The organism is Sphingomonas sp. STIS6.2 (assembly GCF_000732685.2).
Taxonomy (GTDB): Bacteria; Pseudomonadota; Alphaproteobacteria; order Sphingomonadales; family Sphingomonadaceae; genus Sphingomonas; species Sphingomonas aerolata.
In genome coordinates, this window is record NZ_JPDP02000014.1 from 1 (window position 1) to 56,379 (window position 56,379).

Annotated in this window: 54 protein-coding genes, 1 pseudogene and 1 riboswitch (1 of these 56 only partly in view); of the genes and pseudogenes, 42 read left to right on the plus strand and 13 right to left on the minus strand. The window is 67.7% G+C overall.

From position 1 onward, the window contains the following. A partial coding sequence (locus sphst_RS01825) for a bile acid:sodium symporter family protein (protein WP_107045065.1) occupies positions 1–821 on the plus strand: 821 nt, incomplete at its 5' end. A 71-nt stretch (positions 822–892) separates the two neighbouring features. Beyond that, a complete protein-coding gene (locus sphst_RS01830; RefSeq protein WP_107045066.1) occupies positions 893–3,019 on the plus strand; it encodes a histidine kinase dimerization/phosphoacceptor domain -containing protein in 2,127 nt (708 codons plus the stop codon). Positions 3,020–3,022: 3 nt separating this feature from the next. On the opposite strand, the gene sphst_RS01835 is transcribed toward sphst_RS01830, so the two are convergent. The 4 genes from sphst_RS01835 to pyk form a co-directional block, all read right to left on the minus strand. Then, positions 3,023–3,565 (minus strand): biliverdin-producing heme oxygenase, encoded by a 543-nt coding sequence (locus tag sphst_RS01835; RefSeq protein WP_056408889.1) that lies wholly within the window; start codon positions 3,563–3,565, stop codon positions 3,023–3,025. Next, the gene (locus sphst_RS01840; protein WP_031395223.1) at positions 3,556–3,753 is read right to left on the minus strand and encodes a YbdD/YjiX family protein; all 198 of its coding nucleotides are present in this window, start codon (positions 3,751–3,753) and stop codon (positions 3,556–3,558) included. The genes sphst_RS01835 and sphst_RS01840 overlap by 10 nt, the downstream gene beginning before the upstream one ends. After that, positions 3,750–5,804 (minus strand): carbon starvation CstA family protein, encoded by a 2,055-nt coding sequence (locus sphst_RS01845; RefSeq protein WP_043157585.1) that lies wholly within the window; start codon positions 5,802–5,804, stop codon positions 3,750–3,752. The genes sphst_RS01840 and sphst_RS01845 overlap by 4 nt, the downstream gene beginning before the upstream one ends. A gap of 74 nt (positions 5,805–5,878) precedes the next feature. Further along, positions 5,879–7,342, minus strand: a complete 1,464-nt coding sequence (gene pyk / locus sphst_RS01850; protein ID WP_107045067.1) for a pyruvate kinase — start codon at positions 7,340–7,342, stop codon at positions 5,879–5,881. 80 nt (positions 7,343–7,422) lie between these two features. Between pyk and sphst_RS01855 the strand changes: the two genes are divergently transcribed. The 3 genes from sphst_RS01855 (at position 7,423) to sphst_RS01865 (ending at position 8,506) form a co-directional block, all read left to right on the plus strand. Continuing rightward, positions 7,423–7,731: a DUF1244 domain-containing protein gene (locus tag sphst_RS01855; RefSeq protein WP_031395221.1), complete on the plus strand. Its 309-nt coding sequence runs from the start codon at positions 7,423–7,425 to the stop codon at positions 7,729–7,731. Positions 7,732–7,889: 158 nt separating this feature from the next. Beyond that, positions 7,890–8,132, plus strand: a complete 243-nt coding sequence (locus sphst_RS01860; RefSeq protein WP_197975315.1) for a DUF2312 domain-containing protein — start codon at positions 7,890–7,892, stop codon at positions 8,130–8,132. An 89-nt stretch (positions 8,133–8,221) separates the two neighbouring features. Continuing rightward, entirely contained in the window at positions 8,222–8,506 is a 285-nt protein-coding gene (locus sphst_RS01865; protein ID WP_031395219.1) for a DUF1294 domain-containing protein, read from the plus strand. On the opposite strand, the gene sphst_RS01870 is transcribed toward sphst_RS01865, so the two are convergent. Beyond that, positions 8,507–9,970, minus strand: coding sequence for an ATP-binding protein (locus sphst_RS01870; protein WP_107045068.1), 1,464 nt, complete (start codon positions 9,968–9,970; stop codon positions 8,507–8,509). 113 nt (positions 9,971–10,083) lie between these two features. Between sphst_RS01870 and sphst_RS01875 the strand changes: the two genes are divergently transcribed. The 4 genes from sphst_RS01875 (at position 10,084) to ruvA (ending at position 12,702) form a co-directional block, all read left to right on the plus strand. Beyond that, a complete protein-coding gene (locus tag sphst_RS01875) occupies positions 10,084–10,626 on the plus strand; it encodes a DUF1003 domain-containing protein (RefSeq protein WP_056408897.1) in 543 nt (180 codons plus the stop codon). A 28-nt stretch (positions 10,627–10,654) separates the two neighbouring features. Next, positions 10,655–11,398 carry a YebC/PmpR family DNA-binding transcriptional regulator gene (locus sphst_RS01880; RefSeq protein ID WP_031395214.1) on the plus strand — a complete coding sequence of 248 codons (744 nt, stop codon included), beginning with the start codon at positions 10,655–10,657 and terminating at the stop codon, positions 11,396–11,398. A 201-nt stretch (positions 11,399–11,599) separates the two neighbouring features. Next, positions 11,600–12,106 (plus strand): crossover junction endodeoxyribonuclease RuvC, encoded by a 507-nt coding sequence (ruvC, locus tag sphst_RS01885; RefSeq protein ID WP_031395213.1) that lies wholly within the window; start codon positions 11,600–11,602, stop codon positions 12,104–12,106. Further along, positions 12,103–12,702, plus strand: coding sequence for a Holliday junction branch migration protein RuvA (gene ruvA, locus sphst_RS01890; protein ID WP_031440320.1), 600 nt, complete (start codon positions 12,103–12,105; stop codon positions 12,700–12,702). Before ruvC ends, ruvA begins: the two co-directional genes overlap by 4 nt. 2 nt (positions 12,703–12,704) lie before the next feature. Here the strand turns inward: ruvA and sphst_RS01895 are convergent, their stop codons facing one another. Further along, entirely contained in the window at positions 12,705–13,127 is a 423-nt protein-coding gene (locus sphst_RS01895) for a winged helix-turn-helix transcriptional regulator (protein ID WP_107045069.1), read from the minus strand. Between the two features lie 117 nt (positions 13,128–13,244). Between sphst_RS01895 and sphst_RS01900 the strand changes: the two genes are divergently transcribed. From sphst_RS01900 to sphst_RS01935, 8 genes are all read left to right on the plus strand, one after another. After that, on the plus strand, positions 13,245–14,306 hold the full coding sequence (locus tag sphst_RS01900; RefSeq protein ID WP_031394415.1) for an SDR family oxidoreductase: 1,062 nt from the start codon (positions 13,245–13,247) through the stop codon (positions 14,304–14,306). 76 nt (positions 14,307–14,382) lie between these two features. Further along, entirely contained in the window at positions 14,383–15,408 is a 1,026-nt protein-coding gene (gene ruvB, locus sphst_RS01905) for a Holliday junction branch migration DNA helicase RuvB (protein ID WP_031440317.1), read from the plus strand. 94 nt (positions 15,409–15,502) lie between these two features. Further along, on the plus strand, positions 15,503–17,776 hold the full coding sequence (ptsP, locus tag sphst_RS01910) for a phosphoenolpyruvate--protein phosphotransferase (protein ID WP_031396191.1): 2,274 nt from the start codon (positions 15,503–15,505) through the stop codon (positions 17,774–17,776). Between the two features lie 102 nt (positions 17,777–17,878). Further along, positions 17,879–18,748, plus strand: a complete 870-nt coding sequence (locus sphst_RS01915) for a helix-turn-helix domain-containing protein (RefSeq protein ID WP_043158400.1) — start codon at positions 17,879–17,881, stop codon at positions 18,746–18,748. Positions 18,749–18,816: 68 nt separating this feature from the next. Continuing rightward, positions 18,817–19,734, plus strand: coding sequence for a YbgF trimerization domain-containing protein (locus sphst_RS01920; RefSeq protein WP_031396189.1), 918 nt, complete (start codon positions 18,817–18,819; stop codon positions 19,732–19,734). A 31-nt stretch (positions 19,735–19,765) separates the two neighbouring features. Next, complete coding sequence (tilS, locus tag sphst_RS01925) at positions 19,766–20,785, plus strand: tRNA lysidine(34) synthetase TilS (protein WP_107045070.1); 1,020 nt, start codon at positions 19,766–19,768, stop codon at positions 20,783–20,785. 104 nt (positions 20,786–20,889) lie between these two features. Next, positions 20,890–22,869, plus strand: a complete 1,980-nt coding sequence (ftsH, locus tag sphst_RS01930) for an ATP-dependent zinc metalloprotease FtsH (protein WP_031396187.1) — start codon at positions 20,890–20,892, stop codon at positions 22,867–22,869. Positions 22,870–22,933: 64 nt separating this feature from the next. Next, complete coding sequence (locus tag sphst_RS01935) at positions 22,934–23,311, plus strand: hypothetical protein (RefSeq protein ID WP_234387258.1); 378 nt, start codon at positions 22,934–22,936, stop codon at positions 23,309–23,311. A gap of 65 nt (positions 23,312–23,376) precedes the next feature. On the opposite strand, the gene sphst_RS01940 is transcribed toward sphst_RS01935, so the two are convergent. Then, the gene (locus sphst_RS01940) at positions 23,377–24,450 is read right to left on the minus strand and encodes a DUF3667 domain-containing protein (protein ID WP_234387259.1); all 1,074 of its coding nucleotides are present in this window, start codon (positions 24,448–24,450) and stop codon (positions 23,377–23,379) included. 74 nt (positions 24,451–24,524) lie between these two features. Here sphst_RS01940 and sphst_RS01945 point away from each other — a divergent pair, with 74 nt between their 5' ends. From sphst_RS01945 to sphst_RS01990, 10 genes are all read left to right on the plus strand, one after another. Beyond that, entirely contained in the window at positions 24,525–25,799 is a 1,275-nt protein-coding gene (locus sphst_RS01945; protein WP_107045071.1) for a glutamate-5-semialdehyde dehydrogenase, read from the plus strand. A 33-nt stretch (positions 25,800–25,832) separates the two neighbouring features. Next, entirely contained in the window at positions 25,833–26,435 is a 603-nt protein-coding gene (locus sphst_RS01950) for a nicotinate-nucleotide adenylyltransferase (RefSeq protein ID WP_031395981.1), read from the plus strand. Between the two features lie 13 nt (positions 26,436–26,448). Beyond that, positions 26,449–26,862 (plus strand): ribosome silencing factor, encoded by a 414-nt coding sequence (gene rsfS, locus sphst_RS01955; protein ID WP_031395980.1) that lies wholly within the window; start codon positions 26,449–26,451, stop codon positions 26,860–26,862. Positions 26,863–26,878: 16 nt separating this feature from the next. Beyond that, on the plus strand, positions 26,879–27,301 hold the full coding sequence (locus sphst_RS01960) for a 23S rRNA (pseudouridine(1915)-N(3))-methyltransferase RlmH (protein WP_031395979.1): 423 nt from the start codon (positions 26,879–26,881) through the stop codon (positions 27,299–27,301). 2 nt (positions 27,302–27,303) lie between these two features. Further along, positions 27,304–28,491, plus strand: a complete 1,188-nt coding sequence (locus tag sphst_RS01965) for a murein hydrolase activator EnvC family protein (protein WP_234387260.1) — start codon at positions 27,304–27,306, stop codon at positions 28,489–28,491. Between the two features lie 112 nt (positions 28,492–28,603). Next, entirely contained in the window at positions 28,604–29,938 is a 1,335-nt protein-coding gene (locus tag sphst_RS01970) for a S41 family peptidase (protein WP_107045072.1), read from the plus strand. A 20-nt stretch (positions 29,939–29,958) separates the two neighbouring features. Beyond that, a complete protein-coding gene (locus sphst_RS01975) occupies positions 29,959–30,441 on the plus strand; it encodes a disulfide bond formation protein B (protein WP_031395676.1) in 483 nt (160 codons plus the stop codon). Continuing rightward, positions 30,438–31,010 (plus strand): demethoxyubiquinone hydroxylase family protein, encoded by a 573-nt coding sequence (locus sphst_RS01980; protein ID WP_051916568.1) that lies wholly within the window; start codon positions 30,438–30,440, stop codon positions 31,008–31,010. Before sphst_RS01975 ends, sphst_RS01980 begins: the two co-directional genes overlap by 4 nt. Before the next feature lie 113 nt (positions 31,011–31,123). Then, entirely contained in the window at positions 31,124–31,591 is a 468-nt protein-coding gene (locus sphst_RS01985) for a hypothetical protein (protein WP_031395678.1), read from the plus strand. A 77-nt stretch (positions 31,592–31,668) separates the two neighbouring features. Continuing rightward, positions 31,669–31,746: riboswitch (ZMP/ZTP riboswitch) on the plus strand. A gap of 18 nt (positions 31,747–31,764) precedes the next feature. Further along, a complete protein-coding gene (locus tag sphst_RS01990) occupies positions 31,765–32,457 on the plus strand; it encodes a DJ-1/PfpI family protein (protein WP_031395679.1) in 693 nt (230 codons plus the stop codon). Here sphst_RS01990 and sphst_RS01995 read toward each other — a convergent pair. Both sphst_RS01995 and sphst_RS02000 read right to left on the minus strand, forming a co-directional pair. Beyond that, the gene (locus tag sphst_RS01995) at positions 32,448–33,080 is read right to left on the minus strand and encodes a DedA family protein (RefSeq protein ID WP_031395680.1); all 633 of its coding nucleotides are present in this window, start codon (positions 33,078–33,080) and stop codon (positions 32,448–32,450) included. The two genes, sphst_RS01990 and sphst_RS01995, sit on opposite strands and share 10 nt — an antisense overlap. Before the next feature lie 53 nt (positions 33,081–33,133). After that, complete coding sequence (locus sphst_RS02000) at positions 33,134–34,534, minus strand: UdgX family uracil-DNA binding protein (RefSeq protein ID WP_107045073.1); 1,401 nt, start codon at positions 34,532–34,534, stop codon at positions 33,134–33,136. An 83-nt stretch (positions 34,535–34,617) separates the two neighbouring features. Here sphst_RS02000 and sphst_RS02005 point away from each other — a divergent pair, with 83 nt between their 5' ends. From sphst_RS02005 to sphst_RS21030, 6 genes and pseudogenes are all read left to right on the plus strand, one after another. Next, the gene (locus tag sphst_RS02005) at positions 34,618–35,466 is read left to right on the plus strand and encodes a shikimate 5-dehydrogenase (protein ID WP_031395683.1); all 849 of its coding nucleotides are present in this window, start codon (positions 34,618–34,620) and stop codon (positions 35,464–35,466) included. 113 nt (positions 35,467–35,579) lie between these two features. Continuing rightward, positions 35,580–36,695, plus strand: coding sequence for an extracellular catalytic domain type 1 short-chain-length polyhydroxyalkanoate depolymerase (locus sphst_RS02010; protein WP_056408916.1), 1,116 nt, complete (start codon positions 35,580–35,582; stop codon positions 36,693–36,695). 158 nt (positions 36,696–36,853) lie between these two features. After that, a complete protein-coding gene (locus sphst_RS02015) occupies positions 36,854–39,703 on the plus strand; it encodes a M16 family metallopeptidase (protein WP_107045074.1) in 2,850 nt (949 codons plus the stop codon). A 17-nt stretch (positions 39,704–39,720) separates the two neighbouring features. After that, positions 39,721–40,020: a hypothetical protein gene (locus sphst_RS02020; RefSeq protein WP_031395067.1), complete on the plus strand. Its 300-nt coding sequence runs from the start codon at positions 39,721–39,723 to the stop codon at positions 40,018–40,020. Positions 40,021–40,100: 80 nt separating this feature from the next. Next, positions 40,101–41,921 carry a DUF885 domain-containing protein gene (locus tag sphst_RS02025; RefSeq protein ID WP_031395068.1) on the plus strand — a complete coding sequence of 607 codons (1,821 nt, stop codon included), beginning with the start codon at positions 40,101–40,103 and terminating at the stop codon, positions 41,919–41,921. Positions 41,922–42,066: 145 nt separating this feature from the next. Continuing rightward, a pseudogene (locus sphst_RS21030) lies at positions 42,067–42,612 on the plus strand (glycosyltransferase family 2 protein); the annotation flags it as partial. Between the two features lie 483 nt (positions 42,613–43,095). Here sphst_RS21030 and sphst_RS02035 read toward each other — a convergent pair. The 3 genes from sphst_RS02035 to ykgO all read right to left on the minus strand — a co-directional run bounded on the left by sphst_RS02035 (position 43,096) and on the right by ykgO (position 44,844). After that, a complete protein-coding gene (locus sphst_RS02035) occupies positions 43,096–43,791 on the minus strand; it encodes a murein L,D-transpeptidase catalytic domain family protein (RefSeq protein WP_031439528.1) in 696 nt (231 codons plus the stop codon). 287 nt (positions 43,792–44,078) lie between these two features. Then, entirely contained in the window at positions 44,079–44,714 is a 636-nt protein-coding gene (locus sphst_RS02040) for an HAD family hydrolase (RefSeq protein ID WP_031395070.1), read from the minus strand. Positions 44,715–44,718: 4 nt separating this feature from the next. Further along, a complete protein-coding gene (ykgO, locus tag sphst_RS02045; RefSeq protein WP_003046794.1) occupies positions 44,719–44,844 on the minus strand; it encodes a type B 50S ribosomal protein L36 in 126 nt (41 codons plus the stop codon). 157 nt (positions 44,845–45,001) lie between these two features. On the opposite strand from ykgO, the gene sphst_RS20205 reads away from it, so the two are divergent. From sphst_RS20205 to sphst_RS02070, 5 genes are all read left to right on the plus strand, one after another. Next, positions 45,002–45,616: a hypothetical protein gene (locus sphst_RS20205; RefSeq protein WP_031395071.1), complete on the plus strand. Its 615-nt coding sequence runs from the start codon at positions 45,002–45,004 to the stop codon at positions 45,614–45,616. Positions 45,617–45,627: 11 nt separating this feature from the next. Then, positions 45,628–46,767 carry a M14 family metallopeptidase gene (locus sphst_RS02055; RefSeq protein WP_031395072.1) on the plus strand — a complete coding sequence of 380 codons (1,140 nt, stop codon included), beginning with the start codon at positions 45,628–45,630 and terminating at the stop codon, positions 46,765–46,767. Positions 46,768–46,858: 91 nt separating this feature from the next. Further along, entirely contained in the window at positions 46,859–47,545 is a 687-nt protein-coding gene (gene gpmA / locus sphst_RS02060) for a 2,3-diphosphoglycerate-dependent phosphoglycerate mutase (protein ID WP_031395073.1), read from the plus strand. Between the two features lie 178 nt (positions 47,546–47,723). Continuing rightward, positions 47,724–48,179 carry a 5-(carboxyamino)imidazole ribonucleotide mutase gene (purE, locus tag sphst_RS02065; protein ID WP_031395074.1) on the plus strand — a complete coding sequence of 152 codons (456 nt, stop codon included), beginning with the start codon at positions 47,724–47,726 and terminating at the stop codon, positions 48,177–48,179. A gap of 11 nt (positions 48,180–48,190) precedes the next feature. Beyond that, positions 48,191–49,258 (plus strand): 5-(carboxyamino)imidazole ribonucleotide synthase, encoded by a 1,068-nt coding sequence (locus sphst_RS02070; RefSeq protein ID WP_031395075.1) that lies wholly within the window; start codon positions 48,191–48,193, stop codon positions 49,256–49,258. Between the two features lie 19 nt (positions 49,259–49,277). Here the strand turns inward: sphst_RS02070 and sphst_RS02075 are convergent, their stop codons facing one another. Then, positions 49,278–51,884 (minus strand): glycoside hydrolase family 9 protein, encoded by a 2,607-nt coding sequence (locus tag sphst_RS02075; protein ID WP_081877655.1) that lies wholly within the window; start codon positions 51,882–51,884, stop codon positions 49,278–49,280. Positions 51,885–52,110: 226 nt separating this feature from the next. On the opposite strand from sphst_RS02075, the gene sphst_RS02080 reads away from it, so the two are divergent. From sphst_RS02080 to sphst_RS02095, 4 genes are all read left to right on the plus strand, one after another. Continuing rightward, positions 52,111–52,890: an acetylxylan esterase gene (locus sphst_RS02080; protein WP_234387262.1), complete on the plus strand. Its 780-nt coding sequence runs from the start codon at positions 52,111–52,113 to the stop codon at positions 52,888–52,890. A 43-nt stretch (positions 52,891–52,933) separates the two neighbouring features. Beyond that, positions 52,934–54,373 (plus strand): family 43 glycosylhydrolase, encoded by a 1,440-nt coding sequence (locus tag sphst_RS02085; protein WP_043157464.1) that lies wholly within the window; start codon positions 52,934–52,936, stop codon positions 54,371–54,373. A 167-nt stretch (positions 54,374–54,540) separates the two neighbouring features. Next, positions 54,541–56,109, plus strand: a complete 1,569-nt coding sequence (locus sphst_RS02090) for an alpha-N-arabinofuranosidase (RefSeq protein ID WP_031395079.1) — start codon at positions 54,541–54,543, stop codon at positions 56,107–56,109. Positions 56,110–56,160: 51 nt separating this feature from the next. Next, positions 56,161–56,379 carry the 5' end (the start) of an alpha/beta hydrolase gene (locus sphst_RS02095; RefSeq protein ID WP_031395080.1) on the plus strand. Its footprint extends 849 nt past the window's final position, so only the first 219 of its 1,068 coding nucleotides appear in the window; its start codon is at positions 56,161–56,163; its stop codon lies off the right edge, out of view.

Consider the following 56,379-nt stretch of genomic DNA (forward strand, 5'->3'; position numbering starts at 1 on the left):
GGGACGGGCTGCGCAACTGGCCGCTCCACCTCGCTGTGCTGGGGGTGACGTTTGTCGCCTTTCCCGCGCTCGGGCTCGGGCTCGGGCTGACCGCGTTGCCCTTCGTCGACGCGCGGATGGCGACGGGCGTGCTGTTCCTGACCCTGCTGCCCTCGACGGTCCAGTCGTCGATCGCCTTCACCGCGATTGCGCGCGGCAATGTCGCGGCCGCGGTCTGCAGCGCATCCTTTTCCAACCTGCTCGGCATACTGATCACCCCCGCGCTGGTAGCTTTGCTGATGCGGAACGCAGGCAATGCCGGCGGGATGTCGATCGAGAGCGTCGAGACGATCATCGTCCAGCTGCTCGTGCCGTTCGTGGCGGGGCATGTGCTGCGGCCCTGGATCGGCGCATGGGTGACGCGGCGCAAGGCGATGCTGACGATCGTCGATCGCGGATCAATCTTGCTCGTCGTCTATGGCGCGTTCGGCGCGGCGGTGGTCGAGGGCTTATGGAGCCGTGTGTCGCTCGGCGACCTACTCCTGATCGGGCTGCTTTCCTGTGCCCTGCTGGCCATCGTGCTGGCGCTGACGCTGACGATCGCGCGGCTGATGCGGTTGCCGCGCGAGGATGCGATCGTGTTGCTGTTCTGTGGGTCGAAGAAGAGCCTCGCGTCGGGGGTGCCGATGGCCGGCGTGCTGTTCCCCGCGGCGCAGGTCGGCGTGATCCTGTTGCCGCTGATGCTGTTCCACCAGATCCAGCTGATCGCCTGTGCGGTGATCGCGCGCCGCTATGCAGACCGGGCGGATGCGCGCGTGGAGGCGATGGCACCGGTGGCGTAACTGCCTTGGCTTATTTGCTTTTCCACGCGCGAAACGACATGGTCGCGGCTTGACGGAAAGGCCCAGCATCTGTGACTGATACCGCGTTGGACCTTACGGCCTGCGATCGGGAGCCCATACACATTCCCGGCGCGATCCAGCCGCACGGGCTGTTGCTCGTCGCCGATGCGGCGAGCCTGCGCGTCGTTGCGGGCGCGGGCGATATCGAGACGCGGCTGACCCCCGACTGGCTGGGCGCAGACCTCGCGACGCTGATCGGCCAGGACGTTGCCGCGCTGCTGGCGGAGCGATCGGGGCGCGGCAGCATGATCGGCGCTGCCGTCGGCACGCTGGTCGCGGGTACCAGCGAGCAGTTCCACATGGTCCTGCATGCGAGCGAGGAACACGTCCTCGTCGAGCTCGAGCCCGCCACGACGGCGCCGTCGAGCGCCGCGACTGTGCTCGGCTGGCTGGATTCGATGGCGACCGCGTTCGAGCGATCGGGCAATCTTCAGGCGTTGTGCGAGCAGGCGGCGGTCGCGTTCCGGACTCTGACCGGGTTCGACCGCGTCATGGTCTATCGCTTTCTCGACGACGAATCCGGGCGCGTGATGGCGGAGGATCGCGATCCCGCGCTGCACAGCTTCCTCAACCATCATTTTCCTGCGACCGATATCCCGAAACAGGCGCGCGCGCTGTATGTCCGTAATCGGACGCGCGCGATCCCGCATGCGGTCTATACACCCGCGATCCTGCGCCCTGCTGGGTTCGAGAGGCTCGACCTGAGCGACGTCGCGCTGCGCAGCGTGTCGCCGATCCATCTGCGCTACATGACCAACATGGGCGTCGCGGCGTCCGCGTCGATCTCGATCGTCAAGGACGGGCTGTTGTGGGGGATGATCGCCTGCCACAGCATGACGCCGCGGACGCTGGCGCCCGATGTTCGCGCGACCGCGAGCACGCTGGCGAGTAGCCTCGCCCGACAGATCCGCGCGAAGGAGGAGGCCGAGGGATACCGCGAACGCCTGCGGCTGCGGTCGGTGGAAGACGTCGTCGTGCTCAAGATGGCCACCGAGGGCAGCGCGCAGCGGACCGCGGCGGCGGTCGGCGACGACCTGCGCCGGATGCTGGCGAGCGACGGCTTCGCGCTCGTCCAGCACGGCGCGGTGCAGCGCGACGGCCAGTGTCCGGACGACAGAGACGTACTGGACCTGGTCGAGTGGATCCGCAGCCGCGGGACAGGCGACATCGTTGCAACGCATGCGCTGTCGACGCTCTACCCGCCTGCGGAACGCTATCGGTCAAAGGCGAGCGGGCTGCTTGCCATGCCGCTGATCGACGAGGGCGCGGTGCTGTTGTGGTTCCGCGCCGAGCGGATCACCGAGATCGAATGGGCAGGCAATCCGCATAAGGCGACGTCGGGCGATCCCGCCGAACAGCTGACGCCGCGCACGTCGTTCGCGTCATGGACCGAAGAGGTGCGTGGCGAATCGCGGCGCTGGTCGCTCGAGGAGATCGAGGCCGGCTATCGCCTGCGTCGGATGTTCCACGACAGCTATGCGAGCAACCGGATGCGCGCGCTCAACCGCGAATTGCAGCGGACGCTGGCCGAAAAGGACGTGCTGATCGAGCAGAAGGACGTCCTGATGAAGGAGGTCAATCACCGTGTGCAGAACAGCCTGCAGATGGTCTCCGCGTTTCTCGCACTGCAGGCCAAGGCGGCAGGCGACGCCAATGTCACCGCGCATCTTGCCGAGGCGCAGGCACGGCTGTCTGCGGTCGCGCTGGTGCACCGGCGGCTGTACCGCGACGATCAGGTCCAGTCGGTCGACCTAGCACGCTATCTCGAGGAACTGGCGGGCGACATGAAGGGGACGCTGGGGCAGGACTGGGGCGCGCAGATGCGGCTCGACCTGGCACCGGTGCTGATGCCGACCGACCGCGCGGTCAATGTCGGGCTGATCCTGACCGAGCTCGTCATCAACGCGAGCAAATATGCCTATGGCGGGCAGCCGGGGCCGATCCTGATCGCGCTAGAGCAATATCGCAACCAGATCCGGCTGATCGTCGCGGACAAGGGCGTTGGTCAGACCGGCACGCGCGTCGGGTTCGGCAGCCGGATGATGAACGCGGTGGTCGGGCGGCTGTCGGGATCGATCGCGCAGCATGACAACATGCCTGGGCTGCGCGTGATCATGACCGCCCCGATCGAGGATTGAGGCTCAGCGTGCGGCGGCGGCGCGGCGGTACAGGTCGAAGGTCGCACGCGCGCCGGTGATGGCCTGGTCGATCCACCTGTCTGTTCCAACAAGCGTCGCGGCGCGGTCGAGTGCACCGAGCAGCTCGCGCCATTCGCCCGACAGATGGCGCGCACCGAGATAGGCGGTCGGCAGCCCGTCGGGCACGGTACGCGCGAGCATGATGCCGCCGAGCCGTGATCCCTCCACGACATAGAGCGCGCCCCAGGCCGCCGCGTCGCCCGCGGGCAGCGCGAAGGGCAGCGGTGGCGGCATCGCCTCGTCCAGCGCCCCGAGGTCGGCGGCGAGGAGGGGCGTGCGGGGGCGGAAGTGCGGCAGGCCCGGGACGGCTGCCAGCGCGTCCTCCGCTGCGGGAAGTGCGCGCGCGTGCGCATGGAGGAAGGCGCGGTAGCTGTCGGGCGCGGCGAGGTCGAAGTCGCCATAGGCGGCGTCGACGCGGTCGTGATCGCCGCCGGTCGCGCTGCGCAGCGCGGCGACGATCGAGCGTGGCGGGTCGTTCAGCAGCATCGGCCACCGCCCTTGCCGCCGTAGCGCGCCTGTTCGCGGTCACGGAAGAACGCCGCGGGATCCATCGCCGCATGGCCGGGGTGATGCTCGGCCATATGGCGCAGATAGGCGGCGTAGGAGGGCTGGCCGACCATCATCAGCGCGGTCTCCCGCGCGCGTGCCAGCAGGTGGCGGATGCGCGGCGTCATTCCGCCGGGACCAGCATGGGCGGAACCTCGGTCACGGTCGGGCGATCGACCTTCAGCGCCGCGCGGCAGCTGCGGATGCCGAAGGCGAGGATCGACACGACGACGCCGAGGAACAGCGCGATCAGCGCCGCGTCGATCCGGTCGTTGAAGATGATCCGCTGCATCTCTGCCATCGTCTTGGCAGGCGCGAGGATCTCGCCGCGCGCCGCAGCGTCCGCGAACTTGGACGCATGCGCGAGGAAGCCGACCTTCGGATCGCTCGAGAACAGCTTCAGCAGCCCCGCGGTGATCGTGCATAGGCACAACCACGCGGCGGGCAGGATCGTCACCCAGGCATAACGCTGGCGCTTCATCCGGAACAGCACAACCGTGGCGAGGATCAGCGCGACCGCGGCGAGCATCTGGTTCGAGATGCCGAACAGCGGCCATAAGGTGTTCACCCCGCCGAGTGGATCGGTGACGCCTTGGTAGAGGAAGAAGCCCCAGGCGGTCACGCACAGCGCGGTCGCGACGATGCCCGGGCCGATCGCCGAGGCATTGCGGAACGACGGCACCGCGAGCCCGATCAGGTCCTGCAGCATGAAGCGGCCGGCGCGGGTGCCGGCATCAACCGCGGTCAGGATGAACAGCGCCTCGAACAGGATCGCGAAGTGGTACCAGAACGCCTTCATCGCCTGACCACCGATCAGGTTACTGAAAATCTCCGCCATCGCGACCGCCAGCGTCGGCGCACCGCCGGTGCGGCTGATGATGGTCGTCTCGCCGACGTCGCGCGCGGCCTGCGCCAGCGCTTCTGGCGTGATTGCAAAGCCCATATTGGTGACCGCGGCCGCCGCCGACGCTGCGTCCGTACCGAGCACCGCAGCGGGGCTGTTCATCGCGAAATAGATGCCGGGATCGAGGATCGTCGCGCCGACCAGCGCCATGATCGCGACAAAGCTTTCCATCAGCATCGCACCATAGCCGATAAAGGGCGCGTCACCCTCGCTGGCGATCAGCTTGGGGGTGGTGCCGCTGGCGATCAGCGCGTGGAAGCCAGAGACTGCACCACAGGCGATCGTGATGAAGAGGAACGGGAACAGCCCGCCCGACCAGACCGGACCGCTGCCGTCGATGAACTTGGTGAGCGCGGGCATGCGCAGCGGCGGTGCGACGACCGCGATACCGATCGCCAGCGCGACGATCGCGCCGATCTTCAGGAAGGTCGACAGGTAATCCCGCGGCGCGAGCAGCAGCCAGACCGGCAGCACCGACGCGACCGCGCCGTAGCCGACCATCAGGATGCACAGCTGGACCGGGGTCAGCGTGAAGACCGGGCCCCAGAAGGCGGACTCGGCGACCTGGCCGCCATAGACGATCGCGAGCAGCAGCCCGATGACGCCGAGGATCGAGACCTCGCCGATGCGGCCCGGACGGATCCAGCGCGTGTAGATCCCCATCGCGAAGGCGAGCGGGATCGTCGCGGCGACGGTGAACAGCCCCCAGGGACTGCCCGCGAGCGCGCGGACGACGATCAGCGCGAGCACCGCGAGGATGATGACCATGATCGCAAAGGCACCGATCAGCGCGATCGTGCCCGCGACCGCACCCATTTCCATGCGGATCAGTTCGCCGAGCGACCGCCCGTCGCGGCGCATCGAGATGAACAGGATCATGAAGTCCTGCACCGCGCCCGCCAGCACGACGCCGGCGAGGATCCAGAGCGTGCCGGGGAGATAGCCCATCTGCGCGGCGAGCACCGGCCCGACCAGCGGTCCGGCTCCGGCGATCGCGGCGAAATGGTGGCCGAACAGGACGTTGCGGTCGGTCGCGACATAATCGAGCCCGTCCGCGCGGCGGATTGCGGGGGTCGGCCGCGTCGCATCGAGCTGCATGACGTTGCGCGCGATATAGCGGGCGTAGAAGCGATAGGCGATCAGGTTGACCGAGACCGATGCGGCGACGATCCACAGCGCGTTGACATGCTCGCCGCGCTGGAACGCGACCACCGCGAGCGCGCACGCCCCGAGCAGGCTCATCGCGCCCCAGCCGATCTTTTCGCGTAACGTCATGCGGTTGCTCCCCCGTCCGGTCCTTCTACCAGCCATCGCGGATTTGGCAGGGGAGCGCTAGGGGGAGGCGCACCTCAGACCTGCGAGTGGTGGCCCTTCAACTCGTCGCCGACGATCCGCACGACATGCAGCACGTTGGTCGAACCCGGCGTACGGAACGGCACGCCCGCGAGCACGATCACGCGGTCGCCCGCCTTCGCCATGCCGTGGCGCAGCGCCATGCGCTTCGACTTGGCGACCATGTCCTCGAACGATTCGACGTCGCGGGTGTGGACTGCATGCGTGCCCCACAACAGGCCGAGGCGGCGCGCGGTGTCCTGGCTCGGCGTCAGCACCAGCAGCGGCACCGAAGGCCGCTCGCGCGCGATCCGGCGTGCGGTCGAGCCCGAGGTGGTGAAGCAGATGATCGCGACCGCGGATACCGTCGCGGCGATGTTCTTCGCCGCCTCGGCCAGCGCGTCGGCCGTCGTCGGATCGGGCTTCATCACCGTGAAGTGCATGCGGTCGCCGTGCTCGGGGTCCGCCTCGACCGACACGCCGATCGCGTCCATCATCGCGACCGATTCGACCGGCCACGCGCCCGCGGCACTTTCCGCCGACAGCATGATCGCATCGGCGCCGTCATAGACCGCGGTCGCGACGTCCGAGACCTCGGCGCGCGTCGGCGAGGGCGAGGTGATCATCGATTCGAGCATCTGAGTCGCGACCACGACCGGGCGGCCCATGCGACGCGACACCTCGACGATGCGCTTCTGCAGCGGCGGCACCGCCTGCGGGGGCATCTCGACACCGAGATCGCCGCGCGCGACCATCACGCCGTCGCACGCCTCGACGATCTCCTCGAGCCGCTCGATCGCGGCGGGCTTCTCGATCTTGGCGAGCAGCGCGGCCTTGCCGCCGATCAGCTTGCGCGCCTCCCACAGATCCTCGGGACGCTGGACGAACGACAGCGCGATCCAGTCGACGCCCTGGTCGACCGCGAAGTCGAGATCGCTGCGATCCTTCTCGGTCAGCGCGGCCATCGGCAGGACGACGTCGGGAACGTTCAGCCCCTTGTTGTTCGACAGTGCGCCGCCGACCTCGACCCTGGTCGTGATTTCGCGCGGGCTGTGCAAGACGACGCGCAGCACCAGCTTGCCGTCGTCGAGCAGCAGACGCGCGCCCGGCTCGATCGCGGCGAAGATCTCGTCATGCGGCAGCTCGACGCGGGTCGCATCGCCCGGCGTCGTGTCGCGGTCGAGCACGAAGGTCGAGCCGGTTTCGAGCACGGTGCGGCCGCCGTCGAACTTGCCGACGCGCAGCTTGGGCCCCTGGAGATCGGCGAGGATCGTCGAGGGACGACGATATTGCTTCTCCAGCGCGCGAATCGCCTGGATCACCGCGATCTTCGACTGCTGGTCGCCGTGACTCATGTTGATGCGGAACGCGTCGGCGCCGGTGCGGAACAGCGTCGCGATCATCTCGGGCGTGCTGCTGGCAGGGCCTAGCGTCGCGAGGATGCGGACTTTGCGCGAGCGGGGTGCGATGGCCATGGTCATGCGTTGCGTTTCCTGGGGGAGGTCTTTGCCGCCACGGGCCTTAAACCCTATCTCGGTGGGATCAACTACGGAGCATACGAATGAACCACGATAGCGACACGCTGGACACACTCGACGATGCCGTAGCGGCGCAGGCCTTTCGCCGGCTGATCCGCCACCTGCGCCACCGCGACGATGCGCAGAATATCGACCTGATGGGTTTGGCGGGATTCTGCCGCAACTGCCTGTCCGACTGGGTCGAGGAGGCCGGTGGTCTCGACAAGGATGCGGCGCGCGAGGCGGTGTACGGCATGCCCTATTCGCAGTGGAAGGCGCAGCATCAGGGCGACGCCACGCCGGAGCAGCTCGAACGGATGAAGCAGAGCGTCGCCAAGAATGCGGTCGTCTGACCCGGGGTCGCTTGAGCCGCGAACGGTTACCGCCTAGACGCGGCGCCGCACTTGCAGCGGCGCGATTCATCGGTTCCTTGGGGCCCCGGTCGCCGCATGCGGGTCTGTGTTTCGAGCGAATGGGGACGAGTATCATGACGGACGAACGCCAACACGGCATGGGCGGCGGCGCGGTCGCAGCGGACGAACTGCGCCTGCTGATCGAGCGCGCCGAGCGTCTCGAAGAAGAGAAGAAGGGTATCGCGGACGACATCAAGGACGTGATGGCCGAGGCCAAGGGCCGTGGCTACGACCCCAAGGCGATCCGCAAGATCCTGTCGATCCGCAAGAAGAAGAAGGAAGAATATCAGGAGGAGGAGGCGATCCTCGAGGTGTATCTCCAGGCTCTGGGGATGATCTGACGATCGGTCTCTGCGCGGTGTCTCCCTCGCGATGCGTCATCGACGCCGGGGTGGACGCCGCGTCAACGTCGACGCGGTACCAGTGAGCCATGCTCGTATCGATCGCTGCGGCGTCATTTCTGTTTCTGTTGATCAACGCGGTCACGGTCGCCGCGTTCGCGCTGGACAAGCGCCGGTCGCTCGGTGGCGCATGGCGCATCCCCGAATCCCGTTTGCTCTGGTTCGCAGCGCTCGGTGGCAGCCCCGGCGCCTTCTGGGCGCGCCGTCGTTTTCGCCACAAGACCCGCAAGCAGCCGTTCGTCGGCCGGTTGCAGATGATCGCGATCGTGCAGATCGGCGTCGTCGCCGGACTGGTCTTCGTTTTCGCGGTCTAGTTAAGCCGCTTCTGCCGGCAGTGTCGTCCAGCCGAGTCCCGGGATCGTGATCGAGCGTTTGCCCGCCAGGTCTGTGCGGCAGACGATCAGGTTGCGGCTTTCGATATAGCCGATCAGGCGCTTCACACGGCCAAGCGAGCTGGTGCCGTAGGTCGCGGCGATGCGCGCGTCTGAGGGGCAGGGTTCGCCCTCGCGTGCGGCGCGTGCGACCAGCAGGAAGGCGCCGAGCATGTCGTCGGGCAGCCCGCTCGCGACGTCGAGCGCGGCGGTCCACGCCTCGTCGGTCATGTCGAAGATGCCGGCGCGTGCGCAACTCAGCCGGCGGACGAAGCCCGGCAAATCGAGCGGGGGCTTGGCGAGGCCGCCCATCCGGCATCGCACCTGGAAATCCTGGAACAGCACCGAGGGCGGGCGCAGCGTCGATTCGGGATCCTCGACGATCGCGCGGAACACGTCGGCATAGACCGCCTCGACCTCGTCATCGGTCTTCTCGGGCGGCGGGGGCGCGGCGGTGCGCGGCTCGGGCGGGCGGGCGATACCGTCGAGCAGTTCCTCGGCCGGAACGCGCCGCGGCCGCGAATCGAAGAGCAGGCCGAGTTCGGGGGCGTCGACCACGGGCTCGGACAGCAGGTCCTGCAGGTCCATCGGCGCGGCGCTGGGGAGCGGGGTCAGCTTGGGGCTGCCGCTGCGCGCCGAGGTCGCGACGTCGCCGATCTTCACGGTGATGGGGCGGCGCGAGACCGCGGGGCCGAGCGCCATGAAGGTGCCGCGCTGGAGGTCGCGGATCGCCTCCGCCTGACGCCGCTCCATGCCAAGCAGATCGGCGGCGCGTGCCATGTCGATGTCGAGGAAGGTTCGGCCCATCAGGAAGTTCGACGCCTCCGCCGCGACGTTCTTCGCGAGCTTCGCCAGACGCTGAGTCGCGATCACGCCGGCGAGACCACGCTTGCGGCCACGGCACATCAGGTTGGTCATCGCCGCGAGCGAGGCGCGGCGGACCTCTTCGGACACTTCGCCGCCGGTGACGGGCGCGAACATCTGCGCCTCGTCGACGACCACCAGCACCGGATACCAATGCTCGCGCGGCGCATCGAACAGCGCGGAGAGGAACGATGCGGCACAGCGCATCTGCCCTTCGACCTCGAGTCCCTCGAGGCTGAGCACCGCGGACGTCCGGTGTTCGCGCAGGCGGGTGGCGATGCGCGCGATCTCGCGTTCGCTATAGTCGCCCGCCTCGATCACGACATGGCCATGCGGGCCCGCGAGCGTCACGAAATCGCCTTCGGGATCGATCACGATCTGCTGGACATGCCCCGCCGACCGTTCGAGCAGGCGGCGCAGCAGATGCGACTTTCCCGATCCCGAATTGCCCTGCACCAGCAGGCGCGTGGCGAGAAGTTCCTCCAGGTCGACGCCGACGGCCGTACCATTGCCGTCGGTGCCCATATTCACGCTAACCGTCATGCCGCGCGTTTGGCAGGTGCGGGCGCATCGGGGCAAGGAGTCTTTCGCGGGTCTCGTCGCAAGCGCGGTTTTGCGCGCTGGCTTAATCCGCAATCGCGGTTACGCCTTTCGCCATGGCTACATCCTCTCCGCTCGACGATCTCTCGCACCGCCTGCTCGGCAAGTCCCCCGGCGAGCTCAACGACGAGCAGCGCCGCGTGCTCGCGGGGATCGAGGCGGGGACCACGGTCAGTCGCGACGCCGCCGACCTGGCCGACGAACGCGCGACGTTCGGCGAGCGGCTCTCGGACCGGGTTGCGGCGGTCGGCGGGTCGTGGGGGTTCATCATCGCGTTCACTGCGGTGCTGCTCGGCTGGATGATCCTCAATTCGGACATCCTCACGCATTTCAACGCGGCGTTCGATCCCTATCCCTACATCTTCCTCAACCTGCTGCTGTCGACGGTCGCGGCGATCCAGGCGCCGATCATCATGATGAGCCAGAACCGGCAATCGGCGAAGGACCGGCTCGCCGCGAGCCTCGATTACGAGACCAATCTGCGCGCCGAGCTGGACATTTTGCGCGTGCATCACAAGATCGACCATCTGGTGCTCGCGCGGCTCGACGCGATTGAGGCGAAAATCGATGCTCTGGCGAAATCGGGTGCCGGAGCCTAAGAGCGGCGCATCAGCTATAGAGGCACAGATGGCAGGCCATTCCAAATATAAGAACATCATGCATCGCAAGGGTGCGCAGGACAAGAAGCGCTCGTCGGCGTTCAGCAAGCTCAGCCGGGAAATCACGGTTGCGGCCAAGATGGGCCTGCCCGATGTCGACATGAACCCGCGCCTGCGCGCCGCGGTGAATGCGGCCAAGGCGGCGTCGCTGCCCAAGGAGAACATCCAGCGCTCGATCGACAAGGCGAGCCGCGGCGATGCCGAGAATTACGAAGAGATCCGCTATGAGGGCTTCGGGCCGGGCGGCGTGTCGCTGATCATCGAGGCGCTGACCGACAACCGCAACCGTACCGCAACCAACGTGCGCGTTGCGGTCGGCAAGAACGGCGGCAATCTGGGCGCGGGCGGGTCAGTGAGCCATGCGTTCGACCGCGTTGGGCTGATCTCCTACCCGGCGAGCGCGGGCGATGCCGACACGGTGTTCGAGGCCGCGCTCGAGGCGGGCGCCGAGGACGTCACGTCGAGCGAGGACGGGCATGAGGTCTGGACCGCGCAGGGCGATCTGCACGAAGTCGCCAAGGCGCTCGAGGCGAAGCTCGGCGAGGCCGAGGGCGCGAAGCTCGCCTGGCGGCCGCAGACGATGGTCGCGGTCGATGCGGACGATGCGGCGACGTTGTTCAAGCTGATCGACGCGCTCGACGATGACGACGACGTGCAGACGGTTTGGGGCAATTACGAGATCTCGGACGAGATCATGGAGACGCTGGGTTGAGCCAGTGAGAAGAAGGATTGGTTCGCGCGGAGACGCGGAGGCGCGGAGAGAGACGCTTCGCGCACGCGTCTTCCGCGCCAGCGGCGTTTCGGCGGTAGTCCAGCCCAGTGGAATGAAGGTCGCGCTAACGCGCGACGATGGTCAAGAGCGCACCCCCTCCGCGCCTCCGCGCCTCCGCGCGAACCAGTCTTCTTTCTTCTCATGATCATTCTAGGACTAGACCCCGGCCTCGGCACCACGGGCTGGGGCGTTATCCGTGCGGACGGTAACCGGCTGAGCCATATCGCCAATGGCCAGATCAGGACCGATCCGTCGATGGCGCTGCCGCGGCGGTTGACGGCGTTGTATTCGGCGTTGCTCGACGTCATCCGTGCGGAGCGGCCGGATGGCGCTGCGGTCGAGGAGGTGCTCGGCAACACCAATGCGCAGTCGACGCTGAAGCTGGGGCAGGCGCGCGGGGTGGTGCTGCTCGCGGCGGCGGGGGCGGGGCTGCATATCGGCGAATATCACCCCTCGACTGTCAAGAAGGGCGTCGTCGGCACCGGCGGCGCGGACAAGAAACAGATTCAGGCGATGATGGCGGTGTTGCTGCCCGGTGCGAAGCTTGCCGGCCCCGATGCCGCCGACGCGCTGGCGGTGGCGATCACGCATGCGCATCATGTCGCGAGCGCGGCGGCGCTGTCGCGACGCACGGGAGTAGGCGCATGATCGTCCATCTGAAGGGCCGGCTCGATTCGACCGGGATCGACCATGCGGTGATCGATGTCGGCGGAGTCGGCTATCTGGTCGGCGCGTCGGCACGCACGCTGTCGGCCCTCGGGCCGATCGGCGAGGCCTGCACCGTCTTCACCGAACTTTTGGTCGGCGAGGATTTCCAGCGGCTCGTCGGATTTTCGAGCGCGGACGAGCGCGACTGGTTCCGGTTGCTGACCGCGGTGCAGGGCGTCGGCGCGCGGGTTGCGCTCGCGATCCTGTCCGCGCTTGAACCCGTCGACCTGTCGCGGGCGATTGCCAGCGGCGACAAGGCGATGGTCGCGCGCGCGAACGGCGTCGGGCCGAAGCTCGCCCAGCGTATCGTCATGGAATTGAAGGACAAGGTCGGCGGGATCGCACTCGGGCTCGGGCCCGCAGTGGTCAATGCGGCGCCGGGCGCGTCGGCGGATGCGGTGTCGGCGATGCTTAACCTGGGGTTCCGGCCCGCCGAGGCGAGCGTCGCGGTGGCGGCGGCGGACGAGGAACTGGGGCCGGGCGCGACGCTCGACGCGCTCGTCCGGCTGGCGCTGCGCAAGGCGTCGAAGCCCTAGCCTCAGTCGGTCTTCGGCCGTTTGGCGGACCGGCGGGGCGCGGGGCCGGGGCCGAACGCGTCGAGCGCATCGGCATTGGTGCGGCCCCAGTCGTAGAGCAGATTGACGGGCTCGACGAACCGCCTGCCGAGCGGCGTCAGACTATATTCGACCGCGGGGGGCATCGTCGCGAGCACGTCGCGCAGGATCAGCCCGCTGGTTTCCATGTCGCGCAGCGTCTGCGTCAGCATCTTCTTCGAAATGCCGGGCAGGCTGCGGTGGAGGACGCCGGTGCGCGCGCCGCCCTCGTGCCGCGCGTCGAGCGTGTGGAGGACCATGCTCGTCCATTTGGTCGCAAACAGGTCGAGCACCCGGCGCGGAGCGCAGTCCTCACGCCAGTCGTCGGTCACGGGGGCAGGATCGTGATCGGGGGGCGTGGTTGTCATACTGGGTCCCTGAACGTCACTGGGTCCCGAAAGGTGCCCGGGGCCCCGAATGGTGCCGTCTAGAACGCGTCGCGGGCGATGCCTAGCTACTGCGTTCAAGTGAAACGGAGAATGACGATGGCCCGGACGGCATTGGTGGTTGGCACGAGCGGTATTGTCGGCAGCGCGACGGCGGCGCTGCTGATCGAACAGGGATGGACGGTCCATGGCCTTGCGCGGCGTCCGTCCGCCCAGCCCGGCGTGCACCCGGTTGCTGCCGACCTGACCGACGCTGCGGGTACCGCCGCCGCGCTGAAGGATCTGGCGCCCGACGCGGTGTTCGTCTCGACCTGGTCGCGCCAGGCGACCGAGGCGGAGAATATCCGCGTCAACGGCGCGATGGTCCGCAACCTGCTCGACGGCCTGCGTCCCGCCAAGTCGGTGCGGCATGTCGCGCTGGTGACGGGCCTGAAGCATTATCTCGGGCCGTTCGAGGCGTATGGTAAGGGTGTGCTGCCGCAGACGCCGTTCCGCGAGGAGCAGGGCCGGCTCGAGGTCGAGAATTTCTATTATGCGCAGGAGGACGAAGTGTTCGCGGCGGCCGAGCGGGACGGCTTCAGCTGGAGCGTGCACCGTCCGCATACGGTGATCGGCAAGGCGGTCGGCAATGCGATGAACATGGGGACGACGCTGGCGGCCTATGCGACCCTGTGCCGCGAGACCGGGCGGCCGTTCCGCTTTCCGGGATCGGCGGCGCAGTGGAACGGGCTGACCGACATGACCGACGCGCGTCAGCTCGCGGCGCAGCTCGTCTGGGCGACGACGACGCCCGAGGCGGCGAACCAGGACTTCAACATCGTCAATGGCGACGTGTTCCGCTGGAGCTGGATGTGGTCGCGGATCGCCGAATGGTTCGGGATCGAGGCGGCGCCGTTCGACGGGACGGTCGTGCCGCTCGAGGAGCAGATGGCCGATGACGCGGTCGTGTGGCAGCGGATCGCCGAGCGCGAGGGGCTGGTCGAGGTCGATCTCACGCGCCTCGCCTCGCCGTGGCACACCGATGCCGATCTCGGCCGGCCGATCGAGGTCGTCACCGACATGGGCAAGAGCCGGCGGATGGGCTTTACGCGCTATCAGCCGACCGACGACGCGTTCTTCGACCTGTTCGCGCAGCTCCGCGCGGACCGGCTGATCCCGTGAATTCGGTAGGCCGGTCGGGCGGGACGCGCGCGACGGGGTGACAGGGGCGGGCGTGAACGGGTAGGGAACGGGCTTGATGACCGATGCCGAACGCCTGCTCACGCCAGCCCGCCGCCCCGAGGACGTGGATGCGGCGCTGCGCCCCAAGAATCTCGACGAATTCGTCGGGCAGAAGGCCGCGCGCGAGAATCTGCGGATCTTCATCCAGGCGGCCAAGGCGCGCGGCGATGCGCTCGACCATGTGCTGTTCTTCGGGCCGCCGGGGCTCGGCAAGACCACGCTCGCGCAGATCGTCGCGCGCGAAATGGGGGTGGGGTTCCGCGCCACCTCTGGGCCGGTGATCGCCAAGTCGGGGGACCTTGCCGCGCTGCTGACCAATCTCGAGGATGGCGACGTGCTGTTCATCGACGAGATCCACCGGTTGCAGCCCGCGGTCGAGGAGGTGCTGTATCCGGCGATGGAGGACCGCGCGCTCGACCTGATGATCGGCGAGGGGCCCTCGGCACGCAGCGTGCGGATCGACCTGCCGCGCTTTACTTTGGTCGGCGCGACGACGCGGCAGGGGCTGCTGACGACGCCGCTGCGCGATCGCTTCGGCATCCCGGTGCGGTTGCAATTCTATACCGTCGACGAGCTCGAGCGGGTGGTGACGCGTGCGGCCGGACTGCTCGGTCTCGCGATTTCGAAGGACGGGGCGATGGAGGTGGCGCGGCGCGCACGCGGCACGCCGCGGATCGCCGGGCGGCTGCTCCGCCGGGTTCGCGACTTTGCCGACGTCGCGGGCGCCGAGATCGTCGATGCGCGCACCGCGGACGCCGCGCTCAACCGGCTCGAGGTCGATGCGCTGGGGCTCGACGCGATGGACCGGCGCTATCTGATGATGATCGCCGACATCTATCGCGGCGGTCCGGTCGGGGTCGAAACGCTGGCGGCAGGCCTCAGCGAACCGCGCGACACCATCGAAGAGGTGATCGAGCCCTATCTGATTCAGCTCGGCCTCGTCGCGCGGACCGCGCGCGGGCGGTGCATGAACGCGGGCGGCTGGAAGCATCTCGGACTCAACCCGCCGGTCGGAAGCCAGGACGGGCTGTTCGACGTTTGAGGCGGGGCATGCAGCAATGACGATCGACCGGGCTTGCGCAGAAGAATACTTTTGTTGCGTGGCACCCAAGCGCTTGATCTGGTAGCTCCTCCCCATGCCCGTTTCGGCCGCCGCCTCCGCCCGCGAGATCCTCACCAGCCTTCACGACGTGATGGCCGCGCGCACGACCGCGCAAGCCAAGCTCAATTCGGTCGTCGGTATCATCGCCGCGGCGATCGATAGCGAGGTCTGTTCGATCTACCTCCTGCGCGAGGGCGTGCTCGAGCTGTTCGCGACGCGCGGCCTTGCGCAGGAGGCGGTGCACGTCACCAAGCTGGCGCTGGGCGAGGGGCTGGTCGGCACGATCGCGCAACAGGTCGAGGTGCTCAATCTCGACGAGGCGGCGAGCCATCCCGATTTCGCCTACAAGCCCGAGACCGGCGAGGAGCGCTATCACAGCTTTGCCGGGGTTCCGATCATCCGGCGCGAACGCGCGGTCGGCGTTCTTGCGGTGCAGCATGCCGAAACACGTAAATATCAGGACGTCGAGATCGAGGCGCTGCAGACCGTCGCGATGGTGCTGAGCGAGCTGATCGCCAATGCCGGGCTGATCGACACTGCGGGCGGCGGGTCGGATCGCCCGCAATCGACCGCAGCGATGCGGATCCCGGGGCAGAAGCTGGTCGACGGGATGGGCGCGGGCTTTGCCGTGTTCCACCAGCCGCGGATTCATATCGAGCATACCGTCGCCGAGGACACCGATGCCGAGCGGCACCGGGTCTATGCCGCGTTCGACAAGATGCGCGAAGGCATCGAGCGGATGACGCGCGAGGCCGAGTTCGGCGTCGGCGGCGAGCATGAGGAGGTTCTCGAGACCTACAAGATGTTCGCCTATGACGAGGGCTGGGCGCGGCGGATCAACGAGGCGATCGATTCCGGCCTGACTGCGGAGGCGGCGATCGAGCGCGTCCAGCAGCGCACCCGCCAGCGGATGCGGCAGATCGACGATCCGCTGCTCGCCGACCGGATGCACGATCTAGAGGATCTGGCGAACCGTCTGCTGCGGATCGTGTCGGGCCAGATGGGTACCGCCGCGCAGATGGGGCTGCGACAGGACACGATCCTGATCGCGCGTAATCTGGGGCCGGCCGAACTGCTCGAATATGACAAGCGCCGGTTGAAGGGCGTGATCCTCGAGGAAGGATCGCTCACCGCGCACGTGACGATCGTCGCGCGGGCGATGGGCGTGCCGGTGCTCGGCCGTGTCCGCGACGTCCGGCGGCTGATCGCCGAGGGCGACCTGCTGCTGCTCGACAGTGCCGACGCCAATGTCTTCGCGCGGCCCTCCGCGGCGATGGAGGAGGCGTTCGAGGCGCGGCTTGCGCTGCGGCAGAAGCGCAGGGCGGCGTTCGCGGCGTTGCGCGACGTGCCGCCGATCACGAAAGATGGCCACCGGCTGACGCTGATGGTCAATGCCGGGCTGCGCGACGATGCGGCCGCGCTCGACATCACCGGCGCGGACGGGATCGGCCTGTTCAGGACCGAATTCCAGTTTCTCGTATCCGCGACGCTGCCGCAGCGCGAGCGCCAGCAGCGGCTGTACCGCGAGGTGCTGGAGGTGGCGGGTGATCGGCCGGTGATTTTCCGCACCGTCGATATCGGCGGCGACAAGGCGCTGCCCTATCTCAACAAGGCCGCCGCGGATGAGGAAAATCCGGCAATGGGCTGGCGCGCGCTACGGCTGGGGCTCGAGCGCGACGGGCTGATGAAGGTGCAGGCGCGCGCGCTATTGGAAGCTGCGGCGGGGCGCACACTCAACGTGATGTTCCCGATGGTCAGCGAGCCTTGGGAGTTCGACGAGGCCAAGGCGCTGTTCGAGGCGCAGCGGAGCTGGCTGGCGGGGCGCGGCCGCAAGCTGCCGACGACGATCCGCTATGGCGCGATGCTCGAGGTGCCAGCGCTTGCCGAGATGCTCGACATCCTGCTGCCCAAGATCCAGTTCCTGTCGGTCGGCACCAACGACCTGACACAGTTCCTGTTTGCCGCCGACCGCGCCAATCCCAAGCTCGCCGAGCGCTATGACTGGCTGAGCCCGTCGATCCTGCGGTTCCTCGCCCGGCTCGTCGAGCCCGCGCGTGCCGCCGGTGTCGATCTCGGCGTATGTGGCGAGATGGGCGGGCGGCCGCTCGAGGCGATGGCGCTGGCGGGGATCGGGATCGACCGGCTGTCGATCACCCCGGCGGCGGTCGGGCCGATCAAGGCGATGGCGCGCTCGCTCGATCTGGCGGCGATCACCGCGAAGATGACGGCCCTGCTCGCCGATCCACCGCGCGACATGCGCGCCGTGCTGACCGACTGGGCGACGGAAAACGGCGTCGAGCTCGCCTGACGCGCGGGTTTCGCTAGGGCCTTCGCGTTGACATGGGTTATTGGCTCTGGAAGATGACCCGCCTTGATGGGCGCGCGCTACAGCCCATAATCGGAGACAAGAATGGACGACGTCGCAACCGGGCAGATCCCTCCGCCCGCCTCGCCCGAACGGGCCGGCGATATCCTGCGTGCAACGCGCGAGGCACAGGGGCTGACGATCGCCGATGTCGGGGGCCGGACGCGCGTGCCGCTGCGGCATCTCGAGGCGATCGAGGCGTCTGATTACGCGACTTTGCCGTCGTCGACCTATGCGGTCGGGTTCGCCAAGGCCTATGCGCGCGCGGTCGGCGCGGACGAGGTCCGGGTGGCCAATCTCGTGCGCGCCGAGCTTGGCAAGATCGTGCGCCGCACGCCCGAATACGAACCCTATGAAATGTCCGATCCGTCGCGCGTACCCTCGCGCGGCGTGGCGGTGATCGCGCTCGGCATTGCGCTGGCCGTGCTGATCCTGGTCGGCATCTGGTACGGCACCGACCTGTTCCGTGGCGGCGCGACCACGTCCGGGTCTGCGGCGGGATCGGTGGCGACGGTTGCCGAAGTGCCCAGCCCGACGCCGGCCTCCCCCGCAGCGGCGCCCGCGGCGCCGGCGCTGGAGACCGGGCAGGTCACGCTGGCTGCGACCGACGAGGTGTGGATGCGCGTCTATGATGCCGACAACAAGACGCTGTATCTGGGGACGATGAAGGCCGGCGACCGGTTCGACGTGCCGCGCGACGCGAAGGATCCGATGATCAACGTCGGGCGCCCGGACAAGCTGACGGTCACGCTCAACGGCTCGAACGTGCCGCCGCTGGGAACTGGCGAACGCGCGATCAAGGACGTCCGTGTCGGCGCCCCGGCGATTGCCGCACGGCTGAACGGCGCGCCTGCCGCGAGCGGTGGTGATGCCGCTGCCGAGGGGGCGCCGGGCAATGCATCGGGAACGCCTTAAGGCTGGCGACAGGAATGATGTTGCAGCTATATCGCTCGTCTTATCCAGTGCCCCGGGGGGTATAGCCCATGCATAAATCCATCATCGTCGGCATCCTGCTTGCCGGTGCATCGCTGCCCGTCGCGGCATCCGCACAGTCGAACGTCGAAGGTCGTGTCGGCAAGCTCGAAAGCGAGATGCGCGCGGTCCAGCGCAAGGTGTTCCCGGGCGGGGCCGGGCAGCTGCTGCAGCCCGAGGTGACGGGGCCGCAGACGACCGCAGGCCCCGGTCCCGGCACGCCCGCCACCAGCGCGGTCGCCGATCTCGCGCAGCGCGTGACCTCGCTCGAACAGCAGATCGCGTCGATGACTGGGCAGGTCGAGCAGACCGAGTACAAGATCCGCCAGCTGCAGGAGCAGTTCGACGCGTATCGGCGTGCGACCGACGACCGGATGAAGCTGATCGAGGCCGCCCGGACGAACGTTGCGCCCGGTGCAGCCGGATCGGCCATCGAGGGCACAGGTGGTCCGGACGAGGACGCCGGGCCGCCGGCGCGGCCATCGGGGGCCACCGCCGCTGCGCGGCCAGCAAACGCAGTCGAGAAGCCGTCGACCGGCAATCCGGCCGAGGATGAGTATCTCTACGGCTATCGGCTGTGGGCGGCCAAGAGCTATGCCGAGGCGCAGACGCAGCTGAAGAAGGTGGTCGCGACCTATCCGAAGGACCGGCGCGCGAGCTATGCACAGAATCTGCTCGGCCGCGCCTATCTCGACGAGGGCAAGCCGAGCCTCGCGTCGATGGCATTCTACGACAATTACAAGAAGATGCCCGATGGTGAGCGGGCGTCCGAAAGCCTCTATTATCTCGGCCAGTCGCTGACCAAGCTGAACAAGTCCGCCGATGCGTGCAAGGTGTATGACGAGCTCAACGACGTCTATGGCGCCAAGCTCTCACGCGACATGACCGCCAAGGTCGCTGCCGGACGCGCCGCCGCCAAATGCAAGTAAGCGTGCATCGCGGCGTGTGGTGGCCAGCAGGATGAGCGATCCTGTCCTCACCGAGGAGGCCCAGCGTTTTGCAGCGGAGGTCGCAAAGCTTGGCGCGGGGCTGACATCGCCCGTGCTCGCGGTGTCGGGCGGACCCGACAGCATGGCGATGCTGACGCTCGCGCAGGAATCGCTCGGGACCGATTTTACCGTGGCCAGCGTCGATCATCGTCTGCGCCCCGAAGCCGCGGGCGAATCGGCGATGGTGGCGGCACATTGCGCGACGTTCGGCATCCGCCACGCGACGCTGGCGCCGACCGAGCCGATCACCGGGGCGAGCATCCAGGCGCAGGCGCGCGGCGTCCGATATGCGCTGCTCGCCGATCATGCGCGCGCGATCGGTGCGGGATGCGTGCTCACCGCGCACCACGCCGACGACCAGGCCGAGACGTTCCTGATGCGAGCCGCGCGCGGATCGGGACTGGCGGGGCTGGCGGGCGTGCGCGCCCGGACCGAGGTCGCGGGCATCCCCGTCATCCGGCCGCTGCTCGACTGGCGCCGGGCGGAGCTTCGCGCGATCGTCCGCCGCGCCGAGGTGCCGTTTTTCGACGATCCGTCGAACCACGACGATCGGCATGACCGCACGCGGTTTCGTCGGCTGCTCGGCGCGAACGAATGGCTAGGCACGCCCAATCTGGCGCGCGCGGCTGCGGCACTGGCGGAGGCGGATGCCGATGTCCGCGCGGCGGTCGAATGGCTCTGGGCCGACCGCGCGAAGGTCGCGGCGGGCGAGGTCCGGCTGACCGTCGGCGACGTGCCGCGCGAGTTGTTGCGCCGGATGGTCCGGCGCGCGATTGGCGTGGTGCGCGATGCGGTCACGGACGCCGCCCGCGACGGTGCCGGGCAGGACGCGGCCGCCACGATCGAGGGCGACTGGAGCGCGGCGGTCAATATCGAACGGCTGCTCGATGCGCTGATCGCGGGCAAGCGCGCGACTCAGGCGGGGGTGATCGCATCGCCCCGCGCGGGCGTCTGGCGCTTCCGCCCCGCGCCGCCGCGTCGCTCGGGGTAGATTCGTCCCGCGCGGACACATTGATTGCTGCCAAGTCGCGGCTTGTTCCATTGCCATTAACCTGCGCGCGCTTATCTTGTAGGTTCGAAAGGTATCCGGCACCCATGAACGACAATGACAATCGAGGGGACAACCGCGGCAACAAGCCACAGGGCCCCGAAAATGGCAGCCCGTGGATGAAGAGCCTGCTCATATGGGTCGGCATTCTCGTCGCGCTGGCGCTGTTCGTGACCATGTTCGATGGCCGCACCGCGACCTCGAGCGGCAACACGATCGCCTATTCGGCGTTCCTCGACAAGGTCGACGAGGGCACCGTCAAGGACGTGAACATCTCGCGCGACATCATCTCGGGTACGTTGTCGAGCGGCGAGAAGTTCAAGGCCTATCCGATCCAGGACGCGACGCTGGTTCCCAAGCTGCGCGAAAAGGGCGTGGCGATCAGCGCGAAGCCTGAGGAAGGGCCGTCGATGCTGGCGCTGCTCCTCTATCAGTCGCTGCCGTTCCTGCTGTTCCTCGGCATCGCGTTTTTCGTCCTGAAGCAGATGCAGAAGAATTCCGGCTCTGGCGCGATGGGCTTCGGCAAGAGCCGCGCGAAGATGCTGACGCAGAAGGAAGGCAAGGTCACCTTTGCCGACGTCGCGGGCATCGACGAGGCGCGTGAGGAACTGGAAGAGATCGTCGAGTTCCTGAAGGATCCGACCAAGTTCGCCCGCCTCGGCGGCAAGATCCCCAAGGGCGCATTGCTGGTCGGCTCGCCGGGTACCGGCAAGACGCTGCTCGCCCGCGCGATCGCTGGCGAGGCGGGTGTGCCGTTCTTCACGATCTCGGGTTCCGATTTCGTCGAGATGTTCGTCGGCGTCGGCGCGAGCCGCGTGCGCGACATGTTCGAGCAGGCCAAGAAGTCCGCGCCGTGCATCGTCTTCATCGACGAGATCGATGCGGTCGGTCGTCATCGTGGCGCCGGTCTCGGTAACGGCAATGACGAGCGCGAGCAGACGCTGAACCAGTTGTTGGTCGAGATGGACGGCTTCGAGGCGAACGAAGGCATCATCATCATCGCCGCGACCAACCGTCCCGATGTGCTCGATCCCGCACTGCTGCGTCCGGGCCGCTTCGATCGTCAGGTCGTCGTGCCCCGCCCGGATATCGAGGGCCGGATCAAGATCCTCGAAGTGCACATGAAGAAGGTGCCGCTGGCACCGGACGTCGATGCCCGCGTCATTGCGCGCGGTACGCCGGGCTTCTCGGGCGCGGATCTCGCCAACCTCGTCAACGAGGCGGCGCTGCATGCGGCGCGCAAGGGCAAGCGCCTGGTGGCGATGGCCGAGTTCGAGGAGGCCAAGGACAAGGTCATGATGGGCGCTGAGCGTCGCTCCATGGTCATGACCGACGACGAGAAGCGGATGACCGCCTATCACGAGGCCGGCCATGCCGTCGTCGCGATGCACGAGGCCGCGTCGGATCCGATCCACAAGGCGACGATCATTCCGCGCGGTCGTGCGCTGGGCATGGTCATGCGTCTGCCCGAGCGTGACAGCTACAGCTATCACCGCGACAAGATGTATGCGAACCTTGCGGTATCGATGGGCGGCCGCGTCGCCGAGGAAGTCATCTTCGGCTACGACAAGGTCTCGTCGGGCGCGAGCGGCGACATCCAGTACGCCACGGGTTTGGCGCGCGACATGGTCACGCGCTGGGGCATGTCGGACAAGGTCGGGCCGCTCGAATATGGCGAGCCCGAGGGTGAATCGTTCCTCGGTTACTCGTCGAGCCGTCCGTCGCGCATGTCGAACCAGACCGCGCAGCTGATCGACGACGAGATCAAGCGGATCGTCGAAGGCGGTCTCGACCGCGCCAAGCAGGTGCTGAGCGATCATGTCGACCAGCTCCACACGGTTGCGGGCGCGCTGCTCGAATATGAGACGCTGACGGGTGACGAGATCAAGCAGCTGATCGCGGGCGAAGATCTCGACCGGCCGGATCCGGGTGCGAAGGCTAGCCTCGTACCAAAGGCGGGGACGTCGATCCCCAAGACCCGGCGACCCAATGGGCCGTTCGGAACGCCGACCCCGCTAGGCGCCTGATCCGGTTCAGCGGCTAGTCAGCTAAATGCCTCCATGGGCGGTCTTTTCTTCGGAAAGGCCGCCCATGTCGTATGTGCTTCCCAAGGCCGTGATCGCGGCGATACTCGTGGGTGGGATGGCGGTGCCCGCGTCCGCGGCGATGACCGTGGGGACGTTTCTCGCCCGCGCCAATGCGCTCCGCGACCAGGGGCCAATGGCATTGATGTCGCCCGACTTCCCGGCACTGAAGGCGGAGGCGAAGGCCGCGACGACGCAGTTGAAGGCCGAGGGGGCGGCACGTGCGGCGGCAGGCAAGCCGCCGATCGCCTGCGTCCCCGAGGGCGAGTCGGTGGGAATCATGGACATGCTCGACGGCCTGTCGGATTTGCCGGCGAGTTATCAGAAGCGGCCGTTGAAGGACGGCTATGCGCGCGTGCTGGCAAACTTATACCCGTGTCGGTGAGCGAGTGAGCCGGACGCGGGGAGGGGCTCATCGAGGCGAAGCCGAGCAACCGCTGGCGGCCAGGTCTACTCCGTCAGACCGCGCAGCAGGATCAGCACGACGAACGCGATCAGCACGGTGAACGCGAAGGTGAGCAGCGCGATGGTACGCCAGCCCGCAGAAACCTTGCCGAGCGTATAGGCGCCGCGAAGCTGCGCGAACATGTGGGCCGGCGGGACGAGCAACGCCGCCATGACGATCCACCCGCTTGCCAGCCCCGCCATGCCGCCGAGCATCAGCGCGATCACCAGCAGCATCATGAACGCCAGCGAATAGGTCACGAAGATCGCGTGGTCGTAGAGATGGTGCTTGCGGCGCCACAGGAACAGCAGCGCCATGAACGGCACCGACAGCGGGATCAGCCCCCAGCTATATTTATACGCGCTCGACTGGAGCTTGTAGATCATCAGCCCGGGATTCGCGTTCGCCTTGGCGATGCCGCGGTCGAGCAGTGGCCAGCCGGTCTTCTTCACGTCGGTGAAGGTGAAGTCGTCCGTGTCGCGTCTGGCCGTGCCGCTTGCGCTCGTCAGCGCGCGGATGCTGCCGCGCAGGACGAGTGCCTGCGTATCGAGATCGGCGGTCGACTGACCTGTGCGCACCGCGATCGCGCGGTCCCGCTCGATGCGGGCAAGGTCGCCACGGGCCTCGTCCAGCCCGCGTGCGAGTTCGGCGCGGTCGCGCGTCGTGGGGGCGGCGATCTGCTCGGTTATCTCGCCACCGACCACACCGATCGTCGCGAACATCAGGAAGACGGTGAACAGGAACAGCGCGAGCGGCGAGACGAACCGCGCGCGCTCGCCGTTGACGTAGCGCCGGGTGAGTGTGCCGGGATGCAGGACGAGCAGCGGCAGCGTGCGCCAGATCTTGCCCTCGAAATGGAACACGCCATGCGCAATCTCATGCCCGATCGCGCCGAGCGACCGGTGGACATGCGCGGCCTGACCACAGGCATGGCAGTGCGCGCCGATCAGCGCGGTGCCGCAATTGAGACAGAGCGCGCCCGTTGCATGCGTCCTGCCGATTGCGGTCGATTCGCCAGCACATGGTTCGAACGCGCGTCCGACCAATGCCCCCGTGGCGATGTCCGCCGTTGCCCCCATGTCCCCGTTCATAACGCAAGCGTAACGCAGCCCGGGCGTTGGCGCGAGTCGGTTTGGCGTGATAGTCGGATGGCATGACCGACCTTCCCGACGCCGAGACGCACCCTGAAACCCTGATCGCCGACATGGGCGCGCGCGCGCGTGTCGCATCAGGCGTTCTCGCGGCGCTGCCGACTCCGCGCAAGGCCGCAGGCCTGGTGTCTGCGGCGGCGGCACTACGCGACGCGGCGGCGACGATCGAGGCGGCGAACCGCGAGGATATGGCGCGCGCGGCCGCCGCGGGGTTGTCGGGGGCGCTGCTCGATCGGTTGCGGCTCGATCCCGGGCGGATCGCGGCGATGGCGGACGGCGTCGCCGCGGTCGCCGCGCTGGCCGATCCGGTCGGCCAGATCATGGATTCGCGCGCGCGTCCCAATGGCCTCGTCCTCAGCCGGGTCCGCGTACCGATCGGCGTGATCGGCATCATCTATGAAAGCCGGCCCAACGTGACCGCTGACGCTGCCGCGTTGTGCGTGATGGCAGGCAATGCCGCGATCCTGCGCGGCGGATCGGAAGCCGTCGCAAGCAATCGCGCGATTCACGCCGCGTTGATCGAGGGCCTCGCCGTGGGCGGGGTCCCCGCAGACGCGGTGCAGCTGGTCCCGACCACCGACCGCGCGGCGGTGGGGGCGATGCTCACGGCGGACGGCGCGATCGACCTGATCATCCCGCGCGGCGGCAAGAGCCTGGTCGCGCGCGTCCAGGCCGAGGCGCGCGTGCCGGTGCTCGCGCATCTCGACGGGATCAATCATGTCTATGTCGATGCATCCGCCGATCCCGCGATGGCGGCGGCGGTGGTGGTCGATGCGAAGATGCGCCGGACCGGCATTTGCGGCGCGATGGAGACGCTGCTGATCGACCGCGGCTATGATGGCGCGGCGTCGTTGATCCGCCATCTGGCCGATACAGGCTGTGTCGTGCGGGGCGATGCGGCTGCGATCGCGCTGGTGCCCGAAATCGCGGCGGCGGACGCGGCGGACTGGGATACCGAATATCTCGACGCGATCGCCGCGGTCGCGATCGTCGACGGACTGGACGGCGCGGTCGCGCATATCGCGCGGCACGGGTCGCACCATACCGATGCGATCGTCGCGGCCGATGCGGACGTCGCCGAGCGGTTTCTCGCGCAGGTCGACAGCGCGATCGTGCTGTGGAACGCCTCGACCCAGTTTGCCGATGGCGGCGAATTCGGGCTGGGTGCGGAGATCGGCATCGCCACCGGTCGGCTCCACGCGCGCGGCCCGGTCGCGCTGGAGGGGCTGACGACCTACAAGTGGATCGGACGCGGCACGGGGCAGGTGCGCGGGTGAGGTGTCGGGCCGATCGGCGTCGCGCGTGACGCCATGACCCGCATCGGTATTCTCGGCGGTTCGTTCAACCCGGCACACCGGGGGCACCGCGCGATCACGCTTTCGGCGATCGAGGCGCTCGCGCTCGACGAGGCGTGGTGGCTCGTCTCGCCGGGCAATCCGCTGAAAGAGGCGGCGCGCGACATGGCGCCGCTGGCGGCGCGGCTCGCCTCTGCCCGGCGGATGGCGCGGCGCGCCCCGATCCGCGCCACCGATATCGAGACCCGGCTGCACACCCGCTATACGCTCGACACGATCCGCAAGCTCAGGCGGCGCCATCCGAAGATCCGCTTCATCTGGCTGATGGGCGCGGACAATCTCGCCGACTTCCACCGGTGGAAGAACTGGCGCGCGATCGCCCGCGAGGTTCCGATTGCGGTAATCGCTCGGCCGGGATATGACGGGCGCGCCCTCGCGGCCCCCGCGATGGGTTGGCTGCGGCGCTTCCGACGGCGCACAGACCATGCGAAGAGCTGGACGACGTGGAGATTGCCGGCCCTTGTGCTGTTGCGCTTCCGACCCGACCCGACCTCCGCAACCGGCCTGCGCGCCGAAAATCCCGACTGGTTCCAGCATGTTGCCGGGCCGGTAACCTGACCCAGGAGCTGACTTGGCCACTTCCCCTACTGCCCCTCGCGCGACCGACCCCGAAGAGGTTGAGGCGCTGCATCGCCTGATCCTCGCGTCGCTCGACGACGACCAGGCGGTCGAGACCATCTCGATCCCGCTCGCGGGCAAGACGAGCATCGCCGATTACATGGTGATCGCCAGCGGCCGTTCGACCCGCCAGGTTGCCTCGATGGCACAGAAGCTGGCCGAGCGTATCAAGGCCGAGTTCAAGCGTCCGGTGAAGATCGAGGGGCTGCCGACCGCGGACTGGGTCCTGATCGACGCCACCGACATCATCGTCCACCTATTCCGCCCCGAAGTTCGCAGCTTCTACAATCTCGAGCGGATGTGGGCGTTCGGCGATGCGCCGACGCCACCGACCGCTCCGTTCGCCGACCTGTCCGACCAAGACTGATCCGGGTGCGCGGGCGATGCTGCTGCATATCGTCGCCCGCGGCCGGATCGGGCGATCGCCCGAAGCCGAACTCGTTGATCGCTATCTGAAGCGGATCGCCTGGCCGACCAAGGTGTCCGAGCTTCCCGACACCGGGGGGCGGATTCCCCCGGTCGGCGACCAGACCCGGCGGATCCTGCTCGACGAAAAGGGCGACGTGCTGTCGTCCATGGCGTTCGCGCGCGTGCTCGAGCGGTGGCGTGACGACGGCGTGCGCGAGGCCCGGTTCATGATCGGTGCGGCCGACGGGTTCGACGACGCCGCGCGCGACGAGGCCGACCTGCTGGTCTCCTTCGGCCGCGCGACCTGGCCGCATCTGCTGGCCCGGGCGATGCTCGCCGAACAGCTCTTCCGTGCGACGAGCATCCTGGCCAACCACCCGTATCACCGCGAAGGCTGATCGTGCGGATCACCGCGTCATCGCGCCTGTCATCGGCGGTGCTGTTGCTGTTCGCGGCAGTCGCCCTTGGTCTTGCCGCCACCCCGCGCGCGAGTGCGGCGGCGACACCGCAGCAGCGACTGATCGAGGCGAGACGCGGCGCGCGGATCGCGGCGATACGCGCCGAGCGTCTGGCCGCCGCCGCGTCGCAGGAGCGCGACGCTGCCGAGCGCGCCAAGGCCGAGGCGCGCGCGATGGCCGCAAGGATCGACGCGACCCGCGCCGATATCGCCGCCGCGCGAATCCGCCTCGCGATCCTCGAACAGCTGCTCACCGAACAGCGCGCGGCCCTGGGCGTCGTCCAGTCGCCGATCGCGCGGTTGCTGGCGGCGCTGCAATCGCTCGCGCGGCGGCCGACGATCGTCGCGGTCGCGCAGCCCGGATCGGTCGACGATCTCGTCCATGTGCGTGCGGTTCTGGGTACCGCCCTGCCTGCGGTCCGGCTGCGGGCCGACGCGGTGCGCACCGCGCTCCGGCGGACCCGGCGCCTGCAGACGGGCGCAGCGCAGGCGGCACGCGCGCTGCGTGACGGACGGATCCGGCTCGAGGCACAACGCGTCGCGCTCGCCAAACTCGAAGCGACGCATCGCCGTCGCAGCCAGGCACTGGGGCGCGGCGCGATCGGCGAATCCGATCGCGCGATCGCGCTGGGCGAGCGCGCGCGCGACCTCGTCGACAGCCTCGCCGAGTCGGGCAGTGCAGAGGCGACTGCGCTCGACCTGGCGGCGCTGGCGGGGCCGATGCCGCGCCCGCTTGCCCCCGGCAGCATCCCCGCGGCCCGTGTCCGCGGTGCCTATCGCCTGCCCGTACGCGGTCGGCTCGTCACCGGCTTCGACGCGGTGTCCGATGTGGGCGTGCGATCGCGCGGGCTGACCTTTGCGGTCGCGCCGGACGCGCGCGTGGTCGCGCCGGCGGCGGGCATCGTCCGTTACGCGCGTGCGTTTCGCGGTTATGGCCGGATCGTGATCCTCGATCATGGCGATGGCTGGACGACGCTGTTGACCGGGCTTGCCGACACCGGGGTGAAACCGGGCGTCCGCGTCGCCGCCGGATCGCGGATCGGCACCGCGCCGGGGGGCGAGGATCCGCTGATCACGGTCGAGCTTCGGCGGCGCGGGCGACCCGTCGACGCGGCCGCATTGATCGGCTAATCAACCAAGAACCGGTCGGGCGTCCATTCGCCAGACCGCGAAGACCGTCGCGGCTTTGCTCCGCGCGCACTATACCGCTACGCTGTGCCTTCCCCCGGTTTCAGGACCTTAGATGCCACGTCCGATCCTTACCGCTACCGCCATCCTCGGCGCACTGACCCTCGTGCCGCTGGCCACCTCGGCGATGGCGGCGGTCGATACCGACACGTATCGCGAGTTCGACCAGTTTCTCGACGTCTTCAACCGCGTGAAGGCGGAATATGTCGACAAGGTCGATGACAAGACGCTGATCAAGGGCGCGATCCAGGGGATGCTCGCAAGCCTCGACCCGCATTCGAGCTATGTCGATGCGCTGGATTACGAGAATCTGCGGATCATGACCGAGGGCAATTATGGCGGCCTCGGCCTGACGGTGCAGATGGAGGACGGCGCGATCAAGGTCGTCACCCCGCAGGAGGATTCTCCTGCGGCGCGCGCGGGCGTCAAGTCGGGCGATTACATCACGCATATCAACGGCAAGCTGATCTACGGCGATTCGCTCGACGAGGCGGTCGCGCAGATGCGCGGCAAGCCCGGTAGCAAGATCACGCTGGGGCTCGTCCGGCCGGGCCGCGACAAGCCGCTCGACGTGTCGATGCTGCGCGAGATCATCGTTCAGAAGCCGGTGAAATGGGAAGTCCGCGGCGATGTCGGTTATATCAACATCAACACCTTCAGCGAGAATACCGGCGCGGACACGCGCGCGGCGATCATGGCGATCGACAAGTCGCTGGGGCATCGTCCGCTCGGCTATGTCGTCGATCTGCGCCAGAATGGCGGCGGGCTGCTGACCCAGGCGATCGCGGTCAGCGACGCGTTCCTCGATCACGGTGAGATCGTGTCGCAGCGCGGCCGCGAGAAGACGGATATCGAGCGCTACTACGCCAAGCCCGGCGACGACGCGCATGGCCTGCCGGTCGTCGTGCTGACCGATTCGGGGACCGCGTCGGCCTCCGAGATCGTCGCGGGCGCGCTGCAGGACCACCACCGCGCGCTGATCATGGGCGAGCGCACCTTCGGCAAGGGATCGGTCCAGACCGTGCTCCAGCTCGGCCCCGAGACCGCGCTGCGCCTGACGACCGCGCGCTACTTCACGCCGTCGGGCCGGTCGGTGCAGGAGGGCGGGATCGAACCCGATATTCGCGTGCCGCAGATCAGCGATCCCGATCACAAGGCGCGCCCGGTGTTCCGCGAGGCCGACCTGCGTCGTCACCTGATCAACGAGGTGAAGGCCGACAATGCCGTGCTCGAGGAAGATACCAAGGACGATCCGCGCTTCTCGGCGACGCCAGAGTCGCTGAAGAAGCAGGGGGTCGAGGACTTCCAGCTTTATTATGCGCTGAAGACGGTCGCCCGGCTCGGCGGCGCCGCGCAGGTCGCCGCCGCGACCAAGGCACCCGTCAAGTGAGCGTACGCCGCGGGCTGGGGATGACCAAGAACGAGGAGATCGCCCGGTCGATCGCGCTCGTGCTGCCGCTGCTGCTGTTGCTGGGGGCGCTCGGGTCGCAATATCTTGGCGGGCTCTATCCGTGCGAGATGTGCCATTGGCAGCGCTGGCCGCATTATTCGGCGGTGTTGCTCGCGGCGGCGACGTTCGTGGTGCCGCAGCGCTCGCTGCGCGCCTCGCTGGTACTCGTCGCGGCGTTGCTGATCGGGATCAGCGGCGCGATCGGGCTGTTCCATGCCGGGGTCGAATATCACTGGTGGAACGGCATCACCGCCTGCACCACGACGGTGTCGATGGCGGGCACGACGCCGGCCGAACGGCTCGCCGCGATCATGAACGCGCCGATGGTGCGCTGTGATTCGGCGCAGTGGTCGCTGGCGGGGATTTCGCTCGCCGGGTTCAACGCGATCTTTTCCCTGGGCGGCGCGATCACCATCTTCGTGCTGATGAGGAAGACACGATGACCACCGCGACCCCGATCCCGACCGTCCCGCGCGGCACCGGCTGGAAGCCGGGCGATCGCAAGCATCCGAGCGAGGCGATGGTCCGCGTCGACCAGGCCGGCGAATATGGCGCGATCCGCATCTATGCAGGGCAGCTCGCGGTGCTGGGCGACCGGCATCCGTCGTCGCGCCTGATCCATCACATGGCGCAGCAGGAGGAACGCCACCGCGCGTTCTTCGACCGGATGATCGTCGAGCGGCGTGTGCGGCCGACCGTGCTGCAGCCGATCTGGAAGGTCGCGGGCTTCGCGCTTGGCGCGGTCACGGCCGCGATCAGCCCGCGTGCCGCGATGGCCTGCACCGCGGCGGTCGAGACCGAGATCGACAAGCATTATGCCGAGCAACTCGCCGCGCTGGGCGACAGCGATCCCGAACTGAGCGCCGCGATCCTCGATTTCCAAGCCGAGGAGCTCGAGCACAAGGCGACCGCGATCGCTGCCGGGGCGGAGGAAACCCCCGGCTATCCGGTGATGAGCGCGTTGATCCGGCTGGGGTGCAAGGTCGCGATCGCGACCGCAAAACGGATCTGACCGCGGCGCCGGCCGTTGAGACTGAAACGCGTGGCGTTGCGGCGTTCAGCCTAGGGCCACCGACGATCGCCGATCCTGTCGGCCAACAGATACGGATTATGGGAGTGGTGCGTATGAGGATGATGATGGCGGCGGCCTTGCTGGTCTCCAGCCCGGTGGCGGCGCAGACGGTGACGTCGGGTGCGGCAATCCCGGCCAAGCCCGGTGCCCCCGCAGCCAAGCCCGCCTCCGCGCCGGGCGAGGTGTCGCGCAGCGCCCCGGTCAACGGCGTGCTCACGCTGTTCGGCAACGAGCGCTGCCCGACCAATGCACAGGGCGAGGAAATCGTCATCTGCGTGCGTCGCAGCGCGCAGGAGCAATATCGCGTCCCCAAGGAATTGCGCGAGTTCGCCGTGACGCCCGAAAATGAGAGCTGGGCGGCCAAGGCGCAGGGCACGCTCGGCACCGGTGTCGGCGCGAACAGCATCGGCAGCTGTTCGACCGTCGGGCCGGGCGGCGCAACCGGATGCTTCGGGCAACGCGTTCGCGAAGCGCGCCGCGAAAACAAGGAGCGCGCAGCCGAGGTGCCCATTCTCCCCTAGGCTGTCGCGACCGGTTTGCGTTCAGCGCGCGAACCCGTCGATGCTGTTGCGTCGTCGAAGACAACCGCATAGCGTTGGCGCGTCCGCGTGACTGGCGCCGAGTGGATCACCACGGGGAAGCGCGGACGGTTCCGCCGCGCGCCTGGGCAGCCCCTCTAGACGGAGCTTGTGCCATGCGCGACCCTTTTCGTATCGCCTTCCTGTTGTTTCCCAACGTCACCCAGCTCGACCTTACCGGTCCTGCCCAGATCCTGTCGCGGCTTGGCGAGGCGCAGGTCGATCTCGTCTGGAAGACGCGCGATCCGGTGCCAACCGACGCCGGGTTTTCGATCCTTCCGACCGCGATCTTTGCCGAGGTGCCGTACGCGGACATCCTTTGCGTCCCGGGAGGCTTCGGACTCAACGACGTCATCGCCGACGACGAAGCGATGGCATGGGTGGGGGCCGTCGGGGCGGGCGCGACATGGGTCACCAGTGTCTGCACCGGCTCGTTGATCCTGGGTGCCGCGGGATTGCTCGACGGGTACCGCGCGGGGTGCCACTGGGCTCAGCGTGACATGTTGCCGCTCTTCGGTGCGATCCCCGTCGACGCGCGCACCGTGGTCGATCGGAACCGAGTCACCGGCGGCGGTGTGACGGCGGGCATCGACTTTGCGCTGACGCTGATCGCGCTGATCCGCGGCGAGGCGCATGCACGCATGGTGCAATTGGCGCTCGAATATGATCCCCAGCCACCGTTTGACAGGGGCTCACCCGCACAGGCCGGTCCGGAGATCGTCGCCGCGTACCAGCGCCGTGTGCAGGCGTTGGCACCGACGCGTGACGAAGACCTGCGCGCGCTTGCCCGGCGTCGTGGTTACGGGTGACGCTTCAGCCCGCGGACACGGTGCCAGATATAGAAGCCGACCAGCGCGATCAGGACGATGCCGATCAGCAGGTCCGCGCTGTGGAAGGCGGCCTTCACGCGCGGGTCGCTGTCCCATTTGTCGCCGAGCTTCATGCCGACCCATGCAAGCCCGAAGCACCACGGCCAGGAGCCGATGAAGGTGTAGAGGTGGAAGGGCACGAGCTTCATCCGCGCGACACCCGCCGGAAAGGCGATGAACGAGCGGATGACGGGGAGCAGGCGCCCGATCAGCACCGCCATGCTGCCCCAGCGCGCGAAGAACCGGTCTGCTGCATCGAGCTCGCCCGGGCCGATCAGGACATAGCGACCCCAGCGCTCGGCCATCGGTCGACCGCCACGCTTGCCGACCTCATAGGCGACGATCGAGCCGAGATTGCACCCGATCGCGCCCGCGGTGGCGGCGAGGTACAGGTCGAACCGGCCGGTCGACACCAGATAGCCGGCGAACGGCATGATGATCTCGGATGGAAGCGGAATACACGCGCTTTCGATCGCCATGAGGATCGCGATTCCGACATAGCCGCCGGACGAGATCACCCAGATCGTGAAGGTGGCCAGCACGGCCAGAATCTTTTCGAACATGGCGCGGGGATTTGCGCGATGCGGCGCGCGAAGGGAAGGGCCAATCGGTTCGCCTAGGCCAGCCGCGCGCCGGCCATCCGCAGATCCTCGACGAATCGCGCATATTCCTCGTCGGCCTGAACCTTGTCCGGCAGGCGCAGCAGGTAACTGGGATGGACGGTGATCCATGCCTCGCCGCCGCCGGGAAGCTGCAGCGCGCGGCCGCGTTCCTTGCCGATCGTCATCACCTTGCCGAACAGTGATCGCGCTGCGGTGGCGCCGAGCGCGACCGTCACCTTGGGCGCGACGAGCATCTGCTCTTGCTCGATCCACCACCGGCAGGCCTCGATCTCCCCGGCGCCGGGCTTGGCGTGGATGCGCCGCTTGCCGCGCTGTTCGAACTTGAAGTGCTTGACCGCGTTGGTGACATAGGCGCGGCTGCGGTCGAGTCCCGCCTCCGCCATCGCGCGGTCGAACATCTGACCGGCGGGGCCGACGAACGGCCGCCCGGCAAGATCCTCCTGGTCGCCCGGCTGTTCGCCGACGAACATCAGCGGCGCGTCGATCGGCCCCTCGCCGAACACGGTCTGGGTCGCGGGCTTGTAGAGCGGGCAGCGGGTACAGCCCGCGGCCTCGTCACGCAGCGCCTCCCAGGCGATCATGCTGTTGCCACCGACGACGTCGCGGGCGCGCTCGATCATGCCGCTCTCGCGCGCCTGTGCGGTGGCGATCATGCCGGGGACGAGATCGGTTTCGGGCATGTTCTTCCAATATTTGCGGGGCATTTCCTTCAACATCGCGCCGATCTTGACGCGCGCGGGGTTGAAGGTGCTGGCGTAATAGGTCTTCCAGACCTCTTCGGTCGGATCGCCCTCGGGTGCGTCGGTTTTCTTGGCGCCTGGCCCTTCGCTGAGCATCGTCCCGTCCCAGTGGATCGCGACCTCGGGGGTCAGGATCGACCAGCGCATGCTCGCGAAGCGATTGACGAAGAAGGCGGCGTTGGCGCGGACGATGTGGTGATCGGGTTCGAACCAGGCGACGAACCGGGTTTCGCCCTCCTCCTCGACCTCGCGGAAGCGCAGGAACGCGCGCATCTTGTGGATGTCGCGGCGGACGTCCTTCGCAATCCGGTCAAGCCGTCGCACGAGAGGATCGGCCCGATCCTCGATCAGCTTGGGTTCGCGGCGCAGGCGGTGGAGCAGCGTGTAGAGCAACGCGAACCGCTCCGGATCGCTGCCGAGGATGACGCTGCGGGCAAGATCAAGGAACGCGCGCGGGACCGAGACGGTCGCGGAGGCAGCCCGCGGCGCGGATGCTGCAGGAGGATCCGGTGGCACCGTCCCGAACAGGTCGGCGGGGGCACTGCCGACCTGCCACACGACATCGTCGGGTGGCACGTCACCGGCCATCAGGCCGCGCGCTGCATCGCGCCAGCCATCGAAATCGTCCGGTTCGGCAAGGGTTACGACGCGCATCGCCGGTTCTACGCCGGGTAGCGGCGCTTGTTCCGCCGCGCTTGTATCTCGACCCCGGCGGATCGCCGTCCTATTTTATGGTGATGACCCAACAGACCTCAGCCCCGGAACCCGCTCGTCCGCTGATCGGGCGCGATACACGCCTGTGCATGTCCTTGTCCGCGCGACCGGGCAATTTCGGGACCCGGTTCCATAATCGGCTCTATGCGCTGACCGGGCTCGACTATGTCTACAAGGCGTTCTCGACCCGCGACCTGGAGGGCGCGGTACGCGGTATCCGGGCGCTCGACATCCGCGGCTGCGCGATCTCGATGCCGTTCAAGGAGGCGGTGATCGCGCTGCTCGATGGACTCGCGCCCTCGGCTGCGGCGATCGACAGCGTCAACACGATCGTGAACGACGATGGCGTGCTGACCGGGCACAACACGGATTATGCCGCGGTCGCCGCGCTGATCGCGGATATCGACCCGGCAACGCGGTTCGTGCTGCGCGGGTCGGGCGGGATGGCGAAGGCGGTCGCCGCGGCGTTGCGCGACACGGGCTTTCGCCACGGCGTGATCGTCGCGCGCAACGAACTCGCCGGGCGTGCGCTCGCCGATCTCTATGGCTTCGCATGGGCCGCGGATCTTCACACCGAAGAGCAGGCGGACCTGCTGATCAACGTCACGCCGATGGGGATGACCGGTACCGATGCGGATGCGCTCGCCTTTCCGCCGGCGATGATCACGACAAGCGCCATTGCGTTCGACGTCGTGCAATATCCCCCGGAAACGCCGTTCCTGCGCGCCGCAGCAGCGGCGGGGAAACGCTGCATCACCGGCACCGAGGTCGCGATCCTTCAGGCGCTCGAGCAGTTCGTGCTCTACACCGGCGTCCGCCCGACCGACGCGCAGGTCGCCGACGCCGCCGCCTTCGCGCGGGCGCACGGCTGAGCTCCGGCGGCGATTTACCCTTGTGATCGGGCAGGGGCGGCACGAGATATGCTGCACTGCACCATTCACGGGGCCGGGCGTCAAGGCGTCGGGCGCGCATGACGGGACGATCGATGGCCAGGCTTTCGGAAACACTCGCGCAACTGGCGCAGGCGCAACGCGCCGCGGCGGCGCGCTTCGCCGAGCAGCCGGAGGGCGAGGACTCGCGCCTGCGCCCGCTCGAATCATTCGGCGCGAATCCCGGCGCGTTGCGCGCGTTGACCTATGTCCCCGACGCGACGTCCGACCGGCGGATGCCGCTGATCGTCGTTCTCCATGGCTGCACGCAAACCGCCACGGGGTATGACCGGGGGGCAGGCTGGTCCGATCTTGCCGACCGGCACGGGTTCGCCGTGCTCTATCCCGAGCAGCAGCGCGCGAATAACGGCAATCTCTGCTTCAACTGGTTCGACGCCGAGGACATTCGCCGCGGTGGCGGTGAGGCGCAGTCGATCCGGTCGATGATCGCCACGATGGTTCGTGACGTCGCGATCGATCCCGACCGCATCTATGTGACGGGATTGTCGGCCGGCGGCGCGATGGCTGGCGTGATGCTCGCCACCTATCCCGAGCTGTTCGCTGCCGGGGCGATCATCGCAGGTCTTCCCTATGGCACCGCGACTTCGATGTCGCAGGCGCTCGACCGGATGCGCGGGCGGGGCCTGCCCGCCGATTCCGCGCTGGCCGCACTGGTCGACGGCGCGGCGCCGGCCGGCGGACGCGTGCCGCGCGTCTCGGTCTGGCACGGCGATGTCGATGCGACCGTGGTGCCCGCCAATGCCGATGCGATCGTCGCACAGTGGCGCGGCGTGCACGGGCTCGCCTACGCACCCGACGAGGTCGAACAGGTCGAAGGCCATGCCCATCGCCTCTGGCGTGACGCACAGGGCCGTGCCGCGGTCGAGGAGTATCGGATCCGCGGGCTGGGTCACGGCACACCGCTGGCCACGACGGGCGCCGACGGTCTCGGCCAGCCGGGTCCGCACATGCTGGAGGCGGGGATCTCGTCGACGTTGCACAGCGCCGCGTTCTTCGGGCTGATCGAGCGCCCATCGGCGCGCGCGGCGGCAACCCGCGCGAAGCCGAAGCCCGCATCGCCCCGTCCGCATCCATGGAGTCACAGTCCGGGCCGATCGCAGGTCGGCGACATGATCAACGGTGCGCTCCGCGCTGCGGGGCTGCTGCGCTAGCCACGGGAGCGGATCCGGCGATGGTGCGGGCGGCCGGCGCAGGTCGTGGCGCCAAGGATCGATCGAGATCCGCGCCAACCGCGAAGGCGGCAGCTTGCGGGGCGGCAATCCACTGTTATACCTTGGTATAACAGTCGTCGTATTCCGGGGAAAAATCCATGTCGTTGAAGCTCTTGGCCCTAGCTGGCGTCGCCACCGCCGCGCTTGTCGCGCCGGTTGGCGCGCAGGTCGCAAAGCCGGCGCCGGTCGCCACGCTCGTCACCTCGGTCGATATTCCCTATCAGCAGTTCACGCTGAAGAACGGGTTGCGCGTAATTGTGCACACCGATCGCAAGGCGCCGGTCGTGGCGGTGTCGGTCTGGTATGATGTCGGGTCGAAGCACGAGCCGCAGGGCCGCACGGGCTTTGCGCATCTTTTCGAGCATCTGATGTTCAACGGCAGCGAGAATGCGCCGGGCGATTTCTTCGCGCCGCTGAAGGAGGTCGGGGCGACCGACTTCAACGGCACGACCTCGTTCGACCGGACCAATTATTTCGAGACGGTCCCCGCCGCCGCGCTCGAGCGCGCGCTGTTCCTCGAGAGCGACCGGATGGGGCATCTGACCGGCGCGATCACGCAGGGCGTGCTCGACGAGCAGCGCGGCGTCGTCCAGAACGAGAAGCGCCAGGGCGACAACCAGCCTTACGGCCTGGTCCAGTACAAACTGTTCGGCGGGCTGTTCCCTGCGGACACGCCCTATGGCCACACCCCGATCGGGTCGATGGCGGATCTCGACCGCGCCAGCCTTGCCGATGTGAAGGACTGGTTCCGCTCGCATTACGGCCCCAACAATGCGGTGCTGGTGCTCGCGGGCGATGTCGATGCGGCGACCGCAAAGCCGCTGGTCGAGAAATATTTCGGCGATATCAAGACGGGCCCCAAGTCGGTCCTGCCGACCGTCACCGTGCCGACGCTCACCGCACCGGTGAACGAGGTGATGAAGGACCGCGTCGCCGCGGTCATGATCAGCAAGAACTGGGCGGTGCCGGGGATGCTCGATCCCGATGCCGCGGCGCTCGACGTCGGTGGTACGGTGCTGGGCGGGCTCGCCTCGTCGCGGCTCGACAATGCGCTGGTCCGCAAGGAGAAGCTCGCGGTCAACGTGTCCGCCGGCTATAGCGACATGGCGCAGATCGGCATGTTCACGATCCGCGCGATCGTGCGGCCGGGCGTCGATCCCGCGGTCGTGTCGAAGCGGCTCGACGAGATCCTTGCCGACTTCCTGAAGACCGGACCGACCGCGGATGAGATCCAGCGCGTCCAGACGCAGGCGGTCGCTGGACGAATCCGCGGCTATGAATCGGTCGGCGGGTTCGGCGGCAAGGCGGTCGCGCTGGCGGGCGGCGCGCTCTATGCGAACGACCCGGGCCACTACAAGAAGGAGCTGGCGGCTATCGCGGCGCAGACGCCGGCGAGCGTCAAGGCCGCCGCGACGCGCTGGCTGACACGCCCCGCCTATACGCTGACCGTCGTCGACGGCGAGCGCGACAAATATGAGGAGGCGGTCGTACCGCCTGCGGTCGCGGTGAAGCCCGCGGCCGAGACGCCGGTCAAGGGCACGCGCGCGGGCGGCATCCCCGCGGTCGGCAAACTGACCGGACTCGCCTTCCCTGCGGTCGAGCGCGCGCGGCTGTCGAACGGGATCGAGCTTGTCTATGCGCGGCGCGATGCGGTGCCGATCACGCAGGCGGTGCTGAGCTTCGACGCGGGCTATGCCGCCGATGTCGCGGACAAGCTCGGCACGCAGCAGCTGACGCTGAGCGTGATGGACGAGGGGACGCGAACGCTCGACGGGATCGCACTGGCCGAGGCGCGCGAGCGGCTGGGCGCATCGATCGGGACGGGCACCTCGCTCGACCGGACGACGCTGTCGATGAGCGTGCCGAGCGCGAACCTGACGCCCGCGGTCGCGCTGTTCGCGGATATCGCGCGCAATCCGGCCTTCGCCGACGAGGAGGTCGGCCGGGTCCGCAACCAGCAGCTGGCCGGCATCCAGCAGGAACTGACCAGCCCGCAGGGCCTGGGCAACCGCGTGATCGGCAAGCTGATCAACGGCGATACCCCTTACGGCAAGGCGATGGGTGGCGGTGATCCGAAGGCGGTCGCCGCACTGACGCGCGCCGACCTGGTCGCGTTCCAGCAGGCGTGGCTGCGCCCCGACAAGGCGAAGATCTTCGTCGTCAGCGACCGCCCGCTCGCCGAGGTCAGGGCGGTGCTCGACCGCGGGTTTGGCGACTGGACGTCGCAGGGGCCGGCGGGGGTCAAGAGCTTCCCGACGACGCGCACGCCGCTGACACCGAAGATCGTGCTGGTCGACCGGCCCAACAGCCCGCAGTCGCTGATTCTCGCGGGCCAGCGGACCGGGTTGAAGGGCAGCGACGACATGCTCGTGTTCAACACCGCGAACGATGCGCTGGGCGGCAGCTTCCTCAGCCGGATCAACATGGACCTGCGCGAGGAGAAGCACTGGTCCTATGGCGCAGGCGGGCGGTTCCAGACGGCCGCGTTCGATGCGCCCTATGGCATTTCGGCCGGGGTGCAGGCGGACAAGACCGGCCCGTCGATCACCGCGCTGCAACAGGACGTGACGCAGTTCGTGACGACCAAGCCGATGACCCAGACCGAATTCGGGCTGGCGATCGACGGCGGGATTCGCGCGTTGCCGGGCAGCTTCGAGACGTCGGGCGCGGTGCTCGGCGCGATGCAGCAGAATGATTTGTTGAAGCGCCCCGACGATTATTACGCGACGATCACGCGACGCTACGGCGCGCTGACCTTGCCGCAGCTGAACACCGCGATCGCGGGCGTCATCGACGTGAAGAAATTTACGTGGGTGGTCGTCGGCGATGCCAAGACGGTCAAGCCGCAGCTTGACAGCCTGGGGTTGCCGGTCGAGGTCGTGAGCGCGGCTTCGGTCGCGGGGCTGCCGGTGGTTCCGGTGACGCCGCTTGCGGCCAAGGCCAAGTAATCGAAGGAGAGAATAGCATGGCAAATGTCGATGGCAGCTGGGATTGCGTCGTGAAGTCGCCGCTCGGCGATCAGAAGATGACGCTGACCGTGAACAGTGCGGACACCAGCTTTTCGGGCGCGGTGTCGGGTGCGATGGGCGGCATGGATGTGACCGGCGAGGTCGATGGCGACACGCTGAGCTGGAAGCAGGCGATGACCGTGCCGATGCCGATGACGCTAGAATGCAAGGCGACCGTCGATGGCGACACGATGACCGGCACCGTCGGTGCAGGCGCGTTCGGCAGCTTCCCGCTGTCGGGAACGCGCACCGCTTGATCGCCTCTGGCATCATGACGTGACGAAGAACGGCCCGTCTTCCCGGTGGAAGGCGGGCCGTTTGCATTTCGGAGAGTGGGATGAGTTTGAAGATCCATCGCCGTGCGGTGCTCGCCGGCACGATGCTGGGCGGTGCGGCATCGCTGGTACCGGTACTCGCGCAGGCGGCAGAGACGCCCGCGACGCCGCTGTCGCGGCTGTTCGACCAGCTCGTCCAGGCGCAGTTGCGGCGCAGTCCCGAGAGTGCGACCTCGCTCGGGCTCGATACCGGCGCCAACGCCGATCTGCGCGCGAAGCTGTCGGACCCGTCGGCGGCAGGAATCGCCGCGGCGAAGGTGCAGACCAGGGCCGAGCTGGCGCAGCTTGCAGCGATCGACCGCGCTGGGCTGTCGCCGGCGGAGCGGATCGACCTCGACTGCGTGGTCTATACGCGGCGGTCGGCGGCGGCGGTGCAGGCGTTCGATTTCGGCGGCACGTCCTATGGCCCCAGCCCCTATGTCGTGTCGCAGCTGTCGGGTGCGTATCAGTCGGTGCCCGATTTCCTCGACACCAAGCACCGGATCGAGACGAAGGGCGACGCCGACGCCTATCTGCAGCGGCTCCAGGCGTTTGCCGGACAGATTGACGCGAACACCGCGCGCATGCAGCATGACGCGGGCGTCGGCGTGGTCGCCCCCGACTTCATCCTCGACCTCGCGCTCGACCAGATGACCAAGACGCGCCAGCCCGCAAGCGAGGCGCTGGTCGTGCAGAGTCTCGTCCGGCGCGCGGCGGCCAAGGGGCTGGGCGAAAGCTATGGCCGCGATGCCGCGCGGATCTATGACGCGGCGGTGCTGCCCGCGCTCGACCGGCAGATTGCCGCGACCCGCGACCTCCGCCGGGCGGCCACGCATGATGCCGGCGTGTGGAAGCTGAAGGAGGGCGCCGCCTTTTATCCCGCCGCGTTGCACGCAACGACGACGACCAATTTGTCACCCGACGAGGTGCACAGGTTCGGGCTCGACCAGGCGAAGATGCTGTCGGCGCAGCTCGATACGCTGTTGCGCAAACAGGGGTACAGCAAGGGGAGCATCGGTGCGCGGATGGCGGCGCTCTACAAGAATCCCGACCAGCTCTATCCCAACACCGATGCGGGCAAGCGCGAGGCGATCGCCTATTGCAACGACCGGCTCGCGGCGATCCGCGCGAAACTGCCAAGCGTGTTCGAGCGGATGCCGCCTTACGGGTTCGAAGTGCGGCGCGTGCCTGCGCAGACCGAAGCCGGTGCCGCCGCGGCGTTCGCACAACCACCGGCGATCGATGGCTCGCGCCCGGGGCTGGTCTATTTCAACCTGAAGGACAGCGCCGACTGGCCCAAATTCTGCCTCGCGACGACGGTCTATCACGAGGGTCTGCCGGGGCATCAGATGGAGAGCGGGCTTGCGCTGTCGAACACGCGGCTGCCGCTGATCCGCAAGATGACGAGTTTTTCGGGCTATGGCGAGGGCTGGGCGCTTTACGCCGAACAGCTCGCGGACGAGATCGGTATGTATGACGACGATCCGCTCGGGCGGCTCGGCTATCTGAAGTTCCAGCTGTTCCGCGCGAACCGCTGTGTCGTCGATACGGGCATCCATCACCTGCGCTGGACCCGCGAACAGGCGATCCGCCATTTCATCGACGCGGAAGGCGAGGCGGAGGGCTTCGCGACGCGCGAGGTCGAGCGCTATTGCGTCAATCCCGGGCAGGCGGCGAGCTACAAGCTTGGCCATTCGGTGTTCGTCGATATCCGCGAGCGCGCCAAGGCGAAGATGGGCAATGCGTTCGACCTCAAGGCCTATCATGCGGCGGTGCTCGCTTATGGTCGCGTGCCGCTCGATATGCTGCGCGAGATCGGCGATGCCTGGATCGCGAAGGGCTGAGCGAAGGGCGCGCTGAGCGGGGGCCGCGTAACTCTACGTAATCGCCCGTTAAAGCCTGACCGTGCAAGGGGAGGGGGATGCCGAGTGCTCCCCCTCGATGACGCGTGCCGTCCGCCCCAGGCCCGATCCGGTCATCAGCGTCGTCATGCCGGTGTATAATGGCGCAGCCTTGTTGCCCGCCACGCTCGACAGCCTCGCCGCGCAGTCTTTCACCGATTTCGAGGTGATCGTCGTCGACGACTGCTCGACCGACGCGACCCGCGCCTGCGTTGCGGGCTGGTCCGATCCGCGCGTCAGGCTGGTGGCGATGCCGGTCAATGGCGGCCCCGTGCTGGCGCGCAACGCCGGGGTCGCTGCAGCGCGAGGCCGCTATATCGCCGCGCTTGATGCCGATGATCTCTGTCGCCCCGACCGCTTCGCCCGCCAGGTCGCGTATCTGGAGGCGAACCCTGCGACCGTGCTGCTCGGGACGGCGGCGGACCTGCTGATCGACGGCGACATCAGGCCTTCCGACCATGCCGCGATCACCACGCCCATGCTCATCGACTGGCTGACAGGAATCGAGAACCCGCTGATCTGGTCATCGGTCATGATCCGGGCCGACGCGGCGCGGCGGCTCGATCCGTTCATGCGGCCCGAGCGGCTCTATGCGGAGGATTTCGACCTGTATCAGCGGATCCGCCGGTTTGGCGCGATCGCACGCCTCGACGAGCCGCTGATGGTGTACCGCGTGCACGCGGGCAGGGTCTCGAAACGGTTTACCGAGCGGATGGAGACCGTGGCCGCGGCGATTCTGGCCGAGCGGCATGCGGATCTGTTCGGCGAACAGGTGGACCGGATCGCAGCGCTGATCGTGGCGCACATCCTGGCACGGCGCCCGGTGCCTGATCTCGCGGCGTTGACGGCGCTAGGCTCCGCATTGGGGGCGATCCAGGCCGAGTTTCTCGCGCGGCATCGCTGTTCCGGGGCTGATTGCCGGCTGATCCGGTGGGAAACCGCGCGGCGCTGGCGCGGTGTCGGGCGGGCCGGCCTGCGCGCGGGGACTTTGGGGGTCGCCGACCTTCTTGCCGCACGGCCGGCGCATCTCGGGCTTGGCTATGCCGGGCTGCCCGCGCTGTTATGGTCCGGGGCGATCGGCGGCGTACGCCGCGCGATTCGCCAACCGGCGCGCGCCTTAGACCTTCGCGGCGAAGATCATCCGGCCCTGACCCAGGCGTGCAAACACCTGATCGAGATCCTTCTCGCCGACCGCGAAGCAGCCCTGGCTGCGGCCGAGCATGCCGTGCGACGCGATCATGTCCTTGTTCGCATACCAGGCCGAATGGACGACGATCGCCCGACCGAGTGCGTTGTTGTTGGTGCGATCGAGCCCGATCAGCCGCTGCGACCGACCATGTTTGCCGACATAATAATCGTCGGTCACGAAGGCGCCTTCCGACGACGCATTCGAGCCGAACGCGTTCGAGAAACGCTCGAGATAGCCGGTATGCGCCGGGTCCGAACCGCTGCCGTGCGACACGAGCAGCGACGTGCTGCGGCCGCTGGCGAGGTCGACGAAGTGGAACCGCGGCTGCGACGACGACGCGGTGAAGTCGGCGATCGCGATCCGGTCATGATGCGGGATCCGGCTGCCGTTGCGACCCAGCGCGGCCATCGCCTGGCGCAGCAATTCAGGGCGCACGACGCGCGACGACGAAATCGGCATCGCCGGCGAACGCGGCAATGGTGGCTGAGTCATCGGCTTCAAATCGCGTGCCGTAAGACGTTGCGTTGCAGATACCGCACTCGGAACTGCAAGTGCACCGGCCAATACAAGACCGTTCTTTAGAATGGCACGACGATCTCGCCGTGCGCCCTGTTCATCGTACATCGAAATTCCCGAAAAACCCCAATCCCGTGACCCTCTCTATAGCGTAGAAATGATGAACATTCCTCAACCATTTCCACCAGTTGTCGTGATGTTCCTTCTGTCCGCCCCGGGAAGGAGGCGGTTCGTCGTAGGCGTGTGCGAGGCGAGGTGACTCTCCGGCTGGCCAGCGGCGTCGGAGCGGGTTGCCATATCAGGCGACACGATCGGTCCTGACGTGGCACATCCGATGCGCGGTCTTCGGGCGCTTCTATGGGAAGTACGGGCGCGCATCGTCGTGCGCGCACGGTTCAGCGCGGGGGCGTTTCGCCCGTAGCGGCAATTGGCAGGCCGAGTTCGACGAGTCGCGAGCGGAAGCTGGCGGCATCGGTAAAGAGCACCGATTCGATCCCGAGCGCGCGTGCGGCGGCGATATTGGCCGAATTGTCGTCGACGAACACCGTCTCGTCCGCACGCACACCGAACCGATCGAGCGCGAGCCGATAGATGGCGGGGTCGGGCTTCACGATCTTCTCGTCGCCCGACACGACGATGTCGCGGAAGCGGTCGAACATCGCCGATTCGCGCGCGCGAAACGGCGGCCAGAATTCGTGGCTGAAATTCGTGATCGCGAACAGCGGTACGTCGGCTGCGTCGAGATCGCGGACGAGTTCGTGCATCCCCGAAATCGCCGGGCCGATACTCTCGTTGAAGCGCGGGCCCCAGACGGCGATCAGGTCGGCATGCTGCGGATGCAACGCGGCCAGCTCCGCCGAGGTGTCGGCGAAGTCGCGGCCAGCATCATGCTGGAAATGCCAGTCGATCGTGACGACATCGCGCAGGAACGCGTCGAGCGCCCGATCGTCATCGATCAGGCGCTCGTACAGGATCCGGGGATCCCAATCGTACAGGACACGACCGACGTCAAAAATGACGCTGGTCTTCAGGGGTTTAGCCCTGGCGTGCCTTGAAGCGACGGTTGGTCTTGTTGATGACGTAGGTACGGCCACGACGACGGATCACGCGGTTATCGCGGTGACGATCCTTGAGCGACTTCAGGGAATTGCGGATCTTCATGATCGATTCGCTTCTTTTCAAATCTAGGTGTGCGGAAAGACGGGATCGCCTAATGGCGGGGTGTGTCCAAGTCAAGCAACAGACGCACTCGTTCCGGCCGGGAACCCTCCCGGCTGGTCCAAGCGTTACTGTAGCGCAACATTCTAAGGAAGTCCCGATGGCGGTTCGTTCGATCATGGTTCTCGCGCTGGCGGGCGCATCCCTCACGGCCTGCGCGACCGGTCCGTCGCTGCCGCCGACCGAGGTCTTGCGCTATCACCTCGGCGAACCGCTCGACCGCGGCACGATCGCGGTCCAGCCGCTGACTGCGGGCGCACCGGCGAGCCTCGAGTTCAAGAGCTATGCCGCCGCCGTGCAGGGCCAGCTGATCAAGGTCGGGTACAACCCGCCCGCGCCGGGTGCCAAGCCGATGCTGATCGCGACCGTCGCCTTTACGCGCACCACGCAGGCAGGGCCGCCCAAGCGGTCGCCGTTCAGCGTCGGGATCGGCGGCGGTGGCTTCAGCGGCGGCCGGGGCGGCGGCGGTGTGGGGCTTGGCGGCGGGGTCGGCTTTCCGATTGGTGGGGGCGGCCGCGACGCAATCCTGGTCACCGAGATGGCGGTGACGATCAAGCGGTCGCTCGACCAGTCGCCGGTCTGGGAGGGGCGGGCGCAGACCTTCGCCGACGCCAGGAAGCCCGATGCGACGAGCCAGATCCAAGCCGAAAAGCTCGCCAGCGCGCTGTTCGCGGGGTTCCCCGGCGAGTCCGGTCGCACTATCCAGGTGAAATGAACGATCGCCCGATGACCGCCGCCGCCGCCACCACCCCTCTCGCCATCAACGCCGCCTTCGATGGCGGCAATATCCGCCTCGTGCGGGTCGATGGCGACCGGATCGACCTGGAAATCGTCAAGGACCGCGACTCCGACTATTTCCAGTGGTTCTACTTCCGCGTGGCGGGGGCGGCAGGCCGGACGCTGACCTACCGGATCCTCAATGCCGGTAGTTCGGCCTATCCGTTCGGCTGGCCCGGCTACAAGGCGCGGGCGAGCACCGATCGGCAGGCGTGGCGGATGATCGAAACCCGCTACGCCGATGGCGTGCTCGAATTCGATTTCACCGCCGATACCGACCTCGCCTGGTTCGCCTATTTCGCGCCGTACACGATGGAGATGCATGCGGCGCTGGTCGCGCGGACCGCCCTGCTGCCGGGCGTCACGCACCGCGAGCTTGGCCAGTCGCTCGACGGGCAGGCGATCGATGCCTTCACGATCGGCACCGGGCCCAAGCAGGTGTGGATCTATGGCCGCCAGCATCCCGGCGAATCGATGGCCGAATGGTGGATGGAGGGCGCGCTGGAGCGGCTGACCGATTCCGCCGATCCGGTTACCGCGACGCTTTTGGAAAAGGCGACGTTCCACGTCGTGCCGAACATGAACCCCGACGGCACGTACCGCGGGCATCTGCGCACCAATGCGGCCGGCGTGAACCTCAACCGCGAATGGGCGACGCCGAGCGCGGAAAGGAGCCCCGAGGTGCTGTGCGTCCGCAACGCGATGGACGCGACCGGCGTCGACGTCGCGATGGACATTCATGGCGACGAGGCGATCCCGGCGAACTTCATCGCGGGCTATGAGGGCATCCCGTCCTGGACGGATGCGCATGGCGAGAAATTCTACGACTATGGCCGCCGTCTCGCGGCGCACACACCCGACTTCCAGACCGACAAGGGCTATCCCAAGTCCGCGCCCGGCACCGCCAACCTGTCGATGTCGACCAACCAGCTTGCCGAGCGCTTTGGCGCGGTGTCGATGACGCTCGAGATGCCGTTCAAGGATCACGACGCGAATCCCGATGCCGAATATGGCTGGTCGCCGGAACGGTCGAAGCAGCTTGCGCACGCGATGCTCGAGACGCTCGCGGATGTAATCGACGCGATCTGATCCCTAACCGTCAACCTGACTTTCGTCAGGATGACGGTTAGGGGGCGATCGCCGCATTTCCATTTCGTCCCTCGCCATTGCAGGAGCCCGCATGCCCAAACTCGTCCTGATCCGCCACGGCCAGTCCAGCTGGAACCTCGAAAACCGTTTCACCGGCTGGTGGGACGTCGACATGACTGCCAAGGGCGAGGCCGAGGCCAAGGCGGCAGGCGAGCTGATGGCGGCCAAGGGTCTCGATTTCGACCAGACCTTTGCCAGCCTGCAGACGCGCGCGATCAAGACGCTGAACATCGCGCTCGAGGCGATGGGGCGGCTGTGGCTGCCGGTCGAGAAGGACTGGCGGCTGAACGAGCGGCATTATGGCGGGCTCACCGGGCTCGACAAGGCCGAGACCGCGGCCAAGCATGGCGACGCGCAGGTCCATATCTGGCGCCGCAGCTTCGACGTGCCGCCGCCCCCGCTCGAGGATGGCAGCGAGTTCGACCTGTCGAAGGACCGGCGTTACGACGGTATCACCATTCCGAAGGCCGAGAGCCTGAAGGACACGATCGATCGCGTGCTGCCCTATTGGGACGCGCGGATCGCGCCTGCGCTCAAGGACGGGCAGCGCGTGCTGATCTCGGCGCATGGCAATTCGCTGCGCGCACTGGTCAAGCACCTGTCCAACATCCCGGACGACGAGATCACGAGCCTCGAGATCCCGACGGGTCAGCCGATCGTGTACGAGCTGGACGCGGACCTGAATGCGACCGATCGTTACTATCTGAGCGAGCGCTGAGGCACGCAAAGCCGTCATCCTGACGAAAGTCAGGATCCAGAGCCCAAAGGGCCGCGTGCTCGTGGCTCTGGATCCTGGGTCTAGCCCAGGATGACGGGGAGTTGCCCTAGCCCGTGCCCATCGCTAGGCACGGCGCTCCTTGGATCTGGGGGCCACCGTGGCATTAGTCGGCATCATCATGGGCAGCACCTCCGACTGGGAGACGATGCGCCACACCGCCGAGACGCTCGATGCGCTCGGTGTCGCGTACGAGACCAGGGTCGTGTCCGCGCATCGTACGCCGCAGCGGCTTTACGACTATGCGACCACCGCCGCCGATCGGGGCCTGAAGGTCGTGATCGCGGGCGCGGGCGGTGCGGCGCATCTGCCCGGCATGGCGGCCGCGATGACGCACCTGCCGGTACTCGGCGTGCCGGTCGAATCCAAGGCGCTGAAGGGCATGGATAGCCTGCTGTCGATCGTCCAGATGCCGGGCGGTATTCCGGTGGGCACGCTGGCGATCGGCAAGCCGGGTGCGATCAACGCGGGGCTGCTCGCCGCGGCGATCCTCGCGACCGCCGACGACGCGCTGGCCGAGCGGCTGAAAGCCTGGCGCGCCGCGCAGACCGATTCCGTCGCCACCGACCCAGCCTGAAAGACGCCGACATGACGCCGCTTCCCCCCGGATCGACCATCGGCATCCTTGGCGGAGGTCAGCTCGGCCGGATGCTCGCGACCGCCGCAGCGCAGCTCGGCTATCACACGCATGTGCTCGCCCCCGACCAGGAAAGCGTCGCCGCGCAGTCCGCCTCGACGATGACGCGCGCCGATTATCACAACCGCATCGTGCTCGCCGATTTCGCCGACGCCTGCGACGTGGTGACCTATGAATTCGAGAATATCGCGGTCGAGCCGGTCGAATGGCTCGCCGACCGTGTGCCCGTGCATCCAAGCCCGCGCGCCTTGCGGGTCGCACAGGAGCGGATCGGCGAGAAGCGCTTCGTCGAGAGCGTCGGTGGCCGGCCCGCGAAATGGGCGGCGGTCGACAGCCTTGCGAGCCTGCGCGAGGGACTAGCGCGGGTCGGGACGCCTGCGGTGCTCAAGACCGCGCGGTTCGGCTATGACGGCAAGGGGCAGGTGAAGATCGACGCGCCCGAGGGTGCACAGGACGCCTGGGATGCGATCGGTGGCCCCGCGGTGCTCGAGGCGTTCGTGCCGTTCGAGCATGAATTCTCGATCCTGATTGCGCGCGGGCTGGATGGCAGCATCGTCCGCTACGCGCCGCCGCTCAACCTCCACCGTGATGCGATCCTGCGGCACTCTACCGTGCCCGCGCCCGCCGCCGTGCTGGCGCAGGCGGACGAGGCGGCGGCGCTTGCCGAGCGGATCGCAACCGAGCTCGACTATGTCGGCGTGCTGGCCTGCGAATTCTTCGTCGGCGCGGACGGGCCGGTGTTCAACGAGATGGCGCCGCGGGTGCATAATTCGGGGCACTGGACGATCGAGGGCGCCGAATGCTCGCAGTTCGAGAACCATATCCGCGCGATCTGCGGCCTGCCGCTCGGCGCGCCGACGCTGACCGGGCGCGGGGCGACGATGGAGAATCTGATCGGCAGCGACGCGGATCGCTGGCGGGATCTGCTCGCCGAACCGGGCGCGCATCTCCACCTCTACGGCAAAGGGACGGCGCGGCCCGGCCGCAAGATGGGTCACGTCACGCGGGTGCGGCGCTAGGCGCGGCACCCGCTGCGCGTCACTTCGCCGGAGGCTTGCCCGCGAGATTCTGAACCGCGTGCGCGAGTTCGATCCACATTGCGCCCTCGGGGATGACATATTCGTTTTCGCCCCAGAAGAACGGCCAGTCCTCGTGATTTTCGGGAAAATCGGGCTTCACGATCAGGACGCCCGGCACCACGCCGCCAACGATGAACGAGAAGTCGGCGCGGTTGTTACCGTAAGCGACCTCCTTGGATCGTGTCCCGACGCCCGACACGAACGAGATGTCCGAACCGGGGTGATGCCCCAACAGGAACTCCGCACCGCGGAACACCGGATCGGCGGGCATGATGTCGGGAAACGCCTTGTGCAGCGCATAGGCGTTCAGCGCACCGGCGATCACCGTGCCGCTTCCGGCCCAGCCGCCCGTCGTGATCGGCACGCCGAACGGGTTTGCCGCGGCCGCCTTGACCGTCGCGGCCGCATAGGCGCGGACCGCGGGGATCATGCCCTCGCGATAGCTTTGCGGCATGAGCGGGATCGCGGCGACGGCGTCGCGCAGGTTGAACGCGAAGCGCCGCTCCATCGCCGGCCATAGCGTCTGGACCGCGGTGGCGTAGCGCGGGTCACGGGTCGTGCGCAGCAACTCGACAGCGGCGGCGAACCGCTCCGAGTCGAGCGGGCCACCGGTGGTGTTGCCATGCTGGTACAGGTCGGGCGCATGAGTCTGCTCCTCCGCCCAGATGCGCGTCGCGATTCCCAGCGCCGTCTTCGCCAATGCCGGATCGGCCTCGCCAAGTGAGCGCGATGCGGCGGCAAGCGCGGCGATCGAACCATAATTGAGCGCCGACGCCTTGGTCGTGAAGGCCCAGCGATCATCGGGGGTGCCGCTGCGGCCACCGCGTTCCTCGCCGAGCTTCAGCGCCGGATCGTGGATCAGTCCGTCGGTCTTGGTCGATGCGTCGCCGAGATGCGTATATTGCGCGACGTCGGGCTCGACGATGCCGTGGATCGCATGACCGACCGCATCGAACTGGGCAACCAGCTGCAGCGTGCCGTGGCGGATCTGCTGGAGCAGATCGGGCGTGCCGTCGGGGACGTGGATCTCGGTCCGGCGACGGGTCCAGTCGACCGCGGTGGTGTCGCGCGTCGGGCGCCATTGCTCCCAGGTGTCGACCAGCGACCGGACGACCTGATATTGCGACTGGGTACGGATGTCGAAATCGCCCGCGTCGAACCAGCCGCCGACCGCAAGACCGGGGATATGCTCCCCCGGCTTGTACTTCGTGTCGGTGGTCGGCCCCTGCGCATAAAGGTCGATATGCTCGTGGTTCAGCGGCGCCTGGCGCGCATCGTCGCGGTGCGCGTCGCCATGCCAGACGCGATAGCCCTCGTTCACGTACATGTGATCCATCGCGACGGGGAAGTAGACGTCGAGCGTCGGATGCCATGCGCCCGCATAGACGTCGTCGGCGATGCGGAACGGCGCGGTGCGCGTCGCGCCATATTCGAGCATGTAGAGCCCGGGCTGGCGGACGTCACTGAAATCGAGCTGGCGATAGCTGTAGCGCAGATAATCGCCCCAGCGGGTCGCCGGTGCGGTCTTGACCGTTGTCGTGCTGCCATCGGCACCGACCCGCAGCAGGCGCGCGGGTGCCGTCGTGCGATCGTTGCGGTCGAGCTCGATCGTCGCGACCTTGCGTGCGCCGGGGGCATAGCCGAGCTGCGAATGCGCGATCACGGGCGCGCGCAGCCAGCCCGGCACGCTGTTCGGCTGGACCTCCCATTCGAGCACGGTCCCGGTTCGCCCGGCGGGGAGGAGCGAGCGGAGCACGAACCAGCCATTCTGCGCCTGGTTACGACCGTCGAACAGCTGCACCGGCGCGCTCGAGCGGATCGTCACGCGGCGGGCGGGATCCTCGGGCGCGAGGACGAAGCGGGTGCCCTGCGCGATGGCGTTCGGCTCTGCGCCAGGCCCCTCGGCGCGACCGCTCGCCGCATTGCGCTGTGGCGTCGCGGTCATCGTGTCGGCGGGGTGCAGCGGGAAGACGCCGCTGCGATCGTCGGCGATATAGCCGTGGTGGAAATAGGCGGCGGGGAGGAATTCGAGGTTGAATCCTGCCTTGCCCGCGAGCGCCGCGGGAACGGGCGTGTCGAGGATGACCGCCAGCGCGACGGCCGCGCCCTTGGTCGAGGAGCGGATCCGGTATCGCCAGTTATAATCGGGATATTCGAGCGTGACGGTGACGGTGCCGGCCGCGCGATCGACCTGCCGGTCGACGAAACGGGCGGTCGCATCCCATTGCCCCGGCGTGGCGGACAGGCGCACATCGCCATTGGTCGCGATCCGTTCGCCCTGCTGGATGATCTCGACGCCGCTGATCTTCGAATCGGCGAACAGCCCGTCATACCAGTTCGAGAAGACCAGCACGTTGACGGCCGGCGCCTCGTAATAGCCCGCCTCGCCAAGCGTCGGTGCGGCCGCAGCCGGGCGCGCGGCCCGACTTGTGCGGGCAGGGAATATGCGTGGTCGTGCGGTGGCATCCTGTGGGGCTGCGGTGTCGCGCGGCAGTGCACGCGCCACGGCTGGCGTCGCGGTCGAAACCAGTGTCCCCAGCAGGCAAAACCAAGCTGTTCCCGTCATATACCCTCTCCCAAGTCCCGGTATCGCCGATTGCTGATCGGTCAATCTTACTCAGACTATAGCGCTAACTTTCGGCGGCGCTACCATGTGATCAGGACTTGGAATGCCAGCCGATACGCGGCTGGACATGATAGCGGTATCGACTTACGTTCGCGCCTTACGAGCAGGGCAGGCATCGGGCGAAGGCGTCGGTGGATCGACCCGATGCCGTGGCGGAGGGAGAGAGATGACGGGGCTCATCATCGATCGGCGTCGCGCACCGCGGGGATCGCTTATGCACTGGGCATGCGTGCCGTTGCTGGCAGGCCTGTCGCCCGGCACGGCGGCGGAGCCCTTGGCGAGGCCAGGTCCGGACTCAATCGCCGCCGTGGCGGATCCCCAGACTGCGGCCAGATCGATACCGCCCGCGCTGGCGCCCTATTTCACGGCGGTGTCGGACGCGGCGACGACGCCCGACCGCGACGGCTTTCTGCGCCGCTGGTTGTTGCTCGAACCGATCGCGAAACCCAATCGTACGAACACCGGCTTTACCGCCACTTATGTCCGGCAGGCCTTGACCGCATCCCTGCCAGGGTCGCCAACCGCAATCCCGAGGGACGGGCAGGTCGAGACGGGTGCCGCGCCACTGCGCTGGCATGCGCTTGATTCGAAGGCGTTCGACGTCAAGCTGTTCGACTTCGCCAAGGCACTGGGGGCGCCGACCTGTGGCGTGATATTCTGGGCGGTGACGATCGTCGACAGCCCCCGCGAGCAGCGCAACGTCCGCCTGGCGGTCGGTTCGAACGCGGCATCGATCTGGTGGCTGAACGGCACCGAGGCGGTCGGGCTGTTCAACGACCGTCGCATGGTGATGGACGACGTGCTCTCGGCTCGCCTGACGCTGCGCAAGGGACGCAACGTCATCCGCGGCGCGGTGATCAACGGCCCCGGGCTGAGCAGCTTCTGCGTCCGCTTCGTCGACGAAGCCGGCCGCCCGATCACCGATCTGACGACCCATGTTCGATAGCCACCGTCGCGATACCGCGGTTCGGCAACAGGGAGGGACCCGGATGCGGTGCGGACTGATCGCGGTGTGCCTGGGGTTTGCGGGCGCAGCGCCCGCTGCCGGGCAATTGGCGGGCGAACCCTTCATCCACGATCCCTCGACCGTCACCCTGTCGGACGGGAAATACTACACGTTCGGCACCCGCGGCGGCGGGCTGGTGTCCGACGACGGCTGGACCTGGCGTGGCGGACCCGAGCGGCCGGGTGGCGGCGTGGCGCCCGACGTCATTCGGATCGGCGACCGCTATTACGTCGCCTATGCGGTCGGCGGCGGGGGCATGGGGGGCGGCCATGCCAGCCAGGTCAAGATGATGTGGACGCTGTCGCTCGATCCGGCATCGCCGCGCTTCAAGTTCCACGACATCGGCGTCGTCGCGTCGAGCGACGGTGTCGAGACCGCGGATGCAATCGATCCTGCGTTTCTCTACGCCGAGGGCCGGTTGTGGCTGACCTACGGCACCTATTTCGGCCCGATCCGGATGATCGAACTCGACCCGAAGACGGGACTGCGCATGGTGGGCAACGTGCCCGTCGACGTGGCGATCGACATGGAGGCCACCGCGATGCTGTATCGCGACGGCTATTATTATCTGCTGGGGACGCACGGCACGTGCTGCGACGGACCCAATTCGACCTATCACATCCGTGCCGGCCGGGCGCGCAGCCCGCTTGGCCCCTATCTCGACCATATGGGGATCCCGCTGCTGCGGGGTGGCGGCAAGATGGTCGTCAGCGCGCGCGGTCGTCGCATCGGACCGGGGCATTTCGGACGGATCGCGCTCGCCGGCGGGGTCGAGAAACTGTCGCTGCATTATGAAGCCGACATGGATCGCAGCGGCCGGAGTGTCCTTGCGATCGAACCCCTGCGGTGGACGGACGGCTGGCCGGTCGTGGGCGAGACGGTGGCGCCGGGCACCTATGAGATCGCCTCCGAGCGCAGCGGCTATGCCCTGAGTCTGGCGACCGATATCGTCCGCATTCCGTTCGACGTCCGCCGCAGTTTCATGGCCGCCGCGACCGATCCGGTCGGGCCGATCCCCGACCAGACGCTGGCACAGGATGCTGCCGACTGGCCACGCGGGCGGATCCGGGTGGATCTGGCGGACTATCTGGTGCGGCCGCATCAGTTGTGGACGATTACGCCGGTGCCCGCGGCGGGGGGCTATTTCGGCGCCCCCTATTACCGGATCGCGATCGCAGGCACGTCGCGCATGCTCGCCGCCACCCCGAACGGGGAGGTCGAGACGATCACCGCCGCCACCGCAGGCGCCGAGCCCCTATGGCAGATCGATCAGCTCACCGACGGCAGTTACCGGATCAAACCGAAGGTCGTGCCCGGGGACGGGCGGGATCTCGCGCTGGTCGCGATCGGTGCGAGCACGCCGACCCTTGCGGCATTCGATCCGGCAAGCCCGGCGGGACGGTGGACGTTCAAGCGACCCTGACACGGCCATCGGTCACCAACCGCGGTTGACGGACGCGTAGAGTCGACTACTCCTACTATTAACTTCAAAAGACGGGGCCTCGCCAAGGGGCCGAAAGGGAGAGCATGAACCGGATCAGTCCTCGCCTCGCACGGTCGTGCGCCATCCGCCCTCGTAGCATGGGACGCATGACCGCAGCGTCGTTGCTCGCGCCGCTGATCCTTGCGGGCACGGCGCTGTCCGGCGGCGCCGCAGCGCAGACCCTGTCGGCGGAGACGGCCAGTGCGACATTGCAGGCCGACAAGCCCGGCCCACAGATCCACCGCGACGTGTTCGGGCAGTTCGCCGAGCATCTCGGTCATGGCATCTATGGCGGCATCTGGGTCGGCAAGACCTCGCGGATTCCCAATGACGGCGGCTACCGGCGCGACGTGCTCGCGGCGATGAAGGCGATCAACGTACCGATGGTGCGCTGGCCCGGCGGCTGTTTTGCGGACGAATATCACTGGCGTGACGGGATCGGCGCGACCAAGGCGCGGCCGACCAAGGTCAATACCAACTGGGGCGGCGTCAACGAGGATAACAGTTTCGGCACGCACGAATATTTCGGGCTGATGGACCGGCTGGGCGGCAGCACCTATGTCTCGGCTAATGTCGGCAGCGCACCGCCCGCCGAGACCGCGCAATGGGTCGAATACATGACCGCGCCGCAGGGTACCACCGTGCTGGCCAAGGAGCGCGAGCGCAACGGCCACGCCGCGCCGTGGAAGATCCAGTATCTCGGCATCGGCAACGAACTATGGGGCTGTGGTGGCAACATGCGTGCGGAATATGCCGCCGACCTGACCAACCGCTATGCCCAGTTCGCCAAGTCCGCGAATGGTCCGATGCTCAAGATCGCGAGCGGCCCGAGCGATTCGAATTATGAATGGACCGAGGCGATGATGCGCATCGCCGGCAAGAATATCGACGGGCTCGCGCTGCATTATTACACGCGTCCGCGCGACAAGGACTGGGCCGACAAGGGGCCGGCGCTGGGCTTTGCCGAGCGCGAATGGGCAAGCACCATGGCGCACACGCTGCAGATGGAGGAGTTCATCGCCAAGCATTCGGCGATCATGGACAAATATGATCCCGCCAAGCGCGTGATGCTCGCGGTCGACGAATGGGGGACATGGTATGACCCGACGCCGGGCAGCAATCCGGGCTTTCTCGAGCAGCAGAATTCGGTGCGCGATGCCGTCGTCGCGGGGCTCAACATCAACATCTTCGCGCGCCATGCCGACCGGGTGAAGATGGCGGCGATCGCGCAGATGGTGAACGTGCTGCAGGCGATGCTGCTGACCGACGGCGCCCGGATGGTGAAGACGCCGACCTATTGGGTGTTCGACCTGTACAAGCCGTGGCAGGGCGCGACGTCGTTGCCGATCACGCTGACCTCGCCCTGGTATCACAAGGACGAGGTGGCGGTGCCCGCGGTCAGCGCGTCCGCGGTGCGTGACGCGGCGGGGCAGGTGCATGTCGCGCTGGTCAACCTCGACCCCAATCGGGCGATGCCGGTCTCGGTCGCGATGACGGGGTTGCAGGCGACCCAGGCGAGCGGCCGGATCGTCACCGGTCCGACGATGGACGCGCATAACAGCTTCGATTCGCCGGATGCGGTGACCCCGCAGCCCTTTGCCAATGCCCGGATCGCGGGTGGGACGCTCAGCGTGACCGTCCCGGCAAAGTCGGTGCTGGTGCTCGATCTGCGCTGACCGGCCGGCCGGGCATGACGTGTTCGGCGGCGATGATGGATGGGGGATGCGATGCGGAACCGGTGTGGAGCATGGCTGCTGGGCGCGGCGCTGGGGCTGGCATCGATCGGGAGTGCGGGCGCGCAGGTGAAGACCCCGGCGCCCGCGGTCGTGCCGGGGGCGAAGGCCGTCACGGTCGAGCGCATCACCGTTCATTCCCCCGCCATCACCGGCAATCTGGAGGGGAATAGTCCCGACCGGGCGGTTATCGTCATCCTCCCGCCCGGCTAC

What these genes read in the sequence shown, in the direction of transcription:
- sphst_RS01835 (WP_056408889.1), bottom strand. Translation starts at nt 3,565, where the DNA reads ATGCTGCTGAACGACCCGCCACGCTCGATCGTCGCCGCGCTGCGCAGC.
- sphst_RS01840 (WP_031395223.1), bottom strand. Translation starts at nt 3,753, where the DNA reads ATGACGCCGCGCATCCGCCACCTGCTGGCACGCGCGCGGGAGACCGCG.
- sphst_RS01845 (WP_043157585.1), bottom strand. Translation starts at nt 5,804, where the DNA reads ATGACGTTACGCGAAAAGATCGGCTGGGGCGCGATGAGCCTGCTCGGG.
- pyk (WP_107045067.1), bottom strand. Translation starts at nt 7,342, where the DNA reads ATGACCATGGCCATCGCACCCCGCTCGCGCAAAGTCCGCATCCTCGCG.
- sphst_RS01855 (WP_031395221.1), top strand. Translation starts at nt 7,423, where the DNA reads ATGAACCACGATAGCGACACGCTGGACACACTCGACGATGCCGTAGCG.
- sphst_RS01860 (WP_197975315.1), top strand. Translation starts at nt 7,890, where the DNA reads ATGGGCGGCGGCGCGGTCGCAGCGGACGAACTGCGCCTGCTGATCGAG.
- sphst_RS01865 (WP_031395219.1), top strand. Translation starts at nt 8,222, where the DNA reads ATGCTCGTATCGATCGCTGCGGCGTCATTTCTGTTTCTGTTGATCAAC.
- sphst_RS01870 (WP_107045068.1), bottom strand. Translation starts at nt 9,970, where the DNA reads ATGACGGTTAGCGTGAATATGGGCACCGACGGCAATGGTACGGCCGTC.
- sphst_RS01875 (WP_056408897.1), top strand. Translation starts at nt 10,084, where the DNA reads ATGGCTACATCCTCTCCGCTCGACGATCTCTCGCACCGCCTGCTCGGC.
- sphst_RS01880 (WP_031395214.1), top strand. Translation starts at nt 10,655, where the DNA reads ATGGCAGGCCATTCCAAATATAAGAACATCATGCATCGCAAGGGTGCG.
- ruvC (WP_031395213.1), top strand. Translation starts at nt 11,600, where the DNA reads ATGATCATTCTAGGACTAGACCCCGGCCTCGGCACCACGGGCTGGGGC.
- ruvA (WP_031440320.1), top strand. Translation starts at nt 12,103, where the DNA reads ATGATCGTCCATCTGAAGGGCCGGCTCGATTCGACCGGGATCGACCAT.
- sphst_RS01895 (WP_107045069.1), bottom strand. Translation starts at nt 13,127, where the DNA reads ATGACAACCACGCCCCCCGATCACGATCCTGCCCCCGTGACCGACGAC.
- sphst_RS01900 (WP_031394415.1), top strand. Translation starts at nt 13,245, where the DNA reads ATGGCCCGGACGGCATTGGTGGTTGGCACGAGCGGTATTGTCGGCAGC.
- ruvB (WP_031440317.1), top strand. Translation starts at nt 14,383, where the DNA reads ATGACCGATGCCGAACGCCTGCTCACGCCAGCCCGCCGCCCCGAGGAC.
- ptsP (WP_031396191.1), top strand. Translation starts at nt 15,503, where the DNA reads ATGCCCGTTTCGGCCGCCGCCTCCGCCCGCGAGATCCTCACCAGCCTT.
- sphst_RS01915 (WP_043158400.1), top strand. Translation starts at nt 17,879, where the DNA reads ATGGACGACGTCGCAACCGGGCAGATCCCTCCGCCCGCCTCGCCCGAA.
- sphst_RS01920 (WP_031396189.1), top strand. Translation starts at nt 18,817, where the DNA reads ATGCATAAATCCATCATCGTCGGCATCCTGCTTGCCGGTGCATCGCTG.
- tilS (WP_107045070.1), top strand. Translation starts at nt 19,766, where the DNA reads ATGAGCGATCCTGTCCTCACCGAGGAGGCCCAGCGTTTTGCAGCGGAG.
- ftsH (WP_031396187.1), top strand. Translation starts at nt 20,890, where the DNA reads ATGAACGACAATGACAATCGAGGGGACAACCGCGGCAACAAGCCACAG.
- sphst_RS01935 (WP_234387258.1), top strand. Translation starts at nt 22,934, where the DNA reads ATGTCGTATGTGCTTCCCAAGGCCGTGATCGCGGCGATACTCGTGGGT.
- sphst_RS01940 (WP_234387259.1), bottom strand. Translation starts at nt 24,450, where the DNA reads ATGGGGGCAACGGCGGACATCGCCACGGGGGCATTGGTCGGACGCGCG.
- sphst_RS01945 (WP_107045071.1), top strand. Translation starts at nt 24,525, where the DNA reads ATGACCGACCTTCCCGACGCCGAGACGCACCCTGAAACCCTGATCGCC.
- sphst_RS01950 (WP_031395981.1), top strand. Translation starts at nt 25,833, where the DNA reads ATGACCCGCATCGGTATTCTCGGCGGTTCGTTCAACCCGGCACACCGG.
- sphst_RS01960 (WP_031395979.1), top strand. Translation starts at nt 26,879, where the DNA reads ATGCTGCTGCATATCGTCGCCCGCGGCCGGATCGGGCGATCGCCCGAA.
- sphst_RS01970 (WP_107045072.1), top strand. Translation starts at nt 28,604, where the DNA reads ATGCCACGTCCGATCCTTACCGCTACCGCCATCCTCGGCGCACTGACC.
- sphst_RS01975 (WP_031395676.1), top strand. Translation starts at nt 29,959, where the DNA reads ATGACCAAGAACGAGGAGATCGCCCGGTCGATCGCGCTCGTGCTGCCG.
- sphst_RS01980 (WP_051916568.1), top strand. Translation starts at nt 30,438, where the DNA reads ATGACCACCGCGACCCCGATCCCGACCGTCCCGCGCGGCACCGGCTGG.
- sphst_RS01985 (WP_031395678.1), top strand. Translation starts at nt 31,124, where the DNA reads ATGAGGATGATGATGGCGGCGGCCTTGCTGGTCTCCAGCCCGGTGGCG.
- sphst_RS01990 (WP_031395679.1), top strand. Translation starts at nt 31,765, where the DNA reads ATGCGCGACCCTTTTCGTATCGCCTTCCTGTTGTTTCCCAACGTCACC.
- sphst_RS01995 (WP_031395680.1), bottom strand. Translation starts at nt 33,080, where the DNA reads ATGTTCGAAAAGATTCTGGCCGTGCTGGCCACCTTCACGATCTGGGTG.
- sphst_RS02000 (WP_107045073.1), bottom strand. Translation starts at nt 34,534, where the DNA reads ATGCGCGTCGTAACCCTTGCCGAACCGGACGATTTCGATGGCTGGCGC.
- sphst_RS02005 (WP_031395683.1), top strand. Translation starts at nt 34,618, where the DNA reads ATGACCCAACAGACCTCAGCCCCGGAACCCGCTCGTCCGCTGATCGGG.
- sphst_RS02010 (WP_056408916.1), top strand. Translation starts at nt 35,580, where the DNA reads ATGGCCAGGCTTTCGGAAACACTCGCGCAACTGGCGCAGGCGCAACGC.
- sphst_RS02015 (WP_107045074.1), top strand. Translation starts at nt 36,854, where the DNA reads ATGTCGTTGAAGCTCTTGGCCCTAGCTGGCGTCGCCACCGCCGCGCTT.
- sphst_RS02020 (WP_031395067.1), top strand. Translation starts at nt 39,721, where the DNA reads ATGGCAAATGTCGATGGCAGCTGGGATTGCGTCGTGAAGTCGCCGCTC.
- sphst_RS02025 (WP_031395068.1), top strand. Translation starts at nt 40,101, where the DNA reads ATGAGTTTGAAGATCCATCGCCGTGCGGTGCTCGCCGGCACGATGCTG.
- sphst_RS02035 (WP_031439528.1), bottom strand. Translation starts at nt 43,791, where the DNA reads ATGTACGATGAACAGGGCGCACGGCGAGATCGTCGTGCCATTCTAAAG.
- ykgO (WP_003046794.1), bottom strand. Translation starts at nt 44,844, where the DNA reads ATGAAGATCCGCAATTCCCTGAAGTCGCTCAAGGATCGTCACCGCGAT.
- sphst_RS20205 (WP_031395071.1), top strand. Translation starts at nt 45,002, where the DNA reads ATGGCGGTTCGTTCGATCATGGTTCTCGCGCTGGCGGGCGCATCCCTC.
- sphst_RS02055 (WP_031395072.1), top strand. Translation starts at nt 45,628, where the DNA reads ATGACCGCCGCCGCCGCCACCACCCCTCTCGCCATCAACGCCGCCTTC.
- gpmA (WP_031395073.1), top strand. Translation starts at nt 46,859, where the DNA reads ATGCCCAAACTCGTCCTGATCCGCCACGGCCAGTCCAGCTGGAACCTC.
- purE (WP_031395074.1), top strand. Translation starts at nt 47,724, where the DNA reads ATGGGCAGCACCTCCGACTGGGAGACGATGCGCCACACCGCCGAGACG.
- sphst_RS02070 (WP_031395075.1), top strand. Translation starts at nt 48,191, where the DNA reads ATGACGCCGCTTCCCCCCGGATCGACCATCGGCATCCTTGGCGGAGGT.
- sphst_RS02075 (WP_081877655.1), bottom strand. Translation starts at nt 51,884, where the DNA reads ATGACGGGAACAGCTTGGTTTTGCCTGCTGGGGACACTGGTTTCGACC.
- sphst_RS02080 (WP_234387262.1), top strand. Translation starts at nt 52,111, where the DNA reads ATGACGGGGCTCATCATCGATCGGCGTCGCGCACCGCGGGGATCGCTT.
- sphst_RS02085 (WP_043157464.1), top strand. Translation starts at nt 52,934, where the DNA reads ATGCGGTGCGGACTGATCGCGGTGTGCCTGGGGTTTGCGGGCGCAGCG.
- sphst_RS02090 (WP_031395079.1), top strand. Translation starts at nt 54,541, where the DNA reads ATGACCGCAGCGTCGTTGCTCGCGCCGCTGATCCTTGCGGGCACGGCG.